At 55.4% G+C, this 44,170-nt stretch carries 43 protein-coding genes and 1 tRNA gene; 25 read left to right on the forward strand and 19 right to left on the reverse strand.

Going from position 1 to position 44,170, the window contains the following annotated elements; all coding sequences use genetic code 11:
- The first annotated feature begins 93 nt into the window (after nt 1-93).
- From ACH2ED_RS19460 to nadB, 3 genes are read left to right on the forward strand one after another with little or no spacing between them, the layout of a single operon-like run.
- Nucleotides 94-1,254, forward strand: a complete 1,161-nt coding sequence (locus tag ACH2ED_RS19460) for a hypothetical protein (protein ID WP_395094376.1) — start codon at nt 94-96, stop codon at nt 1,252-1,254.
- 12 nt (nt 1,255-1,266) lie between these two features.
- The gene (locus ACH2ED_RS19465) at nt 1,267-1,956 is read left to right on the forward strand and encodes a hypothetical protein (protein ID WP_395094377.1); all 690 of its coding nucleotides are present in this window, start codon (nt 1,267-1,269) and stop codon (nt 1,954-1,956) included.
- Nucleotides 1,957-1,960: 4 nt separating this feature from the next.
- Entirely contained in the window at nt 1,961-3,586 is a 1,626-nt protein-coding gene (gene nadB / locus ACH2ED_RS19470) for an L-aspartate oxidase (protein ID WP_395094378.1), read from the forward strand.
- 13 nt (nt 3,587-3,599) lie between these two features.
- Here nadB and ACH2ED_RS19475 read toward each other — a convergent pair.
- Nucleotides 3,600-3,671, reverse strand: a tRNA-Lys gene (locus ACH2ED_RS19475).
- An 87-nt stretch (nt 3,672-3,758) separates the two neighbouring features.
- On the opposite strand from ACH2ED_RS19475, the gene pyk reads away from it, so the two are divergent.
- The 8 genes from pyk to ACH2ED_RS19515 all read left to right on the forward strand — a co-directional run bounded on the left by pyk (nt 3,759) and on the right by ACH2ED_RS19515 (nt 13,065).
- Entirely contained in the window at nt 3,759-5,183 is a 1,425-nt protein-coding gene (pyk, locus tag ACH2ED_RS19480) for a pyruvate kinase (protein ID WP_395094379.1), read from the forward strand.
- Nucleotides 5,167-5,526, forward strand: coding sequence for a septum formation initiator family protein (locus tag ACH2ED_RS19485; protein ID WP_395094380.1), 360 nt, complete (start codon nt 5,167-5,169; stop codon nt 5,524-5,526). Before pyk ends, ACH2ED_RS19485 begins: the two co-directional genes overlap by 17 nt.
- A gap of 305 nt (nt 5,527-5,831) precedes the next feature.
- Entirely contained in the window at nt 5,832-6,479 is a 648-nt protein-coding gene (locus tag ACH2ED_RS19490; protein WP_395094381.1) for a sugar transferase, read from the forward strand.
- Nucleotides 6,480-6,858: 379 nt separating this feature from the next.
- Nucleotides 6,859-9,519 carry a TonB-dependent receptor domain-containing protein gene (locus tag ACH2ED_RS19495; RefSeq protein ID WP_395094382.1) on the forward strand — a complete coding sequence of 887 codons (2,661 nt, stop codon included), beginning with the start codon at nt 6,859-6,861 and terminating at the stop codon, nt 9,517-9,519.
- Nucleotides 9,520-9,699: 180 nt separating this feature from the next.
- Nucleotides 9,700-10,269: a MotA/TolQ/ExbB proton channel family protein gene (locus ACH2ED_RS19500; protein ID WP_395094383.1), complete on the forward strand. Its 570-nt coding sequence runs from the start codon at nt 9,700-9,702 to the stop codon at nt 10,267-10,269.
- 34 nt (nt 10,270-10,303) lie between these two features.
- Entirely contained in the window at nt 10,304-10,759 is a 456-nt protein-coding gene (locus ACH2ED_RS19505) for an ExbD/TolR family protein (RefSeq protein ID WP_395094384.1), read from the forward strand.
- A 14-nt stretch (nt 10,760-10,773) separates the two neighbouring features.
- Nucleotides 10,774-11,229 (forward strand): ExbD/TolR family protein, encoded by a 456-nt coding sequence (locus ACH2ED_RS19510; RefSeq protein ID WP_395094385.1) that lies wholly within the window; start codon nt 10,774-10,776, stop codon nt 11,227-11,229.
- 21 nt (nt 11,230-11,250) lie between these two features.
- Nucleotides 11,251-13,065, forward strand: coding sequence for an energy transducer TonB (locus ACH2ED_RS19515; protein ID WP_395094387.1), 1,815 nt, complete (start codon nt 11,251-11,253; stop codon nt 13,063-13,065).
- Nucleotides 13,066-13,110: 45 nt separating this feature from the next.
- Here the strand turns inward: ACH2ED_RS19515 and ACH2ED_RS19520 are convergent, their stop codons facing one another.
- Entirely contained in the window at nt 13,111-13,902 is a 792-nt protein-coding gene (locus ACH2ED_RS19520) for an ABC transporter ATP-binding protein (RefSeq protein WP_395094388.1), read from the reverse strand.
- Between the two features lie 56 nt (nt 13,903-13,958).
- Nucleotides 13,959-14,717 (reverse strand): phytanoyl-CoA dioxygenase family protein, encoded by a 759-nt coding sequence (locus ACH2ED_RS19525; RefSeq protein ID WP_395094390.1) that lies wholly within the window; start codon nt 14,715-14,717, stop codon nt 13,959-13,961.
- 591 nt (nt 14,718-15,308) lie between these two features.
- On the opposite strand from ACH2ED_RS19525, the gene ACH2ED_RS19530 reads away from it, so the two are divergent.
- From ACH2ED_RS19530 to ACH2ED_RS19540, 3 genes are all read left to right on the forward strand, one after another.
- The gene (locus tag ACH2ED_RS19530) at nt 15,309-16,106 is read left to right on the forward strand and encodes a hypothetical protein (protein ID WP_395094391.1); all 798 of its coding nucleotides are present in this window, start codon (nt 15,309-15,311) and stop codon (nt 16,104-16,106) included.
- A 79-nt stretch (nt 16,107-16,185) separates the two neighbouring features.
- Complete coding sequence (locus tag ACH2ED_RS19535; RefSeq protein ID WP_395094393.1) at nt 16,186-17,010, forward strand: phytanoyl-CoA dioxygenase family protein; 825 nt, start codon at nt 16,186-16,188, stop codon at nt 17,008-17,010.
- Nucleotides 17,007-17,954, forward strand: coding sequence for a phytanoyl-CoA dioxygenase family protein (locus tag ACH2ED_RS19540; RefSeq protein WP_395094394.1), 948 nt, complete (start codon nt 17,007-17,009; stop codon nt 17,952-17,954). Before ACH2ED_RS19535 ends, ACH2ED_RS19540 begins: the two co-directional genes overlap by 4 nt.
- A 7-nt stretch (nt 17,955-17,961) precedes the next feature.
- On the opposite strand, the gene ACH2ED_RS19545 is transcribed toward ACH2ED_RS19540, so the two are convergent.
- From ACH2ED_RS19545 to ACH2ED_RS19575, 7 genes are all read right to left on the reverse strand, one after another.
- Nucleotides 17,962-19,437, reverse strand: a complete 1,476-nt coding sequence (locus ACH2ED_RS19545) for a hypothetical protein (protein ID WP_395094395.1) — start codon at nt 19,435-19,437, stop codon at nt 17,962-17,964.
- 78 nt (nt 19,438-19,515) lie between these two features.
- On the reverse strand, nt 19,516-19,773 hold the full coding sequence (rpsR, locus tag ACH2ED_RS19550; RefSeq protein WP_395094397.1) for a 30S ribosomal protein S18: 258 nt from the start codon (nt 19,771-19,773) through the stop codon (nt 19,516-19,518).
- 15 nt (nt 19,774-19,788) lie between these two features.
- Entirely contained in the window at nt 19,789-20,322 is a 534-nt protein-coding gene (locus ACH2ED_RS19555) for a single-stranded DNA-binding protein (protein ID WP_395094398.1), read from the reverse strand.
- Between the two features lie 100 nt (nt 20,323-20,422).
- Nucleotides 20,423-20,884, reverse strand: coding sequence for a 30S ribosomal protein S6 (rpsF, locus tag ACH2ED_RS19560; protein WP_395094399.1), 462 nt, complete (start codon nt 20,882-20,884; stop codon nt 20,423-20,425).
- A gap of 98 nt (nt 20,885-20,982) precedes the next feature.
- Nucleotides 20,983-21,252 (reverse strand): 30S ribosomal protein S20, encoded by a 270-nt coding sequence (gene rpsT / locus ACH2ED_RS19565; RefSeq protein ID WP_309697480.1) that lies wholly within the window; start codon nt 21,250-21,252, stop codon nt 20,983-20,985.
- A 52-nt stretch (nt 21,253-21,304) separates the two neighbouring features.
- Nucleotides 21,305-21,826 carry a hypothetical protein gene (locus ACH2ED_RS19570; protein WP_395094400.1) on the reverse strand — a complete coding sequence of 174 codons (522 nt, stop codon included), beginning with the start codon at nt 21,824-21,826 and terminating at the stop codon, nt 21,305-21,307.
- Nucleotides 21,823-22,176 (reverse strand): hypothetical protein, encoded by a 354-nt coding sequence (locus ACH2ED_RS19575; protein WP_309697476.1) that lies wholly within the window; start codon nt 22,174-22,176, stop codon nt 21,823-21,825. The genes ACH2ED_RS19570 and ACH2ED_RS19575 overlap by 4 nt, the downstream gene beginning before the upstream one ends.
- A gap of 83 nt (nt 22,177-22,259) precedes the next feature.
- Here ACH2ED_RS19575 and ACH2ED_RS19580 point away from each other — a divergent pair, with 83 nt between their 5' ends.
- The 5 genes from ACH2ED_RS19580 to ACH2ED_RS19600 are packed head-to-tail and all read left to right on the forward strand — an operon-like array spanning nt 22,260 to nt 26,424.
- The gene (locus ACH2ED_RS19580) at nt 22,260-22,775 is read left to right on the forward strand and encodes a hypothetical protein (protein ID WP_395094401.1); all 516 of its coding nucleotides are present in this window, start codon (nt 22,260-22,262) and stop codon (nt 22,773-22,775) included.
- Nucleotides 22,772-23,050: a hypothetical protein gene (locus tag ACH2ED_RS19585; protein ID WP_395094402.1), complete on the forward strand. Its 279-nt coding sequence runs from the start codon at nt 22,772-22,774 to the stop codon at nt 23,048-23,050. Before ACH2ED_RS19580 ends, ACH2ED_RS19585 begins: the two co-directional genes overlap by 4 nt.
- 5 nt (nt 23,051-23,055) lie before the next feature.
- A complete protein-coding gene (locus ACH2ED_RS19590) occupies nt 23,056-23,766 on the forward strand; it encodes a phytanoyl-CoA dioxygenase family protein (protein WP_395094404.1) in 711 nt (236 codons plus the stop codon).
- Nucleotides 23,767-23,788: 22 nt separating this feature from the next.
- Complete coding sequence (locus ACH2ED_RS19595) at nt 23,789-25,033, forward strand: tetratricopeptide repeat protein (protein WP_395094405.1); 1,245 nt, start codon at nt 23,789-23,791, stop codon at nt 25,031-25,033.
- A complete protein-coding gene (locus ACH2ED_RS19600) occupies nt 25,015-26,424 on the forward strand; it encodes a hypothetical protein (protein WP_395094406.1) in 1,410 nt (469 codons plus the stop codon). Before ACH2ED_RS19595 ends, ACH2ED_RS19600 begins: the two co-directional genes overlap by 19 nt.
- On the opposite strand, the gene ACH2ED_RS19605 is transcribed toward ACH2ED_RS19600, so the two are convergent.
- On the reverse strand, nt 26,421-26,942 hold the full coding sequence (locus tag ACH2ED_RS19605; protein ID WP_395094407.1) for a hypothetical protein: 522 nt from the start codon (nt 26,940-26,942) through the stop codon (nt 26,421-26,423). The genes ACH2ED_RS19600 and ACH2ED_RS19605 overlap by 4 nt on opposite strands.
- 165 nt (nt 26,943-27,107) lie before the next feature.
- On the opposite strand from ACH2ED_RS19605, the gene ACH2ED_RS19610 reads away from it, so the two are divergent.
- Genes ACH2ED_RS19610 through ACH2ED_RS19620 form a run of 3 tightly spaced genes read left to right on the forward strand, consistent with a single transcriptional unit; the run spans nt 27,108 to nt 29,672 of the window.
- Nucleotides 27,108-27,362 carry a type B 50S ribosomal protein L31 gene (locus tag ACH2ED_RS19610; protein WP_309697463.1) on the forward strand — a complete coding sequence of 85 codons (255 nt, stop codon included), beginning with the start codon at nt 27,108-27,110 and terminating at the stop codon, nt 27,360-27,362.
- 9 nt (nt 27,363-27,371) lie between these two features.
- Nucleotides 27,372-28,352 (forward strand): DUF1385 domain-containing protein, encoded by a 981-nt coding sequence (locus ACH2ED_RS19615; protein ID WP_395094408.1) that lies wholly within the window; start codon nt 27,372-27,374, stop codon nt 28,350-28,352.
- A gap of 9 nt (nt 28,353-28,361) precedes the next feature.
- Nucleotides 28,362-29,672, forward strand: coding sequence for a DHHA2 domain-containing protein (locus tag ACH2ED_RS19620; protein WP_395094409.1), 1,311 nt, complete (start codon nt 28,362-28,364; stop codon nt 29,670-29,672).
- Nucleotides 29,673-29,798: 126 nt separating this feature from the next.
- Here the strand turns inward: ACH2ED_RS19620 and ACH2ED_RS19625 are convergent, their stop codons facing one another.
- From ACH2ED_RS19625 to ACH2ED_RS19655, 7 genes are all read right to left on the reverse strand, one after another.
- Nucleotides 29,799-29,966, reverse strand: coding sequence for a hypothetical protein (locus tag ACH2ED_RS19625; RefSeq protein ID WP_395094410.1), 168 nt, complete (start codon nt 29,964-29,966; stop codon nt 29,799-29,801).
- Between the two features lie 39 nt (nt 29,967-30,005).
- The gene (locus ACH2ED_RS19630) at nt 30,006-33,227 is read right to left on the reverse strand and encodes a UvrB domain 3-containing protein (protein WP_395094412.1); all 3,222 of its coding nucleotides are present in this window, start codon (nt 33,225-33,227) and stop codon (nt 30,006-30,008) included.
- Nucleotides 33,228-33,233: 6 nt separating this feature from the next.
- Entirely contained in the window at nt 33,234-34,502 is a 1,269-nt protein-coding gene (locus tag ACH2ED_RS19635; RefSeq protein WP_395094413.1) for a restriction endonuclease subunit S, read from the reverse strand.
- Nucleotides 34,499-36,565, reverse strand: coding sequence for a class I SAM-dependent DNA methyltransferase (locus tag ACH2ED_RS19640; protein ID WP_395094414.1), 2,067 nt, complete (start codon nt 36,563-36,565; stop codon nt 34,499-34,501). Before ACH2ED_RS19640 ends, ACH2ED_RS19635 begins: the two co-directional genes overlap by 4 nt.
- 83 nt (nt 36,566-36,648) lie before the next feature.
- Nucleotides 36,649-37,512, reverse strand: coding sequence for an Rpn family recombination-promoting nuclease/putative transposase (locus ACH2ED_RS19645; RefSeq protein WP_395094415.1), 864 nt, complete (start codon nt 37,510-37,512; stop codon nt 36,649-36,651).
- Nucleotides 37,513-37,554: 42 nt separating this feature from the next.
- Nucleotides 37,555-38,310, reverse strand: coding sequence for a hypothetical protein (locus tag ACH2ED_RS19650; protein WP_395094416.1), 756 nt, complete (start codon nt 38,308-38,310; stop codon nt 37,555-37,557).
- A gap of 185 nt (nt 38,311-38,495) precedes the next feature.
- The gene (locus ACH2ED_RS19655; RefSeq protein ID WP_395094418.1) at nt 38,496-40,841 is read right to left on the reverse strand and encodes an extracellular solute-binding protein; all 2,346 of its coding nucleotides are present in this window, start codon (nt 40,839-40,841) and stop codon (nt 38,496-38,498) included.
- Nucleotides 40,842-41,068: 227 nt separating this feature from the next.
- Between ACH2ED_RS19655 and tnpA the strand changes: the two genes are divergently transcribed.
- From tnpA to ACH2ED_RS19670, 3 genes are all read left to right on the forward strand, one after another.
- Entirely contained in the window at nt 41,069-41,485 is a 417-nt protein-coding gene (gene tnpA / locus ACH2ED_RS19660; protein WP_395094424.1) for an IS200/IS605 family transposase, read from the forward strand.
- A gap of 104 nt (nt 41,486-41,589) precedes the next feature.
- Nucleotides 41,590-42,159: a peptidylprolyl isomerase gene (locus ACH2ED_RS19665; protein ID WP_395094420.1), complete on the forward strand. Its 570-nt coding sequence runs from the start codon at nt 41,590-41,592 to the stop codon at nt 42,157-42,159.
- A complete protein-coding gene (locus ACH2ED_RS19670) occupies nt 42,160-43,707 on the forward strand; it encodes an ABC-F family ATP-binding cassette domain-containing protein (RefSeq protein ID WP_395094421.1) in 1,548 nt (515 codons plus the stop codon).
- Here the strand turns inward: ACH2ED_RS19670 and ACH2ED_RS19675 are convergent.
- Complete coding sequence (locus ACH2ED_RS19675) at nt 43,704-44,090, reverse strand: Uma2 family endonuclease (protein WP_395094422.1); 387 nt, start codon at nt 44,088-44,090, stop codon at nt 43,704-43,706. The genes ACH2ED_RS19670 and ACH2ED_RS19675 overlap by 4 nt on opposite strands.
- Nucleotides 44,091-44,170: the final 80 nt, after the last annotated feature.

Raw genomic sequence — 44,170 nt, forward strand, 5'->3', positions numbered from 1 at the left:
TTTTCTATGCGGCATGGTGCGCAGCGCACCTGTGCCGTGCGGTTGCCGATTCCCCTGTCAGCTAAAGCAGACAGTCCCCTCGGTCGTTTAATTATGGAACCTATTCGTGTGATCATGCTGGGCCCCACCCAGTCCGGTAAGACACTCTTTTTGTCCGCAATGTGGCAAAAGCTCCAGTTGCCTCTGGATCCGGGATTTCACCTGGAACCCGTGACCGCCGACAGCTACCCTGACACAGCCTCACGCAACAAGCTGGACCGGATCTACACCCATCTGGTCTCGCAGAATGACTTTCCCCCTGGCACCGCACTCGGCAGCAAAGCCAACTACCGTTTTGCCTGCCATGTTCAGATAGACCAGCAAGCCTACAAAGCCTGTAACTTCGAGTACCTAGACTACGCAGGAGGTTTGCTGAGCGGCGAGAGCTTCCACGACGAAGACTTTGAACAAGCTGTCGAGGAGGCAGATGTCCTGCTTGGCCTTCTCGACGGAGTTCGTTTACTCCTGGCGATGAGTGCCGATGAAGAGGCGCGAGAGTGGATTGGACAGGAGCTCGCTCCGATTCTGGTACGAACGGCCGCCACACTTCGCAAGTCCGCGCACCGTCCTCTCTCCATTCATTTTGTGATCAGTAAGTGGGATGCCATCAGTCAGCTCGCCCCGCACCTTACCCTAGAGCACTTCCGCAACTTCCTCAATGAAATTCCAGCAGTTCAGGCTCTTCTCTCACTTCTCTCCCCCAACGCGACCGTACGCCTGATCCCTGTGAGTGCTCTGGGCGAGGGCTTTGCGAAGATGGAATCAGAAACAGTAGACGATGGAGATGGGAACCGCCGCATCTTAATTCACACGCGCAAGCGCCACACCCCGGAGAGTTTGATCTCCCCCACTCCCTACAATGTCGAGATTCCCATCGCTTGCTGCATTCCTGATGTGCTCACCCAAAGACTCGCTCTATTAGACAAAGATAAAGAGGCGCTAACTAATAAACTAGCGCATCTTGAGACACCGCATCTCACTTTTGTACAGCGCCTGGGGGCAGTCCGCGTTCCCGTCCTCCGCGAGCTGGGCCAGTGGCTAGCCCGCACGGAGGAGCAGCGCCGCATCGATACCGCTCGCACGCTACGGGAGCGCTACCAGAATGTCACCGATACAGAGAGTGCGTTTCGGTATCTCGTGCAGTTCTGTAGTGCCCTGCGCGACTCATTTGAAAAAGAAGAGCCCCACTCTGTCCTAAAACGCGGTAAGCTCTAAGGTAGCGTGGCCGTGACCTCCAAGACACCCCTTCCTCCTCAGGCGACTATTGTCCCTGCGTGGCCCTTTCTGGTAGCAAATCATGAGCTAGGTCGGGTGGACTACCGAACACTCATCGCGCCAGATTTTCTGAGTGACCAGGGCTGTAGTCAGGTTCTGGCTTCTCTGCCACTAGACGGCGACGACGACACCGCTCACTCCTGCTATCTCACCTACCGAACTGAGTCGGGGGAAACCTGCCGCATCGCCACTCTCTACCAAACACGCACCCTCGCGACCGAGGAGTTCTTCCCAGTCAAACCACAGCGCGCTGTCCAGATTGTTGTTGGGCTGGTTGTCCTGCGAACCTTTCCGGATCAGGGGATTGGCCTCTCTCTGCTTGACGAGAGTTTTGCACTCTACGAAGATGACTACCGCGCATTTTGCAATGCCCCACAGCCACGTGGTTTTCCGGTGATTCAGTCCTGGCCACTGGCCGCCACCCTGACCACTCCCCCGATTGTCACTGCTCTGCCTGAGCTAAACGCCACCCGCCTTGTTCCTGCAAGCTACCCCAGTCGCCCCGCGCGTGTTCTCCCACAGCAACGTGCACAGAGCGCCTTCCCTATCGCCAGGCATCAGGTTTTACAACAAATCCGTCAGGACACTCTTTTAACACGATTTTTGAAACTCTTCCGCTGGCCTCAGCGGGTAAACTACTAGCACGATGACTGAAATTCAGGGACCGGAAGCCATGCTTTTCGACTTTGTGGTGATGGGCTCGGGGATTGCGGGGCTGACCTTTGCGCTCAAAGTAGCAGCAGTGGGCACTGTGGCCCTGGTTACCAAGAAAGACCGCTCAGACTCCAACACCAACTGGGCTCAGGGAGGGATCGCAGGAGTGATGGCACCCGATGATTCTTTCGATCTGCACATCCAGGACACACTTATCGCGGGCGCGGGCCTGTGCCACGAGGACGCGGTCCAGGCGCTGGTAACCGAGGGACCTGAGCGTATTCGGGAGCTGATCGCGCTCGGGACAAACTTCAATAAGGAAAAAGACGGCGACTTAGCACTCACACAGGAAGGCGGCCACTCCCGGCGGCGGATTCTGTTTAACAACGATCTAACGGGCCGAGAGATCGAGCGGGCGCTGGTGGAGAGTATTCACTCCCACCCCTCCATTGTAGTCTACGAGCACCATCTTGCCATTGATCTAGCAAAATCCAAGGACGACGACGAGCGGATCTGCGGGGTCTATGTTCTAGACACGCTCGATGGTGAGATCGCAACATTTCTGGCGAGGCGCGCGGTGTTTCTGGCGACAGGCGGCTGCGGTGCTGTCTATACGCACACCACCAACCCAGCAATTGCCACCGGCGATGGGGTTGCTATGGCATTTCGTGCGGGCGCGAAAGTGGCCAATATGGAGTTTATCCAGTTTCACCCTACAACACTCTTTCACCCGGCGGCGCGTAGTTTTTTGATCTCTGAGGCCGTCCGTGGCGAGGGCGGAATCCTGCGCGATAAGTCCGGACGCGCGTTTATGCTAGACTACGACGAGCGAAGTAACCTGGCACCACGGGATATTGTCGCACGGGCCATTGATGCCGAGTGCAAGAAGCAAAACGAGCCGTGTATGTTTTTGGACATCACACACATAGACTCTCAAGAGATTCAGCACAGATTTCCTAATATCTATGCGCGATGCCTGAGCTACGGAATTGACATGGCCCACGAGCCGATTCCCGTCGTGCCCGCTGCTCACTACATGTGCGGCGGCGTGATTACGGATCTCCACGGGCGCACCAGCCTACCGCGCCTCTTTGCCAGCGGGGAAGTCACCTGCACGGGCGTCCACGGCGCAAATCGCCTTGCCTCCAACTCGCTTTTAGAGGGGCTTGTTTTCTCTCACCGAGCCGCCCATCTCTTCCTGACAAACATAGATGAGACTCCGCCGCTGCTGGAGCATGTCCCCCCGTTTCGCCCCTACCGAGGCCGGGTCCGTGTCGCCGACACAGAGGCCCTCAAGCAGCGCATCCAGACCGCCATGACCAAGTTCGTCGGGATTGTCCGTAGCGATGAGCGCCTGAAGCAAGCGGAGACGGCTCTGATGGTGATCATGGACGAAGTGGAGCGGCTCTACGCCACTTGCCGACCCACGGAAGATCTGCTGGAGCTTCGCAATCTGGCGCTCACCGCACAGCTAATCATTCGATCCGCCCAGCACCGCAAAGAGTCACGCGGCCTGCACGCGACAACAAACTACCCTGAGACAAACGAAGGGGAAAAAGTAGATACCGTACTTATCAAGCGCAAACGCACGGATTTCACCGTGCTTGAGGAAAACTGAGACGAAGAAATTATGGGTCGGGTGGGATTCGAACCCACGACCAATGCCTTAAAAGGGCACTGCTCTACCACTGAGCTACCGACCCGGAAGCACGGGAATTCTATCACGCGAAAGTAAACCCGTCCACCCCTTAAACTAATTTTGTTTTTCAAGGTGTATAATGCCTGCTTAGATGCCACGCACCAAGATCATTTGTACTCTCGGCCCTGCGGTCGATGCTCCCGAGACGTTGGAGAAACTCATCCGCGCCGGAATGGATGTCGCCCGCTTTAATTTTTCGCATGGAACCCATACTCAGCACGCGGAGCGTTTTGCCCGCCTCCGGTCGGCGGCGGCGAAAGTGGGCAAGAGTGTGGCAGCACTTCAGGACCTCTGTGGCCCCAAACTACGGGTCGGCACCATGACGGAGGGCGTCGTCTTAGATGAAGGCGCACGGGTAGTTCTGACTCTGGCAAGCATTCTGGGCACAGCGGAGCGCATTCCTTTGCCTCTCCCTGAATTTTTTGCGGTTGCAGCCCCAGGGATGCGGCTACTGCTCGATGATGGGCTACTGGAGCTCCAGGTGGAACAAGTCAAGCCTGAAGAAGTGGAGTGCGTCATCATTACGGGCGGCGTCCTAACCTCAGGCAAGGGCGTCAATTTGCCAGGAGTGGCTCTCCCGATTGAGGCAGTCACCGACAAAGATGAAGCGGACCTGCGCTTCGGACTTGCGCTGGGGGTGGACTATGTGGCGCTCTCCTTCGTGCGCCATGCCGATGATGTGCACCGCCTTCGCTCGTTAATGGAGCGAGAGGGCCGCGTGGTACCGATCCTGGTCAAGATCGAAAAGGCGGAGGCGGTCGAGAATCTGGATTCCATTCTCGCCGTGGCCGATGGTGCAATGGTGGCGCGGGGTGATCTGGGGATCGAGATGCCAGTGGAGGAGATGGCAATGATTCAAAAGCGCCTGATCCGAGCCTGCAATGTGCTGGGCAAGCCCGTGATCACCGCCACCCAGATGCTGGATTCCATGATCCGCAACCCACGCCCGACCCGCGCCGAAGTAACGGACATTGCGAACGCGATCCTCGATGGTACGGATGCTCTGATGCTCTCCGGGGAGACAGCCGTGGGTGCCTACCCCCTCCAGGCTGTCGAGACCATGAGCCGGATTGCACGTCGTACGGAGGAACAGCTCGACTACGACCAGCTTCTTCGAGAAAAAACAGCCCTCTTTGGGCGTGACAGCCTGACCGATGCAGTCGCCGAAGCCGCAGTCACGATTGCGCATGACCAGCAAGCCAAGGCCATTCTCTGTGCCACGGAGACAGGGGGAACGGCTCGTGCCGTGGCAAAGTTCCGTCCGCGCTCTCAGATACTAGCCGTCACACCCTCGGAGGAGACCTGCCGTCGCCTTGCTCTTTGCTGGGGTATCCAGTCTTTACTGATGCCTGCCCCCACCAGCGTGGACTCTCTTCTGAGTGAGAGTACCGCGGTCGCGGCTCAGAGCGGCTATCTCCAACCAGGCGACTTGTTCGTCCTTACCTCCGGAACGCCTCTGGGCAAGCCGGGCAGCACGAATCTCATAAAGGTACACTACCTTGGCGAACCACTCTAAACCTCCCCACAAGACAGTCTCCCCCCCCCGGACACGAACACAGCGCCGCCGTTGGGATGCGATCTGGCGTCTTCTGGGAATCAGTCTGGGTGTTAGTCTCGGGCTTTTCCTCTATGTACGCTGGCTTTCGCTTCCCTGGTCCCTAGGTGTACAAACCAATCATGAAGTACGGATCCTAGAGGCACGCCTCCAAGGTCTTCATGCAGAAAACGTTAGCCTGTCAAAGCGCCGATCCTATTTGAAGTCGCCAGAAGGAATCGAAGCTCTTGCCCGCTCCCGTGGTTACCACCATCCCGGCGAGCAAGTTTACCTGGAACCAACCCCTAGCACGCAAAATAAATAGTCGCGACGCTGAGGAAGACTTCACAGACAACCAAAATGAAGTTTGAATAATTTTAAAAATTGGGGATAATAGTAAGGAAGCTAGGACTGTACTTTTCTAGCACCAGATTTTCTGAGCGCCTATGCCATCTCAAATAACCATCCGACCGGAGCAAGCTCCGGGGTATTTGCCCGAAGGCTTCGGCCTGAGAGCCGAAGCCACAGAAGAAGTGGGCATCCTGAGAGATGCCCACCTATTCCAAGCGGTCACGGAGCAAGCTCCGGGGAATGTACCCGTATGCGATTCACCAGAAAGGAAGTTAATCTGTGTCTGTAGAGCTGATCTCCTCGCCTGCAAACGCGACACCCTCCAGTAGCTACGTCGTGATTAAGCGGAGCATGGACATCGTTTTTTCTTTTATTGCTCTCTTAGTTCTCGCACCTATCTTCTTGGTTATTGTTCTATCCATCTGGTTAACCGACCGTGGGCCGATTATCTACCGCCAAAAACGAGTAGGAATGAATGGGCGGCTCTTCACATTCTACAAGTTCCGTAGCATGGTGACTAACGCCGATGCGCTCAAGACCCAGCTCTCGATCCAGAATGAAGCCTCGGGGCCGATCTTCAAAATGAAGAACGACCCCCGTATCACCTCCGTTGGCCGTGTGCTTCGCAAGTCATCGCTAGATGAGCTCCCACAAATATGGAGCGTATTGAAAGGCGATATGACCCTGGTAGGGCCGCGTCCTCACCTGCAAAGTGAGATTGATGCTTATCCCAACTATCCCAAAGAGCGCTTGAGTGTCACACCTGGCTTGCTTTGTTTTCGCGAAGTGACCGGGCGATCTGGCCTAAGCTTTGAGCGTTGGTTGGAGCTAGACATGAAGTATATTCAAATGCGCTCTCTTCGCACGGATCTCTCGATTCTCCTACGTGCGATTCCTGCGGTTCTCTTTGCCAAGGGTGCTTATTAGACTCTCTCCTCGCACTTTCCATGATTGGTGAAACAAGCTGGGCGCTGACGCCTAGCTTGTTTGGTTTGAGCGCCAGCAGATCGCGACACATCCCCCAACACTGTCCGGTTTACTCCCGGCTCCGAGAGCATCAGCCTTCCTGAGTAGCAAAAAAGTGACACTATGGTAGGAAGGGTAAGTCAAGAATATTAAGCACTTAGGGATGTACTATCTGCCCTGATCTCTAAAATTTTCCGTGTAAAAGCAGGAAGATGAGCCGTTTTGGGGAACTATGTAATTGGCTCGCTTGACAGCCACTAGGTCCGCACGTACAATTACCGGGATGTTTTTTGTGCTAAGGGAGTTTTTGATGTCAAGAATAAAAAGGAAGAATAACAACATGTTGCACCGCCTGCAAACACGCAGCGGAGTTCTCGCTACCGCTACTGTGCTCAGCCTACTCTTGCCCACCGCCGTCGCCTGGGCAGATGGTCAAGTCAAGTTCAAAGTGGTGGACTCGAAGACCGGCGTCGTACTCCCTGGAGCCATTATTGTTATCAAAGCTGGCCCCACAGATCTTGAGGACATGCAGTTTAATACGGCCTCGAGCGGTCTGGTTTCCACCGGTGATCTGACTGCTGGTACCCGTGAGTACACAGCACGCGCCCTTGTCAATGGAATAGCCTATAAACTGATTGCAGGTAAAGTTGTCGTCATAGATGACCAGACCATCGAGGTTGAGATCAAGCTGGAGTCACAGGGTGAAACCATCATAGATATCTTCCGTAAACAGATCCGACTCGATATAGACGATCCTGGTTTGTATACCTTCCGCGACCGAGAGCACCTGCAATTTTTCCCGAACGCGGTCGGTAATCGGCAGAGCCTGAACAAGGCGCTTCGCTCCATCCCAGGCATGGTTCCCAACAGCCTTAATCGCTTGCATTCACGCGGTGAGGCGGACACGGGCACCTATTATATTGATGGGTTCCAGCTCCCCTCTCTACTTGCTGGGCGTGCCTCCCAGCTCCTGACCCCGGAGATGATCGAGTCGCTTAAGATGCGTACGGGTAACTTAGGAGCGAACCTGGGTGGCGGCAGCACGGTTCTTGAGACCTCTCTGCGCCCTGCGATTAGTCGGGGAGGGAGTCCCTTGATGCCTGCGTTTGAGTATGCATTTAATACCGAAGACTACGGTGGGAACTCTCAGGCCTTTACGATCAGTCGGCAGCTCGGGGCCATGCGCCAAGATAAAGAGGGCAAGCTTGTCCCTAACCCAAACTCACATGCGGGCTTCGTTCTCAGTTACTCCCGCCGAGAGAGTGACAACTTCCTCGAATCTCCCCAACCGCAGCGTCAGCTCTCCAACAACACGGGAAAGTCAGATTCCCTCCTGGGTAAGTTTAGCTACCGACTAAGCCGACAGATGGAGGCCTCGGCGTTCCTGGGCATCAGTGGCTCACGAAACGGAGTTGCCAACCGGCAGGGACTGAGCACGCAGTTTGGCCGCCTGGGATTCGGGTTCGGGGGTAACCGACCTGCGACAGCATTCCCTCAGGTAAATTTCTTGGACGGCACAAATTTCAACGCCAGCCAGGAGATTCTCGGTAACAGTGTCTCTCAATCAGATGATAATCGCTTTTATGCAGTTCAACTCACGCGAGTTTTCTCGCCTCTGCTACGGGGAAATTTCTCAATCGGAGGGGCGGAGACACGTCAGGACACAACGAATAAAAACGTCCTGGGTTTTCCCTTCACCACAGGGGCGGCGTTCAATCCCGCAACTCTGCCCGCCGACTACTCCATTGAGTATAACCCAACAACAGGACTGAACTTCACTCAGTCGCAAGTGCAGGCAGACTTCAGCTACGGCAATGAGAGGAGCAAACATAACTATAAGTTTGGACTGCTCTCCCAGGCGCTTCGTGGTAATGAAGTCTACCAGTTTGTCCCCATGAGTAATGCAGCGCTCAACGCGGCGCTCAATATCAATTCCTACCTGGCCAATAGCCTCCGGTTCAATAGCGACAATACCTCCCCTTCGACATTTATTCGTCGTACAGGAGGATCCAGTGCGTTCTATGTGCAGGACACCTACGTACCTATTGAGCGGGTTCGCTTGAGTGTGGGAGCTCGTGTGGAGAACTTTGAGCAAAACCAAAGAATCCGGGTGGTAGGCACGGGAACTCGCCCTGATATCAGTAGTAAGCGCTCAGAGAGCGCTGTCTCGCCCCGTATTAATCTTCTCTATCAGTTTCCCAATGGTATTCTTAAGAGCCTGACAAAGGGACAGTTGACAGTGTTGCGTGCGGGTTATAACCAAATATTCACAGCACCAGGTATTGGTCAAGGTGCCATTGGTACCAATCAAACGGGTGCAGCTCCACTACCCGTTGCCGCCCAAACAAATAACCAGCTTGATTTGAGCATTGAACAGCAGCTCAGGGCCCAGAGCATGCGCCTCTCGTTCTACAACAAAGATATCAAGAATACCCACCAGTGGCAGCAGATGATCCAAGGACCGCAGGCGGGGGCGTACATGATGGTCAATGCGGGCAACGCAAAGATAAGCGGTATCGAGGCCCTCTATGAGTTCAAACCCCGCTCGCTTGATCCTCGTCCTGGTAGCCTGGAACCGGTTACTCTTGGCCTAAGCGGATATCTCGCCTATGCAAGTAGCAATGCCAAGCGCTCCGCGACTGCCGCCACAGGTGCCGTTCCTCTGGACTGGGATCAGCAGCAGACCATGAACCTTGGAGTGGGCTACCAGCTGATGAACGGGTCGCTCTTCTCCCTAGCCTACTACCAAGGAAGTGGCTTGGCATCGTCGGTATCAACCGTAGGCGGAAGCCGGAGCCCGATCAGCCAGTTGGATCTGCGTCTCCGAACGAAGTCCAAGCTTATTGCGAATCTTCACGCTTTGGAGATTGGTGTTGAGAATCTGACAAACTCACGCAACCCACTTAACTTCCAGCAGGGAGCTCTCGCGGGCAACAGCCTGGGTGGCACGCGTTTCCAACAAGGCCGTCGCTTCGTGGTTGGCCTGTCAGGAAAGTTCTAATCCCGCAGTTTCTTGGGCCATACCTGAGCTTTGGCCCAAGAATTGCCAACCTAATTACAAGTACTATTTGTATGTCACCCTTTTTGGGGAGGCGACGAGGAGAGAGTTTTTACTATGGGGCAGAATCCACTGTTCGAGTTTTTCAGACGTGAACCAAGTATTGCTATCGTTCTGGTAGTGATGTCCGTTATTGGTCTGATGGTGATCATTGAGCGAATCATCGCCTTCGGAAAGTTTGGCTCCACAAGTTCTAGTTTAATGACGGAGACTCTTGATCTAGTCAAGGCGGGTCGTGATAACGAGGCCCTGCGCGCAGTCAATGACCAACCAGGCCCTGTTGCAGCCATTGCCAGAGTTATCCTCTCGAATGCCAAGCGACCGGTTCATGAAGTAGAGCGTCTGGTTCAGGAGGCGGCGGAGGAGTATTTCCTTGCCCTGGAAAAATATCTTCCTGTGCTGGATACAATCACAACGCTTTCCCCGCTCTGGGGGCTATTTGGGACAATTATCGGTATGATCCAGGTCTTTGTCCAGTATGCTTCCGCAAGCGACGACAAGACAAAACAGGCAATTCTACCGAGTGTAGGAACGGCACTTTACGCAACAGCGGGTGGAATTCTCATTGCGATTGTCTCGTTTATCGCCTACAATTACTTTGCCTCGCGGCGCCTCCGGATTATCGCGGAATCTGAGCAGGCGGCGACGAAGCTGATCAATGCCCTGGAGGCACGCGGCACCTTCGCACGCTAAGTGAGGAGCTTTGTGCTTTCCTCAGGAGATCGTCATGCGTTTCGGTAGTCAGCGGAAAACCAAGGCAACCAAGATTGAGATCATTCCCATGATCGACACGATGTTTTTTCTACTCGTGTTCTTTGTCCTGGCTTCTCTCAATATCATAGACCTCCGCGGCCTCAATCTGGATCTACCTCCAGCACTTCCTGGTGCGCCACCTAAAAAGCAAGCCGAGGACGTAAAGCTAGAGGTGGAGATTGACAAGGATGGCAACAAGACTCTCAATGGAGACAAGGGCCAGCAACCCATCAAAGTTCCCCTTGGGTCAAGTGCCAGCTCGGATATGATCAAGCTTGTGGATGCACAGCTTGGCAAAAAAGCAAGTATTCAGGATCTGGAGAAGGTTGTCATTGTGATTTCCCCGAACCCGGATACTGCCCACGAGAATGTCATCCATGCCGTCGACGATGCGCGAGGAGCACGAATTGAGAAGTTCTCAATTCGTTAAAGGGGTCAAAATGTATGCCGTATATCAAGCGACGTGAAATCAAGAAAACCAAGATTGAGATCATTCCCATGATTGACACGATGTTCTTCTTGCTGGTTTTCTTTATCCTAGCATCCCTTAATGTCATTGACATGAAGGGTGCCCAAGTAAGGCTACCGACGTCAACAAACCAGGACATCCAAGCACAGGCAACGGTCACACTTACCCTACGAGAAAGCGGTGAGATGCTCATCAATAAGACGGAAAAAGTCCCTAATCTGACTGCCCTTCCTGATTTTTTGATGCAGCAGCTCCAGGGGCGGCTTGACTCTAACAACCAGCCTCTCAAGCCGGAGAATGCGATTGTCGTTATCAACGCAGATCGCAAGACTCACTATTCGGTGGTTCGAAACTGCATTGACGCAGCACGCCGCGTCAAGTTCCGCAAGTTCTCCATCGCCACGGACCCGAAGTTCGGGGACAAGAGCTAAACAGTAACGGAGTACTTTAAAATGGCAAATCTTGACCATGGCGTAATCGCCCAACTTATCAACATACCGGAGGATGACTCTGGTCGACGGTTTCTAGCCTCACTTCTAGCCTCACTGGGAATCAATGTCGCCGCAATGATTGGCATCAATATCACCAGCCAGCTACGCCCGGACAACGATCACCCCTCAGGCCCTGTCGTAGCCAATGCGCTCCGTCTTGATTTTGACAAACCGGAGCTTATCCAGCCTGAGGCCAAGCCCACCCCCGCCCCGACCCCACGACCGGAGCGCCGGGAAAGGCCGAAATCTCAGATCAAGCGCTCAAAACCACTACGGGAGAAAAAGCCACAAAAACCTGAGGTAGATCAGAAAAAGCCCGAGCCAGACCCTGAGAAGCCTCAGCCAACTCCTGCTCCTGAGCCAGATACCGCTGTGAAGCCGGAGCCGACGCGTGAACCGGAGCCGATCCGCAAGCCAACGGTAAAGACAACGGCAACGGAGCGACGTCCCTCGGAGCTTAAGAATACCCCCACAACGGCAACAAATAATCTGACCACGTCACAGGCGAATCTCAGTACCAGTGCCACTGCGCAGAACAATACGACCGCACGAAGCGTGGGAGCGACCAGTGAAGCGGCACGCACCAGCGAGGTCAGTGCATCCGTTAGTGATGGTATTGCGACAAATCGAGCGCAGCCAACACGGGCGGCGGGTTCTCTGGCAGGCAGTACCACGCGCAGCGTCGCGGCAAATAACGAGCGCGCGGAATCAGGTGCGATTCTCGTGGGTGGAAATAACAACGCGTCGTCGGCATCGGCCTACCGCCCTTCCGATATTTCCCGAAGCTCAGGCGTTTCGGGAGCCAGCGGTGGTGCGGTTCGCGGAGGCAGCAGTGGCTTCTCCACGAGTGCTTCGGGCGCTGCATCGGTAGCAAATATCTCAGCTCCTTCCTATGTGGGCCGACGGGGCCCGGCAATCGGCAATACCTCACTGGTCTCCGACTCTAAAGCTGTGATGACATCGGCAATGTCAGACGAGGGCCGTGCAAACGCGGGGCTCGCAACAATTCAAGGCACAAAGGGAACCGTGGCGACTTCGGTGGCGGTCAGTGGTCGAGCAGGTGTCAGCGGTGAGTCCGCGGGGCGAGCGGGTGTCGGCGGTGGAGGCAAGATAGGCTCCGCGTCGGTAGGTGGCGCTTCGGTATCGGGGGTTGGCGCAGGCACAAGCCGAGGCCCTGCGACCGGACAGGGTCGCCTGACTGACAGTACCAGTCGGGGCAGTGTCGGTGGTGCCAGTGAAGGTGAGCGCGGTTCAGGCATCTCCGCGGGCAACGGCAATGCCGCAGGAGCAGCGGGTGGAACCGCTACCAAGACCGGTGGTGGCGGCGGCCCACAAGGTCAGGCAGGCCGCGCAGGCGGTGGCGGCGGCGGCGGTGCATCTGCTCGGGCTTCCGGCGGAGGTGATGCCGGAGTCGAGGCAAAGAACGAAAACAAAGAAGAGAAGAAGCCAATCATCAAGAGAGATGGTGATGTGGTTGATAAAAAACCCTCTGGTGCGGACACCAATCGCAACGAGGATGCGGAACGTACGTCGGATCCCGACCCTGAGCTGACCTCGGACATGAAGAAGCGGCAGTTCAACGCCAATCTACGGGTGCGGGTGACGGTGAATGTGGATGGCAGTCATAAAGAGGAGCTCATCCAGGGAAGCGGCGACAGTGAGATTGATCAGCTTATCCTCAGCACGATGCGGCGCTGGAAGTGGCGTCCCGCTTACAAAGATGGGGTGAAGTCTAACCAGACACTCACTTTCCGATATAAGATCAATATCAACTAAAAAAAACTCCCCCCAGCACTCGCCGGGGGGAGTTCTTTTTGGTGGCTACGCGGCTTTTTGCGCAGCTTGCTCCATTGTCGCTACAAAATAGGTTTCCAATGGTGAGCCGATCCCAGAGCGAAGCTGAGTGTCCATGACGCGCTCATCCACCACCTTGCCCTCGTAGATTAAGATCACGCGGTCACACAACTGGGCGACTTCATCTAGCTCGTGAGAAGAAAAAAAGATAGTCGTGCCCTGTTGCCTTACTTCGCCCAGCAGTGCGCGCAGGTGCCGTCGCCCAATGGGATCCACGCCACTGGAAACCTCATCGAGCACCAGAAGCGCAGGTTTCCCCAGAAGTGCCTGGGCAATCCCGAGGCGCTGCTGCATCCCCTTGGAGAACGTCCGCAACTGTTGCTTCTCCCGTCCTTCAAGCCCGACACGGCTCAGTAGCTCATAGGATTCCTGCTCTAGCGCTTTGCCCCCAAGCCCCTGGAGCTTTCCGTAGAGGCGCAACGTCTCTAGTGGCGTCAGAAAGGGATAGTAGAGCGCCACTTCAGGTAAGTATCCAATGTGCGCCTTGGCTTCGGAAGACCCCGCGGGCAGACCAAAGATCTTGATACTTCCCGCTTCGGGGAGAACAAAGCCCATGATTGCCTTAATTGTCGTTGATTTGCCCGCCCCATTGGGCCCCAGAAATCCCACGACCTCGCCCGACTGAAGTGATAACGAGAGGTCATGGACAACCCGTCGCTCTGGCTTAAAGATCCCCCTTTTGTAGCCCACGGAGAGTCCGCTCACTTCAAGTGCAGCCGCAGGCCGCACTCCCCCTTTTTCTATACGCAGTACCGTCATTTTCGAGTTGCTCCACCTCTGTTTTCGGCGAAGTTGCCCCGTATCTTTACGGTAGCCTAAATATCCAGAATTACCCGGGCCGCTTCGGAGAGTCCGGCGATTGTTTCTGGGCTAAGTGAGGTACGCTGGTTGGTCTGTTGCGGCTGGTCACGGCGAGTGAAGTAGGAGTGCAGGGCCCGACGGGGTTTGTCCGTATAATTTAAAGTTCCCCCATGCCAAGTGTGACTATTGAAGATCACGACAGTTCCGGCGGGCGCAATAAGAATGGTCTCACGCGGGTGGGGTAGGATCGTGTTTTCCATCTCATCATGCGGGGTTTTACCACTGTTATGAGAGCCGGGCACAACCCGGGTAGAGCCGTTCTCAGTTGTGAAATCGTCCAGAAGCCAGATTGAATTACAGACAAAAAACGCCCCAGGAGTGGTTGAGCCGCTCCAGTCGGCATGGAGCGACTGAAGCCCCTGCCCAGGAAGCGCTGCACGGTGGTTGAGCGACGAGAGCCGTAGGTCTCCCTGGAGCACATGAGCAATACCCGCAAGAACCCGAGGGTGGGTGAAGCAGGGAAGGAACAGCGGGCTTTTATCCACCAGATTCGAGAGACGATTTGTGCCCGCCTCTTGGTGCACCTCTTTGCCCGCATTCTCCCCCTCGGCAACAAGTAGCTCTGCCAGACGGCCATTGATCGCTGCAAGTTGCTCCAAGGAAAGAACTCCCTCCAAAGGTAAATAACCATCACGATCCAACTGATTTTTCTCTTCGATACTCAGGATATTTTCAGTGATGCCCAGTGCTGTCAGTGCTTCGGAAATTGTCATAATTAAACCTCCAAGGAGACCCCCTGCTTCAGCAGGGGGAGGAATTGGGAACCGCACGGAAAGTTTTGCGATTGGATCTGAAATATTGTTTGCATTTTGTTTTCTTTTATGGTATTCTTTCTGTCAGTAGAGTTTTCGCTTTGTGGTTCGTCCCCACAACACGGCACAGGTGCGCCGCGCACCATGCCGCAGTCAGGAACTTACCTTTAGATGAGACAGCAACCCGCAGCAGTCGGGTAAGGCAATCGCGGGGAACTGCATCCTATACGCGGGCTTCGGTTTATACAAAAATCTCTCCAAAGATACGACGATATGGCTCTGCCCTGCCTTCTGCTTGTGCGAAGCTTGGTAGCTTCGCACAGAAGAGTCGGGGTGGAACACGGGGCAATGTAACTTGCCCTATGGACGGGATACTAGGCAAGCCTGGTGTTACTGTCAAAGCCTTCGGCTTTAGCCGAGGGATCAGTTACAGGAAGTAGTTCACTATGGCTTACCGGGCTTCCTCTCAGCTATGCGAGAAAAATTCCAGGAAGAAGGAGGGATTAGCCTCTGATGCGTGGTATATTATGGCGAATCTTGAGGAGGCATAGTTTGGCACATTCCATAAGAGTTCGTATTGGCTGGAGCATATTAGGTCTTGTTTCCGTCGCTACGGCAGGATGCAGTGGAGGCAGTATAGACTCCAAAGTCCCGCCCCCCTCACTGGCACGAAATGTCAGTGGGATCTGGCGTCGGCAACAGATCGGCATTGAAGGCACCCGTGTTAGCTGCCCCGACGCCAAAGAGCTTCTAGCACCTAGCACCCGAGAGCTAGTCGTCAACAGTATTGTAGTGGACACTTGCAGCAGCAGTGAGACACTGATCTTCGGTACCCAAGTCTCTCTAGGCAAGGGCCGTTATCGCCTTGTCACCCTTCGGGGCACAGAAGACGGTAGCTACACCCTTACAGAAGATATGCTGGTTCTGGTTCGCGATGCGATTAATGGCACCTATCTGAAGAATCTCGTCCCTACGCAGGCTCCCCAACGTACGGTCTATAGTGTGACCCTACTGGACGGGGCAATACGTATCGTTCCGATTCCTCAGCCTGTGGGCTTGGCAAAGAAAGATTCCAGTAAGCCTGCATTCCGTGAAGATGGAACCATCATCGCAAGTAATATCACTCCCATCGCCAATGCGGATGGCACCGTCAATACGGTCATACTTCCTGGCATTAACGATGTTGCGACCGTCAATTCCGATCTGTCCATCACCATTGGCTCAGTTGCTAATGGGGCTACAGCAGATGACACCCCGGGTCTGGTTCGCGTACGTGGCGTGGAAAACACTTTCCAGTTCGTCCCTTCAGATCCCGCAGTAATCGTTCCCACTCCCCTTCCTGCTCCGTAGGCCGTGGCTGGGTTTCTTCATCAGCGGCTCCTGTACCCACAGGAGCCGCTGTTTATTTTTTGACGTAAAGAAAAGAATCATGTTACCAGAGCTATCGTCGGACTATCTGCTTCCCGCTGAGCAGATCATACACTACCGCGCTCAGGGCTGGGCACTTCTTCGGCAAGTTGCCACCCCAGATGAAATGATGCCCTACCGTGAGGTTATTACCGCCATGACCAATGCGTTCGCCAAGCGCTACGCTCCCATTGAGCAGCGTGATACCTACGGCAAGGCGTTTATCCAGTACTCCAATATCTGGGAGATCTCTGAGGACGTGAAGACGTTTGTGACAGCGCGGCGCTTTGCGAAGATCGCGGCGGAGCTGATGGGGGTCGCAGGTGTGCGTCTCTACCACGATCAGGCGCTCTACAAAGAGCCCCACGGCGGGCCGACGCCCTGGCACCAGGACCAGCAGTACTGGCCCCTTGATGGGGTCAAGTGTATCACGCTCTGGATGCCCCTGGTGGATGCATCGGCGGCGATGGGAACGATGCGCTTTGCCTCGGGTTCACAGGCACTGGGCTACTTAGGCCACGAGAACATCTCCGACGACTCCGAGGCACGATTCGACGCGCTGGTGGCAGAGAAAGGCTACCCGCTTGAGTACGCCGGTGATATGGCCGCAGGCGATGCCACGTTCCACAACGGATGGACTCTCCACGGTGCGCCTGGCAACGCCGATTCAGAACGTACCCGTGAGGTGATGACCATAATCTATCTTGAGGACGACGTGGTCATTACCAAACCAGATCATGCCAACCGCGAAAACGACCTGAGCCGCTGGTTCCCCGGCTGCCAGCCCGGTGACAAGGCCGCCAGCCCGCTAAATCCCCTGCTCTACCACAAAGACCTGTTGCCATGAAACTGACTTCGCGCCAGAAAGAGCTGGAGATAACCGACGATGCCTTCGGAGAGCTTCGCGATTCCACGGCAGTTATTGGCGATGGGCTCGCCCTACGCCAGCGCATGACCGACGATGGTTATCTTTTTTTTCGGGGCGTTCTGAACCGTGCGGAGGTTACCCAGGCACGTCAGGAGTGCGTCCAGCGGCTGCAGGCGGCGGGCTTGCTGGAGCCTGGCTCCGACCCAATGGAGGCCATTCCCAGACGGAATCCTGACGGTAACCTAAACCTCTACTTTCGGGCGGAGCTGGCTGAGGACAATCTCCCTCTGCTCAAAGTGCTCTACGACGGCCCAATGATGGAGATTTTTGCACGCCTCCTCGGCGGCCCCGTGCTCCACTACGACTTCACCTGGATGCGTGCCGTGAGCCCGGGCGGTGGCACCGCACCGCACTGTGACAAAGTCTATATGGGCCGAGGAACGCCGAAGCTCTTCACCGCTTGGACACCCCTTGGAGACATTCCGATCTCGGTCGGTGGGCTCATTATCCTCGAAGGCTCGCACAAGCGGCAGGATATCACGGGTAGCTATCTTGCCCAGGACGTGGACTCGTACTGTGAAAATGGCCCCGCCGCAGAAGCTGTGCAGACCGGAAAGATCCACTGGGAGCACCCCGAGACCCACGAAGCCTGGGATGGAGCCTTCTCACACGACCCACCAGTACTACGCCAACAGCTCGGCGGACGCTGGCTCACCACGAACTACCAAATGGGCGATCTACTCATCTTCTCCATGGCAACCCTGCACGCAAGCCTCGACAATCAGGGCAACACCATCCGCCTCAGCTCCGACACGCGCTACCAGCGCACCGACGAGCCCGTTGATGAGCGCTGGATGAACGGAGCAGACGGCAGCAAGCCCATTACGCATGGCCTCGCCGCGAAGCGTGGGAGAATCTGCTAGGCGCAGCTCACAGACAGTAGAGCTGAGAAAACCAGGGCTGCTCAACCACACTCCGGAAGGCAGGATTCCCCTCGACAAGCCCCAGCGCGGGAAGTGTCCCCGCGGTCTTACTTCGCGTTAACCAGTGCTGAATCCCCTCCGCATCCCCCCGGGAGCCGCAGAGACAGGCCAGGAAGTAGGAGGCAGTTCCCGGCTGAGCCTCCTCGGCATGAACAAGGTGCTCGCAGCTTTCTTCCAGAAGTTTTACGGAGGCCTCACCGCGTGTCAGTTGCACTCTCCGCGAGAGTGCCATGCCCCAGAGGAACTCGATCTGAGGAGCCTCGGGCTGGAGCTCCGCCGCTAGGCAGTATTTCGCACAGGCCAGACTCAGAAGATGTTCGGCATCCGCTCCGGTCTTAAGCCTTGCTTGTTCCGAGAGAGCCATTGCCCAGTGGAGATAAGCATCGCTCTGCTGTGGCTGAAGCTCCACGACACCTGCATAGCGTGCGTAGGCACTCTCAAAGAGAGCATCTGCCTCACAGCTCGCCTTGTAGTGAGCGCGTTCGACAAGCTGATCGCCCTCACGAAGCTGCGCGGCAACAAAACTCGGGTGAATGTCTTTGGGAGTCGGGTAGCCGATGCGTGGGAGGCGATCCAGAAGCTGATCCGGCTGTATCGCGGGAGAGAGGGTATCAAGAATTGCCTGCGGGTGCTCCAAAAGACGGTCCGCAAAGTCAGTCGAGAAACCTCCCAGATGGCGTACAAGCTGAACAAAAAACGAGTCCGCGGTGAAGCCAGGAACCCAGTAGGCCTCTTTTCCCGGGCGAAGGAGCTTGCGCGTGACGATTCCAGCAGGAGACTCTTGCTCGTTGCCAATCCAGTAGAGTCGGCTTTCGTAGGTTCTTTGTGTGGCCAGGCGGGGAAACAGGGTGGAGTCGGTGCCACTGTAGCCCACGACGAGCCAGGGACGCTCTTTACTGGTTTCCTCAAGGACGGCTCTTAGGACACGTGGAACAGGACGGCTCTGGGAGACTCCCTGGCCCTGTAGGTAGAAAATAGCTTTTTCAGGGAGCTCCTTGAGCTCAGAAATCGCCATGTGAGGAACACTGTACACTGTCGGGAACTCTCCGGCCAGAGCACAGGCACGGGACAAAAGAGGATCGAAGTTGGTTGTCAGAATACGGTCAACAAAACCAATTTTCATTAAGTGGGCAATGGCCAGGTGCGCTGAGTTGACGCGTGCTTCTCTGACAAAGCGACCAAGCAGCTCACGACGCTCGCCAGGTGAGAGCTCTTCCAGATAGGCCTCGTAGGTTCGAGCGGAGGCACGCTGAGCGGCGCGGGGGTACTCCTGCTCGATTTGCACCACTAGCTCATGAGCTTGAGGAATACCCGACGAGACGGAACAGCCTGCCCCGATAAGCAGTGTCGTTTTCTCGCCCCGAGCATGGGCACGTTGGAGTGTCTCTAGTACATCCTCAAAGCAACGCACGATCTCCCTCATAAAGCAAACAACCTCCACCCAGATGGTTGGAGGCTGTCCGATGCGGCTTTACCGTATCGTCACGGGTTTATGAAAAAATCACATCCCATCGGCAACAAACGGGAGCAGGGCGATCTCACGCGCCCGCTTGATCGCCTGTGCCAGTGGTCGCTGGTACTTGGCGCAGGTGCCCGTCGTGCGGCGGGGAAGAATCTTCCCACGCTCACTGATGAATCGCCGCAGAAGTGGAACATTCTTGTAGTCAATGAAATCCACTTTTTGCACGGTAAAGTAGCAGACTTTACGCTTAACTTTCTTAAACTTACGGGGCTTAACCGTCTTAGAGATAGTTGCCATCTTTCTTTCCTTTAGCTACTCGGCGAAGGGATCGCTCAGGTCGCTGTCATCGTAATCATTTGCGGGCATCTGCCGTCCGCGTCCTGGCGCGCCACCTGCGGGCCGTGCTGCGGGTGCAGCGCTACGCTCGTAGCCGCCCCCCCGTGCTACGGGAGCCGCCGGAGCGGCAGCGGGCTGCTCGTAGCCACCGCCGTAGTTCTCCCCGCCTTCTCCCTCACGGGGACGATCAAGTCCCTTTAGGTTATCGGCGACAATCTCTGCGGCTTTGCGACGCTGGCCGTCCTGTGTCACGTACTCACGAATCTGTAGGCGGCCCTCAACGGCAACCAACCTACCTTTGGTGAGGTACTGCGACGCGAACTCGGCACTCTGGCGCCAGGCGACAATATCAATGAAGTCGGCTTGCTTCTCCTGGCCTTGCTGTTTAGCTTCCTGGGAGAGGGGCCGATCCACGGCGATTCGGAACTGCGCAACGGCAATGCCCGAGGGGGTGTACTTCAGCTCGGGATCCGCCACGAGGCGTCCGATCAAAATAACGCGGTTTAACATCTCTTTTATCCTTCATCCACACGAGCTTCGTGCGGTTTCACCTAGTCATTACTCACTTCACCTTGCCTTAAGAGCGTCTCTTATCGCATCGGTGATCGAACTACTCCTCAGTAGCCTCGTCCTCGGTGCCTGCCTCTTTCTCATCGTTGGAGGGGGTTCCGAGATCCGTGACCGGCTGAGGAGCAAGGGAGACGGCGGCGGCGCGGGCTGCTGCGTCACGCTCTCGGCGCTCCTGCTCTGCGGCGCGGGTCTTCGAGGGGAAACGATCCGCCTTAGGATCCTGCTTGACGATCAAGTGTCGAATGACATCGTCGCTAATCCGGAAGATACGATCCAGCTCGTTCTTACACGCTCCATCACCCAGGAAGTTCACTATAATATAGCGTCCTTCGCGGTACCCTTTGATCTCATAAGCCAGCTTGCGCGGGTCCCAGATATCTGTGTCTTCTACTGAGCCGTTGGTTTTGGCGATGACTGCCGCATACTTATCTACGGTTGTCTTTACCTGATCTTCGGCTAGAGTGGCATCTACAATATAGATGGCCTCGTAGGCTGTTGCCATTTACTTCTCCCTATGGTCGTGAAATTCGGCCCCTGTGTTCTACAGAGGCAGGGATCTCAGTACGGGGGATTTTACCCCACACTGAAAACTCAGAGTGCCTACGCCTTTGTGGCGAGGGCAGCGCGCTTCATGAGGCGCGACTTGCGGCGCGCAGCGGCATTCTTGTGAATGATACCGCGCTTGGCTGTCTTGTCAATGACAGAGATTGTCTCCGAGAGAGCCTTGGTAATCTCCTCGGTATCCCCGCCACGAATGGCCAGAGTGGCCTTCTTGACGTAGGTTTTCATACGACTTTTGGCCGCATTATTACGATCGCGGCGCTGACGCGAGCGGATGACATCTTTGATAACGGATTTGATATTGGGCATTTAGCTTCTATTCCTTGTTCTTTAGTTAGGCTAACGGGGTTGGTTGAGAGGGCTAGTTCAGCTCCCTCATGAGATTTTGGGCCAAGTGACTGGCCCCCAACTTAAGTGTGGAGAGATCGAGGTCACCAATAAGACGACCATCAAGCCAGACTCCAGGTTGTTGTGTACGGATGACATCGGTATTTACCAAGCGAAAGTGGGCACTTCCATTTAGCTTCGTACTCATCTTCTCCAGCATTCCCTGGAATGCATGGAGTCCGTCGTTTGCGTTTTTTGGATCCGACTGTACTTCCGGTGTCCAAGAGTACCCGACGATCACTTTGCGTTTGGCCTTGAGGTTACCAAATTCCTGAACTGCGGGAACCGAGACCAGCTCCTGTTGGAGCGGTATTTCTCTCTCGGGGTCACTCGGGGGCGTGGTGGACGAGTCCTTTGTTTTTTGCGCCTGCTCTTCCGTAATCTCCGCTTCGGTGCGCGGGCGATTCTCATACTGGGCACGGTTCATGACTGCCATTGCGCCAAGAGAAAGCGCAACAACAGCAATCAAAACGGGAGTGTTGCTTCGTTGTTTCATGCCGTTGTTGCCTCAGGCAGACCCAAAGCCTTGAGATGCTCGCCATCAATGGCTCCTGCAGCGGAGACAATTCGATCCCGAATCACTTCAACCGGCAGAGCGGCGCAAGCCACGGCTTCGCGCAAAAATGCCTCACGGTCTTTTGAGAGAAGTAGGTCTAAAACTGAAATCCCAAGAGTCTCCGAAATAGCGGCCAGAGCGGGCGAGAGGGCGTGGATTTCGTCTTCCGCACGCGCTCGTAGCATGCCCCGATTCAGCTGGAGCTCGCGGATGGCGTTCTCAACCGGAGCAACCAGTACACTGTACTCATTGACCTTTTCCTGTATTGAACTAGCCACTTCTGAAGACATGAAAAAACCTCACCTTATTTTGGCGCAATGACCAGTATAACATAGGGAGGAACCAGAGTCAAGCACGACGAATCTTTCGGTTAATGTTGCAAAAGATTCTCGAACGCGAGCTCGCTACCGGGTTCGCCTCCCTACCTGGCACCCAGATTCGGGGGAAGCTCCCCGTGCCCGGCGCACTGATCAACCAGGCGTTGAAAGAGGCTCTCAGTAAAAAAAGTGGGCCTGTTAAGGGTGTCATGGTGGCGCTACTGGAAGACAATAAGGCGATCGCGGTGGTTGCCCTTGACCAGTTTCTGCTCCCCAAGACCCTGGAGCTGCCGTTTACCATTGAGCAAACAGTCGCCCGAAACGGCAAGCTGATCGCCACTATTCAGCTTGAGCCGCCCGGTGGCCTGGTCGGCATTTTGATCCCTCTGCTCGCAGGACTCATGCCTGGAGTCACGGCAAATGGAACCATCTTGAGCATTGACCTTGGCGCACAGCTCAAAGAGAAAAGTGGCCACAACTTTGCGCACTTAATTGATAAACTAGAGCTCAGTACGCGCCGGGGCTTTCTGGATATCGTCTTCTCGCTACGCGTTCCCGAGGAAACACTATGAAAGAGCTGCTAGAGAAAATCTTCGCGGGCGGTGCAAAAGAGCTGGCGGGCCTGGAAATCGAGGGAGTGATCCCGATCCGCCAGGCGCTGATCAACGAGACCTTGCGCGAGGGCCTGAAGCAGGGGGTCACCAAAGAGATCGAGCTGCCCGCCGATGCCAAAGCGCCCGAGGCGGCGCAGATCAACGCACTACTTGCCCATGTCAAGCGTGCCGAGGTGACAGCGGAAAACGGCAAGCTGACTCTTTCCTTCCACGTGAAAGTGGAGCAGAGCTAGAATCAATGCGCTTTGTTCACGATGGCTTTATCGCTGCCCTGCCCGTTCTCAGCCCCACGGAAGCGGCAGATGTCCGGGCTCAGTTCGATGCACTCGAAGCGCGTGTGGGGCAGACGACAGCGCGGATCGGGCTGCTAGATCGTCACACAACGGAGCCGTTTATCGCAACGCTCGCGACTCATCCCACCATTTTGGATGCGGTGGAGAGCATTCTTGGCCCCGATTTTTTTCTTCTTGCCACCCACTTCTTCTGCAAGTACGGTGAGGGAGAGACAGCCGCGACATTTGTGGCCTGGCATCAGGATGTCACCTACTGGGGCCTGGAGCCGCCCGTGGCCGTGACGGTGTGGCTTGCCATTGATGATGCGGATACCAAAAACGGCTGTATGAGAGTCATTCCAGGCTCGCACGCGGCGGGGATTCGCGGACACACCACGGCAGTGCAGCCCGGGAACCTGCTGAGCATCAACCAGGAAGTCATGATCAGCGCCGACGAAGAGGCCAGCGCCATTGATCTGCCGCTTCCTGCGGGCTTCGCATCGCTCCACGACGGCTGTTTGATTCACGGGAGCCTTCCCAATACCTCGACCCGCCGCCGCTGTGGCCTGACTCTGCGCTATATCCCCACCCATGTAGCGCAGAGTGCCACGAACTCACACGGCAAGCGGTGGAGTCCGACCCTAGTGCGGGGCGTGGATCGTTTTCAGAATTTTTGATGTCGGGAGGTATACTAGCGCTGTGTTTGAGCTATTGCTCCCGGTTGCTCTGGGAATGTTGGGCGGCGGGATTGGGCTAGCACTCGCTGGCCGGATGCGTCGCAATCGGCAGGTGGTGCTCGAGGAAGCTGATGCGCTCCAGGCGCAAGGAAAGCTTCGTGCCGCCGCTAGCTCTCTGGAACAGGCGCTGAAAAGTGCCACCGTCGCGGAGGTCGCCTTTATTGCTGAGGCACGCTACCGGCTCTGCGGACTCTATGTGGCGCTCGGACAGTGGCAGCTCGCGGAGCAGGTCTGTCAGGAGCTGCTGGAGTCTGGCTCTGAGCTGGGGCTTTCGGGGAAACATGACGTTCTCCGGCATCTGGCACGTAGCCTTGATGCGCAAGGTCAGAGTGTGGCAGCGACTGCCGCCCGTGCGCAGGCCGATACCCTCGTCGAGCAGATTCCCGACACCGCCTACCGCCTCTTTGCACGCCAGGAGCGCCTGGTTCGTCACGGCCAGTACCGCGAAGCGCTCGCCCTTCAAGAGGAGCTTCTCACGAGCTACCCGGAGCGTGTCTCCGTCGAGACACTGCTCTGCTATACGGCGTTTACCGCACAGCACGCGGGCTACTCTCAGGACGCCCTGCGCTATGTTGGCAAGGCGCTGGCTCGCCCCCAGCTTCCCGCCACGCTGCAATGGGAGGCGCACCGTGTGGGCTACCATGCCGCCGAGACCCAGCACGACTGGCTCCAGATGCTTGAGCGTGCGCGTGCTCTGAAAAATCTCGCGGACGAGCCACGCTCACGCCGCTACCTGGCCAATGCCCTTCTGCTCAATAACCATTTTGAGGAGTCGGCGACGCTCCTTACGGAAGAGGATATCGGGCTAAAAATCACCCTAGCTCGTCTAAAGCATGACTTTGTCTCGGCGCGGCGCGATATCGAGCGCGCTCCTCAGGGCACACAGACCACGCTGCTGCGGGCGGCAATTGAGCTGGAAGCGGGTGAGGGTGCCCGTGCACTCGCGGCACTGGAGACAGTTCAGGAGCCCTCTACGCTTTGCCAGGCGCGCCGGGCCTGGGCTCTCTCTCTGCTGGGAATCTCCGAAATGCCACCTGATCCGAGTGACGATACTCAGCAGCTCGAAGCGTGTGCTCAGGCCCACTGGCACCAGGGCGCACAAGAGAGCGCCCTCGCCGTCCAGGAGCGTCTGCTCCAGCAGCCACTCGCCCCCGCATTCCGCACCTACCACGAAGCGGTTCTTAAGCAATGGAAAATCACACTCTAACAGCCGCCTACGCCGCTGCAGCACGTCTCAGTCATGCAGGAAAGCTAGAGGAAGCGCTCGTGCTTCTAGAGCCGCACTTTTCTGCTCTCGATGCCAATGCCAATTTCAATGTCAAGCCCAGCGAGGAATCCCATAGTGCGCTCCTGCTCCTCGCCTCCCTCTACCTGGATCTGGAGAGGCTCAGTGCATCTGAGAAGCTACTTAGTGCCGCCCTGAGCACGGCAACTCCGGCGCAGGCAGTGGATCTCCATCTGCTTCGTGGCAACCTCTACGACGCGCGTGGCCATGTGCGCAAAGCTGCCACGGAGCGCGTCGCGGCACTTCAGGCAGCACAGTCACTAGATGAGCCGACTCGACTTCTGGTTCAGGTTCTGTGCAGTCAGGCCAACAACGACTTTGATGCTGCCTACAAGCTCGCCCTGGAAGGAATCGCGGTAGGAAGCACGACCCACCCGCACCAGGTCGTGCGCTTTCAATACCTGGCCGCCTTTGCCGCGTACAACATTGGCCGCTACGAAGACGCTCTGCTCTGGGTGACGAAGACCATCGTCCATCCGCAGGCAACCCGAAGCCAACAGACGGACTGCTTACGGCTGAAGTCGCTCTGTGTCTCGCTTGAGGGCAGGCACGACGAGGGCTTGGAGCACCTCAAAGCAGCGACCTATATCGCCCGTACAGGAGTAAGCTGGGAATACGCCACCCACCTCGCACTCGACACAGCCCGCCGACTTCTCTTGCTGGGACGCCTTACGGATGCCGACGAGCTGGCGGCAGAGGTGCTTGCGCGCTTCCCCGCCACCACCCGCGAGGTGAGCTTGCTCAGAGCCAATATCGCTCTAACACGAGGTGAGCTAAGAAAAGCCCACACGGCACTCGACACGGCAACCCGTCCCTCAAAGCGCCCAGGAAGTCGTGAGCTCCTCATCGTTGCTTTGGCACGGGAGGAAGGCCGCTACCCCGAGGCTCTCAGTGAGCTGGAGAACCTGATTCAACACGCAACTTGCGCCCCCCTGCTCTACCAGCTCCGCCTTCAGCGCAGTCCGGTTTTGTGGCAGTGTGGCCAGACTTCCGAGGCCGAGCAAGAGCAGGCGGAGCTGACGAGCCAGTTCACCGAGAGCCTTCCCCGAGAGATACAGGCGGCGTTCTATCGGATGGAAGCAAAACTTGCCTACCTACGTGAGGACTGGGCGGCGGGAATTGTGAAGTGGAAACAAGTGCTCCGCCTGGAACCCCATCCCATAAACCAGCCCGACAACTGGACTCTGCTCGGGGACGGCTACGCGCAGCTAGGGGAAAGTGCAGCGGCGCACTTCGCCTGGGATAGGGCGGCGGCGCAGCCCGTCGAATCCATCTGGGTGCGCCGCGCCAAAGAGCGTCTGGAAGCGAGCTAGAACTTGCGCCCCACTCCGAGCTGGAAATCGTTGCGTCCACTGAGATAGGTGAGCTGCGCCTGAACAAAGAACTGGCCATCAATGCTAGTCCCAGCCAACAGCTTCATCCCCAGAGTGTTATTGGTCGTTTTTGGTGTCTGTGGAAAGCTATCGGTGCGTTGATCACGGTAGAGTCCCAGACCAAAACCGTAGAAAGATCCCACACCGGCCTTATCTGTCAGGTGAAAAACCCGTGCCAGCCCGAGACCGACAACATCCTCATTAATCACACGCGGCAGCACTTCCACAGGACGCTCGACGATATGGAAAGCATCAAGGTAAACCTGAACTGCCCCATCGCGTTTGATATCTTTTGCCACTCCTAGTGCTGAAAACGCCTGCTTCCCTAGCTCATAGTCGCGGTTGCCCAAGCTTGGCCCAACCCAGACACGAAAACCCTGTGGCTGATTTCCTTGCGCCGCTGCTCCGCTCATGAGAGCCCCCAGCAAAAGTGCCAACATAACTAGTCGTTTTTCCATACAATTACTTCCTTAATAAAGTGCTCTGGAGTTGAGCCTTCCGTCTCTGATTATACATCGGTAGTCGGCCCTCGAATTTGCAGACCCCTGGAAATGCCGATATAATGCCCCCTGCACCCGGCGGTCGGATATCGTCGGGTTTTGCCTTGAAAGGACACTACTGTCATGCGTGAAGGAATCCACCCGGACTACCGACTCGTCGTTTTTAAAGATGCTTCCAGCGAATTTTCTTTCCTCGCGGGCTCGACCCTCAAGACCGAGCGAACCACTACCTGGACCGATGGAAAAGATTATCCTCTGTATGTCGCCGAAATTACCTCGGACACTCACCCCTTCTTTACCGGAAAACAGAAGATTCTGGACAGCGAAGGCCGCGTTGAGAAGTTCCAGTCTAAGTTCGCCAAGTTCCTGAAGAAGTAACGACGAACTATGGCAAATTTGTATGGGGGTCAGGCAGTCATCGAGGGCGTGATGATGCGCGGCCCCCATCACTTTGCCGTCGCCGCTCGCCGCGCAAGTGGCGAGATCGCGCTCACGTGCGAGCCCGTTCCGAAGATTTTGCGCCCCGCGTGGCAAAAGCTCCCGTTTCTTCGCGGCGGCTTCTCTCTTGTGGATGCGATGACGCTGGGCACGAAGTCCCTCTTCTGGGCCGCCAAGATCGCCGAAGAAGACACCCGTCTCCCCACTTCATCCATGGACGAAGTCGTTCCCGATAGCGAAATTGCCCCCGCCGAGGGTGTCGTTGCGATCAAGCAATCGGGTGGAGTCAGCGATACACTGATTGGCGGCGCGATGGTCACCGGGCTCGTCTTCGCTGTCTTTCTCTTTAAGATTCTCCCACAGTTCGGGATAGAAGCACTCAAAAAAACCACGTCTCTGCATGGCTATCAGCTCGGGATGGTGGACTTCGTGGTACGATTTTCGATCTTCACTATCTATATCCTGCTGATCGCGCGGATGAACCATGTCTATCGAGTGTTTCAGTACCACGGTGCCGAGCATAAAGCCATCAATGCGCTGGAGGCGGAAAAAGAGCTGACGGTCGCCAATGTGCGTGAAGCAAGCCGCCTACACCCACGCTGTGGAACCTCGTTTCTGGTTATCGTGATCTTTCTCTCGGTGCTCGCTGTCGCGTTTTTCTACGACCGTCCACTCTGGCAACGCATTCTCATCCAGCTTTTAATGGTCTTTCCCGTCGCCGGTGTCGCGTTTGAGCTACTGCGCATCGCAGGAAAATTTCGCGGCAACCCGATCATGGCCGCTTTCTCTCGCCCGGGGATGTGGACACAGCTTCTCACCACGCGCGAGCCCGATGACAGTCAGATAGAAGTCTCGATTGCCTCACTCAAAGCCGCAATGGCCGCAGAGTCTGCCGTCAGTGGAAACGCTTCGGAAACGCAGATCGGGTAGCATAGGGCCATGTCTGCCCTCTCTGAACGTATGGACTGGTCTCCGGAGATTACCTACGTAATCGGTCACCAGCGCCCCGATACCGATGCCATTGCGTCTGCACTAGGCTACGCGTGGCTTCTCTCACAAGACACAACGGAGAAGTTCCAGGCGGCCCGCGCGGGTCAACCCTCCGAGCAGGCACGCTACGCGCTACGCCGCTATGAGCAAGACGTGCCCGTCCTGCTCTCGGAAGCCTCCCCCACTTTTGGACATATTTTAGAGCGCACTCCCACGGTCGCCGCCGACGCGCCCCTCACGGAAGCGCTCGCCCAGCTTGCGGCGGGCCAGAGTGCAGTTCCGATCACCCTCCCTAATGGGCGCCCCTGCGGACTGGTCTCGCCTCTCGCGCTCGCGCGGGCACTTGCCGTGGGTAATCTAGAGTCGCGCACCTGCGGGACACTTGCCGAAGTGGTTCCAGTCGTGCGCCAACGAGATCGCCTCTCGGATCACAAGGGAACCCTCCTGCGCGCGGAGGCGAGCCGTTTTATTGTCCAGGACGATCAGGGACGCTATGTCGGGCTGGCTGCACAAAAGGCGCTCCTGCATCCGCCGCGCGCTCGGCTGATCTTAGTGGATCACAACGAGCTGGGCCAGGCCGTGCCTGGTGCCGATGAAGCGGAGATTGTCGGGGTTTTGGACCACCACAGGCTCGGGAACCCTCCCACACCAGCCCCGATCCCCTTTATGGTTGATCCCGTGGGCAGCACGTCCACTCTGGTCGCGGAGCAGTGCCGCGCCCGCCGGATCACCCCCCCGCGCGCCCTCGCCGGAATGCTGCTCTCCGGGATTCTCTCCGACACCCTGGTCTTTCGCTCCCCCACCAGCACCCCACGCGATGAGGCCATGGCAAGCTGGTTGGGTGGCGTCGCCCGCGTGGATGTGGCGCTCTACGGTGAGGAGCTGCTCAGCGCCGCGCCCGGGCTCTCGTCGCGCACCGCGGAAGACATCGTGGACTCGGACCGTAAGACCTACGTGATGGCCCAGCAGCTTGTCAGTATCGGTCAGGTCGAGGTGAGTAGTCTGCGCGAGCTCCCTGAGCGACAAGAGGAGCTACTGGATGCCATGACCATCCGCCGCGTCCGTGAGGGCCATGCGCTTGTCTGCCTGATGGTGACCGATGTGATTGATGGTGTGAGCCGCCTGCTGGTTGTCGGCGAGCGCACGATGGTGGATGTGCTCCCCTTCTCCCGCGTCAACGCCACCGAGTTCGATCTAGGCCACGTCGTCTCGCGCAAGAAACAGCTCGTCCCGACTCTCCAAGCTAGTATCGAACAGTAATTCGCCGTCGAATGAATTCGCGGCTAGGAAAGAGAAGTCCGCCTGCGCGGACGGGGCACCCCCGCGTCGTGGAGGACTTTCAGGATGTCTCAAGGTCGGTGGGTAATGGGCACCTCGTGGAATGGTCTAGAGAATGTGCTGGAGCTTCGCCAGCCGCTCACGAGGCGTGAGCTTCAGGTTCTCACGGAGCAGGGAAAAGTCCACCCCGTTTTCGTCCTGATCGCCATACGGGTGCGCCGCAAGCCACGCCAGTACCTGCTCCTGTGGGTCGGTCTCGGGTGCGTTGGTTTCCATATTTTGATTACCTCCCAGTATTATGATAACGAACAAAGACTATACTTCGGATTCCTGGATCATTGCCTCAAAATCATCGCAGAGCTTATTGATTAAATCTTTCGTTTCTTCAAAAAAGAAAGTTCCTACGCTTTGTCGGTGCAAGGCGCGGTATTGTCGGTATATTTTAGCAAAGTCTCTGTAGATTTCATCTTCAGGAGAATGGGATTTAATTTTAGCCACTAAACGTTCGCCTTCTTTTGATTTATTGACGTATTCGAAGAAATCAGTAATTTTGTCTTCAAAGTCCTGGATGAGTGTTCCAACTTTGGCTTCTTGTTCGTTTCTGGCAATAATTACGGATAAGACATCAAATTTACCACTATGGGTTGGGACTTTCCCTTCCGCAATAACCGTCTGTTTCTTTGTTTTCTTTATCGGCTCTTCGGCTACCACTTCAACAATTCCGATTTGATTGTCGAAATAGACTTCAATGGGGTCTTTAGTATCCTCACTTCGGTGCATCTGGTTGTAGAGCATGTTGAATTTCTGCCAGAAGAAAAGAAAACTTGACTCGCTGTACTTGGTATCTAGCTCGATGACATACTCAATACAGTTGAGGATGGTGAAATACTGAGCGGCTTTTGCTTTCGCATCGGCGGTGCGCTGGGGGTTTGTCTCGATGTATTTCTTGAGGCTGCTCTCAAAGTCAAGGTAGCTCTCAGGGTTGTCTTTCTTTGTGGGGTCTTTGTAGATTCCGGTAAAGACGCAGAAGAACTTGTCGTAGATATCGGATTTTTTGAGATCGCTGAAGAGTATGTCGAGGACTTTCTTATCTCCGAAGGGATCAAAGTCGCTGACGACGACATCGGAGAAGTGCTCGAAGGCGTCTTTGATGTTCTGGACATTGACGTTGTTGTAGGAAAAGTCTACGATCTTGCAGTCGTTTTTGTGTTTGGTGGTGCGGTTGACCCGAGAGATGGTTTGGATAGCGTTGATGCCGCGAATCTCTTTGTCCAGAAAGAGAGTGTGAAGCTTTTTCTCATCGAAGCCGGTTTGGAGCTTGGCGACGACAATCATCAGGCCATTCTTACTCAACGCGAAGCTTTCGAGGACTTTTTCTTCCGTGAGACCGCCGTTCAGGCTCGCGGCGCTTTGCTCGTCCTGGTTGCTGGAGTAGACGATATGAATTGGCGCTTCGGCGTATTTGGCGTACTTGGGGTCTTTGACGAGAGCATTGAAATGGGTTTCGACGGCGGATTTGTACGCGATGGCGGACTTGATGGAGTAGACCGCCAGCATGGCTTTCCCCGTGCCTCGGATTTGGCGGTAGACATCTTTGACCAAGAGATCGGCGACGTACTCGGCGATGGCGTTTATCCGGTCGCGGTTTTCGTAGATTTGTGTCTTGTCTGCGTCTTTGTACTCTTTGGTGGTAAAGCCGGTCAGGTCGTTTTCGGGGAGGTCGAAGAGCATTTTGGAGGCGACGGGGACGATGTTTTTGAGGGGGTTGAGAATGAAACCATCTTCGATGGCTTCTTTCATGGTGTAGCTGTCGAACGGTCGCCAGAGCTTCTCGCTCTCCGCGTAGCCGCTGAACTCGCCGAAGCGGGCGAGCGCGTTGTCGTCGGGGGTGGCGGTGAAGCCGATGATGAGGTTCTTTTTCCGGGGGCCAGCGACGTAGGTAATCGCGGTGTCGAAGGGGGTTTGTAGCTCGTCGAAGATGCTAACCATCTCCTCGTGCTGCTCGCCGCTGTTGGAGCGGTGGATTTCGTCAATCAGGAACGCGATTCGCATCCTAGCGAGTTTTTGTAATACTTCGTCGTCGAGCAGCTCGCGCACGGCCCCGAACTTCTGGAGGTTGACGATGACGAGGCGCGTGTCGGAGGCGAGGGCTTCGAGGAAGGTTTTCTTGTTGGTGGCCTCTTTGACCAGGCTCCGGTCTATGTTCATGTTGAGCAAGAGCGAGTCTATCTGGCTGCGAAGCTGGAGGCGATCCACGACGATCATGATTTTGTCGTAGACGAATTCGTCGTTGCGGCGCAGGTCTTTGAGCTGCGACGCGGTCCAGCCGATGATGTTGGACTTGCCAAAGCCTGCGGCGTACTGCATTAACAGAGAGTAGACGTTTTTGTTGTTGGAGTAGGCGCGGCGCTTGTCGAGTAGCTCTTTCTTCTTGGTGTCGCTGACTCCGATGAGCTGTGTTTCGAGGAGCTTTTCAAAGTAGTCGGGCTCTTGCTCATGCACGAGAAACTCATCTATCTTAGCGAGGATCTTGTCGGTGCCGAACTTTTGCTTGGGGCGCGGGGAGATGAGCTGGCCGGGCTCTTTTTTCGTGTCCTTGACGCCGCTATTGATAAACACGTCGCGCTCGATGAAGTTGTAGTAGAGAATCTCTTTCTCCATCATGAGCTTGCCGTAGTGGGCGGCGAAGAGTTCTTTGAGCTTGTCTTTTTTCTCGGCGCTCGGGTTCAGGAGCGGGTACTGCTTGAAAACGCCGTGGGCTTTCTTCTCCAGCTCTTCGCGGTCGAACTTGCCTTCGCGGCAGGTGGCTAAAATCTCGTCGAAGAAGTCCGCGAGGGTGCGGAGGACGTAGGTTTCGCCAATGTCGGTGGTGGTGATGTGGATGGCTTTTTCAAATATCTTGAGGAAGTCTTTGCGGTAGGCGAGCTTTTCGGACTCACTGAGCATCGCGTTACTATCCATGTGCTGATGGTAGACTTTGACCGCCTCGAAGTAGTCTTTGACAACTTTCCCACGCCCGTTCTTGCTGGCGCTCTGGTTGGTGTAGTTGCTCTTGAGCTCGCTGTAGCCGAGGTAGATTCCGTTGACGAAGAAGACAATATCGGGGCGGAAGGAGTAGAGTGTCGCACCGTTGAGTTTGTATTTGTAGGGAAGTTCCTGCACGACCGAGAAGATGTTTTCGTCGAAGAGGGCGTTTCCGTGGATCACGCTGTCGCTGGGGTGGAAGAGATGGAGTTTGATTCCCTGGAGCGTGATGGACTTGTTGCCGTTGAGAAACAGCGCCATGTTCCGGCTACTGGCAATGCGCTCTTGAATCAGCTCGATAGCGTCTTTGAGCAAAGCTTTTGCGTCGCCGTTGTACTTTCGGAGGAGTGCGTCGTAGGATTTTTCGTTCAGGCTTGTCTCGGAGAAGAATTCCTGTAGGTCTTCCTCGATAATCAGCGAGGACGTAACCGTGTTGGCTTTGACTTCCTTGTACCCAAGATCATTCTGGAGATGAGGGATGAGGAATTTATCTTGCAGGTGCAACTCGTTCATTTAGGTTTAGACTTCTTCCGTAACTTTTATTTTTCCCGTGACGACATCACTAATTAGTGTTTTTCGAAACTCTTTGAGATTCTCTATTTGCTTGTTGATCGTGATAATAATATTACTGATATGAACTGTTTTAGCATCTAAGTAATTTGCAATTTCTACTTGTTCTTCAATCGGAGGTAACATAAAGGGGATTATTTTCACGTCATCAAATCGCATTGTGGAACGGAGGCCACCACCAAACCAATAAAATACTTTGCAGAGATCATAAGTATTTAAGAGGTAGTATGCAAAAATCGGATTTACCCTGCGTGAAAAACTTAATCCAAGATAAGCTGCTGTAATAATTCCACGTTCACGGGCAAGTCCAACACGTAAACTTTTTTGATCATTTTGCAAGTCCGTTAAACGTAGAATTATCGTCCCTTCTTTTACAATCTGGTATGTTTCAAATGATTCAGGCAATAGACCAAAGCTAGTATCAAAATCTTTTCTGATAATTTGCCCGTAACTTAATGATAGTAAATTCTTCTCAGTCAGTCCTGTGTTTTTCAGTTTGTTTGGAATTGCAACATCAGCAATGCGGCACGTCTCCCAATGCTCCGGCACTTCTCCAATCCACTCCACGCCGCTATCTTTCATCGGCACGGATTTATCCAAACCGCGCGTGACTGTTTCATTGATGAGGGATTGTTTGAGTTGGCTGTATTGATCGGCTTTTTGTTTTAGTAAATCAATCTGACGGTCAATCTGTGCGGTTTTTGAATCAAGATAATCAGCGATGGCTTTTTGTTCTTGGAGTGACGGGACAAGGATTAAGACACGGTTTAATTGTCCTGCGGTAAGTTTAGGTTGAGCAGAACCAGAAATCAATGTTGTGTAGTCAAGAGATTCAAGTAAATAACAAAAATAATTTATATTCCCTCGCCTAGGTTTAAGAATATGAGCATGATTATTCACCCAATATTTACCTGTTGCGATAAATGCTAAAGGCGTACTGCGATTTAGTAGATTAGCACCATCTTCACCAATAAGAATTGTAGTCTCGTCAAAAATGTAATTTTCAACTTTATCAATGATTCCTGACGCGCCATAATAATCATATATTTGGTCAGTCATTTTCTCACGAATTTCACCACTTAATGGAATCCTTTTATAATCTAAACTGAGCAATTCGTCTTTGACTCTTTTAACTATCCAATGAGATGGAATATTATCAGTGTGTTCAAATTCACTATCTCTATAACTAGAGTAGATACTCGTATTTGAAATTTTCATAAACCTAATTCCGATTCCATATTTTTAATTGCCGAATCAATTGACAATATTTCAGTTAATATCTCATCTACATTCCGAAGAGTTTCGGGTTTATAGAAAATCTTATTAAAATTCAATTCCACTCCCACCACATTCTCCAAATACTCAAACGGCTTACTGATATACCGCGCCATGAACGCCGCGATTGCCTCTTGGTTACTCCGAGGGTCTTTGTGAAACGGAATGATCTCGTAATCTTTCTGATAATCCGCCGTCAGCTCGACGCTAATCTCGATACGCTCCGCCTTCGCCTTGGTCGCTTTCTTCAGCGCACACGACACCAGAATCTTGCCACAGCCCAGCGCCTCTTTCTTCCCGCCGACTTCTTTTACCAGCATCTCCCGGTCGCTATCGAACGAGTACACCGCGCCACCGGCCACGGTCACGCGCAGCGGTTGCTCTTTGTAGTCCAGACGCGAGACCAGCGGCTTGACGTACTGCTCCAGCGACGTGTAGCCCGCCGCCAGTTTGGTGATCGAGAAATCCGTTAGTTTCACCTCGCCACTCTCCAGCGTGAGCGGCTCTAGCGCCAGCGACGTTTCCTGTTTTAGCTCGCCGGTCTTCTTGTCCTCCTTCAGCGGCAGGAGGCTCTCAAAGGTCTTCCCGTCTTCGTCCACGTTCGTCAGCAGAATAGATTGCTTGTTGAAGTAGAAATACTCCTTCTCGAATACGCGGGCGTAGTCGTTGCTCTCAAACGCCGTGAGAGTCGCGACAATCTCCAGACGGCTGGCCTCATCCACTTCCTTGCGCTTGGAACCCTTGCTCTTCTTCAGCGGCTTGAATTTTTCACTCGCATTCAGGAGCATCACCTTATCTTTGTGCTCGGGCCGCTTTCTCTTATTCAGCACCCAGAGGTAGGTATAGATGCCCGTGTTAAAAAACTCATCGGTGGGAAGCTGAATCACCGCCTCCACGATGTCCGTGTCCAGCATCCACTTGCGGATATTGCTCTCCGCCGACCCCGCATCGCCGCTGAACAGAGTGGAGCCATTGTGAACCACCACGCCCATGCCGTTGCTGTCCAGCTTGGAGATAAGGTGTTGCATAAAGAGAAGCTGGCCGTCGGAGATAGACGGCTGGAACTTAAAGCGCCCGGTTTTGTCGTGGCCAATGTCGTCTGCGTAGCCCTTCCAGCTCACGCCGTAGGGCGGATTGGCAACCACCACATCGAACTCATCGTTGTAGAACTTATCGTCCACCAGCGTATTGCCGTGCTCAATCTTGGAGTCCGGGCGAAACCGGCTCTCGATCTTCGCCAGTGCATAGAGCGCATCGTTCCAATCCTGCCCGAAGGTCTGCGTCAGGCGCTTCGACTTCGCATTGATCCGGTCTTCCACGCCAAAGAGCATGTTGCCGCCGCCGCAGGTGCAGTCGTAGATTTTCAGAAGCTTGTCATTCTCCTCGATCTTCGAGGCGATAATCTCCGAAATCAGCGCGATCACATCATCGGGCGTGTACTGCTCTCCCGCCGTCTCCGCCGAAATATCCGCCCACTTCCGTTTAATGTGCTCCTCAAGAGTCGTAATCTCAGAGTTGTTGAAGGGCTTCAGGTCAATCTCCGCCCACAGCTTCGTGTACCCTAAGAGAACCTTCTTTGCCTTGAGCTTGGCGATAACCCCTTTGATGTCTAGGAACTTTTCGCCCTCAACGGCATCCACTCCCAGCAAGTCTTTTGTCTCACCATCGAATCCCATGAGATACGCCTGGAAATCAATCTCAAAAGACTTATCATTCTTACAAATATCCGTCAGGGTCTGCTTTTTTTCAAAGATGAAAATGTTGTAGCCTTGTCCTTTATCGCGGATAAGATCATACAAATCATCTTTTTCAATGGCTGCAAAAGCCGCTTCACCGTGCTCATTTTTCAGCTCATCGAACATTCGCACCAGGCGGCTCTCGATCATTGCCAGCGCAAAAAACGGCATCATAAACGACGGCCACTCGGATTCCTTGATACCGCTCCCTCGTAGTAAGTCCGCCGTCGCCCAGATTTTCGATTCGTACTGAAGAATATTCAAACTCATTTTTACCTTGCTATCCCCTACAGAAAAAGCCGCCCGTTGGTGGCGGGCGGCCAGGTTTTTCCTCGAACTTACGAGGCGAAATCTCAGGCTTTAACGAGTTCTGCCCAGGTCTCGACTTGATCCAGCGCATCGCCCCACTGCTCGATGGTGATGGCGGACGCCTGCTCGATTTTTGCAAGGGTCGCCGCATCCGGCTCCCCTAAGCGACGAGTTGCCATCTTCAGGAAGAAGCGGCGCTCGCCCAGAGCCACGCCCTGTGCAATGCCTTCCTCGCGTCCATCGGCGAGGATTTTCTGATATGTCATAGATTCTTTCATTTCTGCCACCGCCTTCTCCAGTAGTTTACCGGCTATTTGGGGAGCGTACCGAACTCCCGCCAAAAGATACGTCGAAGCCCAGAGCTTGCGCTTACTTTCCACCCGAGCTTCTGTCTCGATTCTGGTTGCCATACTGCTGACTACATTTTCGGCGGTCGTGGCGGAAAGGTCGCAGAGCAGTGCCAGCGGCAAGGTTGCCAGGCCGCCACGTAAAATGTTGGCAACAGGGAGCTTCCAGAGCCGAATGACTCCATACTCAAAGGCAAGATAGCGCGAGCCATTAGGACGAAGGCGCTCCACGGCTCCGGTCAGCGCGGGACTGTCGGCCTCGGGACGCAATAAAATCACATAGCTGAGTACTGAGAGACTGGTCTGTGCATCCGCCAGGACGTTATAGCGCAGCATTCGCACCGGAACCGCGTGACCATCGTGGCCTGCCTGAAACTCGATATGCACGAGATAGGGCGGAGTAGAGTTCACTTGAATCAGACGATCCGCTTCCGTGGAGACGGTGGCAAGGTCCGTGTCAACAAGCTCACAGGGTTCCGGCGGAAGGCCAAGAAGCGCAAGCCAGTCCTCGGGCTGGAATCGCACTAGCTCTTTGGTAGTAGCATCGAAGGGAGTAGGCATGAGAAATTATACCTACCCCCTCCGCTCTCCCCATGCCTACGTCTATGCCGTTTTGTAGGGACTGTTTTTAGGAAGCCCGAACTCTACGCGAATCGCCCCATTGGCTTTGTCTCCATAGGGAAACGCGGCATCAGCGGTGAGCTGGAGCTGGATGCGCTCATCGGTGATCTCGCCAAAGAGCCGCTCGGTCTCGCTGTGCGCCACGGTGGCGGCGTTCTGTCCTGCCGACTGTGTGGCGTTGTGTGCCTTCCACTGCGTGATTGCCGACTCCAGCGCCGTGAGCTTTTCGGGTGTCACGCCGGGCAAGGTGTCGAGGCGTGCTTGTCGCAGGATCGCATCGGCGGCCTCGGCAAACCCGGCAAAGCCCAGGCTCTTGAGCGTCGTGCCCACGTAGTAGGCTTTCAGGTGACTGCGCTCGGTGGTGCTCCGTGCCCACTTGCGCTTGGCGGCGGTCTGCATGCCTTGCAGCAGTCCGGTCAGTGCCAGACGTGTCTCCTTCTCCCTTGCCGTAGCACTTTGTTTATCGGCGGTCGCGCTCAGGTAGCTGGCAAGCTGCCCTCGGCACGCCGTGATTTTATTTAGAAGGGCATCGGCAAATCCCGCCGGAAGCTCCTCGGTGCGCAGTGCCGCTGACACACTCTCACGCTTCGCCACCTGCACGAGCTGCTCCGCCTTATCCAATCCCGCAACCCACAGGGCATTCACCGGCCCCCGCGAGCGCCGTGCTGGCGTGGTGCTTTTCGTCGCCGCCTCGCTCACTATCGTCGCCGCCTCGCTCACTATCGTCTCCGTGTCCATGAACTTGATTCCTCTCTCTCAAAACAACCTCGCAGGGATGCCATACATCACGGCGCGGTGCTGGGAGATCAGACACGGCAACCATCACAAGGTTGCAGGAGACCAAAATAGGATCACAAGAAGGCTAAATAGGAGCGCCGGGGAGCTAAATAGCACTTCCGGGAAGCAAGAAGTCAGGGGGTAGCCTACCTTCCCGCCGTGCTGTACTTGACGTTTTGCAGCACCTTGAGCTGGTAGATGGTCAGGCTCACCAGTACCAGGCCCATCATCCAGGCCGCCGCCGTGGCGTAGCCGAACTTGAGGAACATGAAGGCGTTGTACCAAATTTCCAGCCCGATAGTGTGCGTGGCGTAGTCCGGGCCGCCTGCGGTTTGAACGAGCACGGGCTCCATGATCTTGAAGGCTCCAATGGTCGCGCCCACGAGATTGATGATAATCAGCGGCGAGAGCGTGGGCAGCGTGATGCGCCAAATTTTCGTGAGGACGCCCGCGCCGTCGAGGTCCGCCGCCTCGTACATCTCATCGGGGATGCCTTGCAGTGCCGCCAGATAGATAATGCTCCCCGGGCCGGCTCCCGCCCAGATCAGCGGCAAGACAACCGCGAACTTGGCCTGCGCCGGGTCTTGCAGCCACTTCTGCGGCTCGATATGAAATACAGAGAGCAGGGCGTTGGCGAAACCCTGCGGACTGGCATCAAAGAACTGCTTCCAGAGCATCGCGACAATCACGCTGGTGGTGACGGCAGGCAGGTAGTAGAGCACCCGGTAGATAACTTTCCCCTTGGGAATCTCATTGAGCATCAGCGCCAGAATAATCGGGAGCATGAACCCCAAACCCAGCAGCCAGCCGGTGAAGGCGAAGGCGTTATAAAACCCCTTCCAGAACGTTTCTTGGGTCGCGGCCTCGATAAAGTTATCCAGCCCGATCCACTTCGAGTCCCCCAGAATGCGGTAGTCTTGAAAAGCCATGACCATGCCCTTGAGCAAGGGGAAGTAGGCCCAGAGCGCCACGGAGAAGACGGCGGGAAGCATAAACGCCCAGGCTGCCAGGTGCGTACGTAGCGGCAGCCTGCTCCCCGCCATGCTCGTTGTGGCGAGCTTTCGGCCACGCCACGCCTGCGTAAACACTCGCCCCAGCAGCACCGTGAGGAGCGCCAGAATCACGCCCGCGATCCCATTCGCAACCGTCCGGCGCTGCGCCACCGTGGCAGGGTCGGCGTAGTTCAGGAGCTTCGAGTTGACTTTTTGCTCCGCCGCACTCAGAATCTGCTTGATCGAGCGATCCGGGTAGAGCGTCGCCTGATCCAGCGGCTCGTCTAAAAGCTTGTAGATAAAGGCCATGTTCGGCCCGGCAGGTTCTGGCTTGCCCGAGGCAAAGAGCGCCTCCTGCGACTCCAGCCACGGACGCGCAGACACTGTGATGAACTCCTCGTAGCCCCATTTTTTCAGTTCTTTGGGGTTGACTAACTGACCAAGTCCGTTCTCCACATAGGCCTGCACGCGAATCCGGCTGGCCGCTTCGCTGGCCATAAAGTTCACAAAATCATAGCACGCTTGAAGCTTCTTCCCCTCTTTGACGGAAGCGTTTACCCCCCACATCGAGGCATTAAGCTCGTTGCCACGCAGCCCCGTCGGGCCTTTGGGCAGCGGTGCGATCCCGATCAACGAGGGGTTCAGGTCAAACGAGTTCATGTTGGTCAGGTCATCGCTCTGGTAGCTAAACCACATGGCAAGCTTCCCCGTCGAGATGTCCTGAGCGCGCGTTGTGGACTTTGTGGAGATCCCCTTGGTAGTCATCAGCTTCCGATAGAACGCCAGCGCTTTCTCGCCCGCGTCTGAGTTAAAGGCGGCCACGTACTGCCCCTTCTCGTTTTGCCGCGTGACATCGCCGCCCGCCGCGTAGAGAAAGTTAATCCAGTACCAGCTCCCGTCCGAGGGAGGAAACGTAAAGCCCCACTGCCCTTTTTTCTCATCGTAGAGCTTCTGGCAGTAGGTGTAGAACTCGTCCCAGGTCTGCGGCGCGCGGTTCGGATCGAGCCCAACCTCACGGAAGAGATCTTTTCGGTAGTAGAGCGCCTGCACAAACTGGGCATACGGCACGGAGTACACGTGCCCGTCAACGCTCAGCTCTTTCTTCAGATTCGGATGCACACGCGTCAGCGTGTCAGGATATTTTTCTAATAAGCCATCCAGCGGCTGCAAAAAACCCTGCCCCACGTACTGACGCATCAGCCGCATGTTCACGTAGACAATATCGGGCGCAGTTCCCCCCGCATACGCCATTAAGATCCCCGACTCGGCGGCGGGCCCCTGGATACTCAGCGATGTAAACCGCTCTAGTTTAATCTCCGGGTGTTTTTTGGTAAATGCCTCAAAAACCGTACGGCGTGCGCGGTCAAAGGGAGCTGTGGAGTTGGGATCGGGAATGCCCCAGGTGGAGTACGCACCGCCGACCTTGAGCACAATCAGCTCCGTCTGTGCCCGAGCCATCGTGGCCCAGAGTACCAAAAGCAAACACCAGAGAATGCGCATGTGCTATTGTACCTGCCTGCTCCTGCCCCCTGCTCTCCCTCATGAACGAGGGGGACCCCGCTTCGCTGCTGGCGTGCCGCCACAAAGTCGCTCCGCGACATGGGGATAAATAAAATTTCATTCTTTTGTAAGATTGGGCTGTTCTCAACCGTTATGAAGGTGTGAAGAGTAACAGAATCATTGTCAAAAAATTCGAAAAATCTCGTCGGGGGCGCAATCGGGTTTCGGTGGGGCTTCATGTGATCTGGACCACGGAACAGCGTTGGGCACTTGTGACACCTGAGCTTGAGCGAGATGTCTACCGTTGTATCAGTGCGGAGGCGGAGAAATTAGGTTGCCGGGTGCTGGCAATAAATGGCATGCCGGATCATGTTCATGTGGTTGTCTATCTCTCCGTTACCACCAGTATTTCAAATCTATTGAAGCAGATGAAGGGCGCATCTTCCTCACTTGCACGAAATATTGTTGGTACGGAACCGTTCTTTCAGTGGGCGGATGGCTACGCTGTGTTCTCCCTCAGCCGTGTGCACCGTAAAAATGCCATTGCCTACGTCGAGCGCCAGAAAGAGCACCATGCAAACCAAACGCTTCGCAAGGCTTGGGAAGAAGCTAGCGAAGGAGATATTCCAAATGGATCACATTGATTGGTTCCCATGATTGGTTCCCATGTCGCGGAGCGACTTTGTGGCGGCACGCGCCAGAAGCGAAGCGGGGCTGCCTCGTTCATGAGGCAGGGTACAATGCTTGCATGCAAAAGGCTAAACTTAAAAATCCGGCGGTGCTCAAAGAGAAAGCCCCGGCCAAGTTCAAGGTACAGTTCGAGACGACCAAGGGTGTTTTTATCATGGAGGCCACTCGTGAGCTCTCTCCCAATGGTGCGGATCGTTTTTACAATCTGGTGAAGAACGGCTTCTTCGACGGGATCAAGTTCTTTCGTGTGGTTCCGGGCTTCGTGGTGCAGTTCGGCATTCACGGCGACCCGAGCCTCGCGGGCAAGTGGCTAGAGAGCAATATCCAGGATGATCTGGTTAAGGGTAGCAACAAGCGTGGGACGCTGACGTTCGCCAAGTCTGGTGCGCCCAACTCGCGCTCGACCCAGCTCTTTATCAACCTCGCAGACAATAGTCGGCTCGACCAGATGGGCTTCTCGCCATTTGCCACCGTAGTGAAGGGTATGGAAGTCGTGGATAAGCTCTACGGCGAGTACGGCGAGCAAATTACTCAGCTCCAGGGCCAGATCGCGGCGGAGGGCAATAAGTTTTTAGAGAAGAACTTCCCGAAGCTCGATGCTATTAAGACGGCAAAGCTGATCAAGTAGTTGAGTCTCCTGCGCCTGCACGGTGTCACGGTGCGTTTCGATGACCGGCAGGTGCTGCGGGAGGTTTTCTTCAAGCTTGCCAAGGGGGAGCGAGTTGGGCTGATTGGGCAGAATGGGACGGGTAAGACCACACTCATTCGGCTCTTTCTGAACGAGCTCGCTCCCACCGAGGGTCGGGTTGAACAAGAAGCGGGACTCAAAGTCGGGTACTTTTCGCAGTTCTCCCAGCTCGATAGCACGCTGAGTGTTGAAGAGGTGCTGGGCGACGTGCTTGCTGAGCCGCGTGCAATTGAAGCGGAGCTGGAGGCGATTGGCACTCAGTTTGCCGATGAAGGCGTGGACTTAGAGGTTTTACTAGAGCGCCAGGCGGAGCTGCTGGGGCGCATGGAAGTGCTCGATGGCTGGAACTGGCAGGTTGCAGTGGAGACCGTGTTAGGTAAGCTCGGATTTAACGCCGAGCACCGGACGCGGCCTATTTCCCAGCTCTCGGGTGGCTGGCGGAATCGTGCGGCACTGGCGAAGATCTTGCTAGAAGCGCCTGAAGTACTATTACTGGATGAGCCCACGAACTACCTGGATGTTGAGGGCGTGGCGTGGCTCGAAGAGTGGCTCCGTGGCTTTCCGGGTGCTGTCTTATTAGTTTCTCATGACCGGCAGTTTTTAGACCGCGTCGTCACGCGTATTGTGGAGCTGGAGAACTATCGGCTCAGTGAGTATGCCGGCGGCTACTCGGACTATATCCGCGAGAAACCCTTTCGGCTGAAGACCAGCGAGCGGCAGTTTCTGCACGAGGAAGAGCTGCTGCTTCTCGAAGCTGAGGCGCTTAAAGAGCACAAAGAGCGGCGGGAGCGCAAGGTGGCGGATCTAAAGAAGCGTGTCACACCGCGCCCCGCACAGATCTTAATCACCGAGATTTATGAAGGCCTCCATGTCAGAGACAATCTCATGCGTGCGGAAGATATTTGCAAGGCCTACGGCGAGCAGACACTCTTCACGAATCTTACCCTAGAGCTACATGGCGGCGAACGTCTGGCGATTGTCGGGCGCAACGGCAGCGGCAAGTCCACGCTCTTGCGGGTGCTCACCGGGGAGGAAGCGCCGGACTCGGGGATGGTGCGCTGGGAGGGCGGCGTGAAAGCGGTGCACTTTAACCAGCTCCTAGAGAACCTTGATCCTAAGGACACGCTCTCGCACGCCATCAATACGTTTGGGCTGGCGTTTCATGCGCCGCGTAAGCATGTCCACAAGTTCCTAGAGATGCTGAGATTCTCGGAGATGGACAGGATGCAGCGGCTCGGAACGCTCTCCGGTGGACAGAAGTCTCGGGTTGCGCTGGCCCAGTGTCTGCTCTCCGGCTCACCCGTCATTATTTTAGATGAGCCCACAAATCATTTAGACATGCCCAGTATTCAAGTGATGGAGCAGGCGCTTGTGCATTTCCCCGGCGCAGTCATCGTGGTGAGCCACGACCGATTTTTCTTAGACAAAGTCGCCACCCGAAAATTAATTTTTGTGGGCGACGGTAAAATCCGCGAAGAGAGCGCTTAGAGCGTCTCGTCCATGATGGGTGGGAGAATCTCGGCGAGGGCGATGGTATGCTCCGGGGCGCCTTCGGGGGAGATGGTCTCGTTTTCGTTGTAGGTGACAATGCTCTGGTAGTCGTCGCCGACAGGCCGACGGTGGACGATCACGGTGCGTCCGGTGAGGTTGACGACCCAGTACTCAGGAACGCCAGCAGCAGCGTAGAGTTTTGCCTTCTGCCCTTTATCCCGCCAGAGCGTGCTATCGGAGACCTCCACTACCAGCCGGAACTCACTGCCCGGAGGAATGCCCGCTCTAAGATAGACTTCGGCAGGCTGGAGCGTGACAGCGGCATCGGGTTCCGGCTCGCTACTCGTACCCGCACTCAGAGAGCTAGTACAGCTCGGCACAAATTTTGATAATATTAGGTAGTCAAAACCTTCCCGGTATAAGTCCAACGAAATGGCTTAGCCATCGTCGCGTTAAAGTA

Source organism: Armatimonas sp., from assembly GCF_043757465.1.
Classification (GTDB): Bacteria; Armatimonadota; Armatimonadia; order Armatimonadales; family Armatimonadaceae; genus Armatimonas.

What these genes read in the sequence shown, in the direction of transcription:
- rpsF (WP_395094399.1), bottom strand. Translation starts at nt 20,884, where the DNA reads ATGGCAACAGCCTACGAGGCCATCTATATTGTAGATGCCACTCTAGCC.
- ACH2ED_RS19655 (WP_395094418.1), bottom strand. Translation starts at nt 40,841, where the DNA reads ATGCGCATTCTCTGGTGTTTGCTTTTGGTACTCTGGGCCACGATGGCT.
- ACH2ED_RS19620 (WP_395094409.1), top strand. Translation starts at nt 28,362, where the DNA reads ATGTCTGCCCTCTCTGAACGTATGGACTGGTCTCCGGAGATTACCTAC.
- ACH2ED_RS19575 (WP_309697476.1), bottom strand. Translation starts at nt 22,176, where the DNA reads ATGTCTTCAGAAGTGGCTAGTTCAATACAGGAAAAGGTCAATGAGTAC.
- ACH2ED_RS19495 (WP_395094382.1), top strand. Translation starts at nt 6,859, where the DNA reads ATGTTGCACCGCCTGCAAACACGCAGCGGAGTTCTCGCTACCGCTACT.
- ACH2ED_RS19605 (WP_395094407.1), bottom strand. Translation starts at nt 26,942, where the DNA reads ATGGAAAAACGACTAGTTATGTTGGCACTTTTGCTGGGGGCTCTCATG.
- ACH2ED_RS19535 (WP_395094393.1), top strand. Translation starts at nt 16,186, where the DNA reads ATGTTACCAGAGCTATCGTCGGACTATCTGCTTCCCGCTGAGCAGATC.
- ACH2ED_RS19615 (WP_395094408.1), top strand. Translation starts at nt 27,372, where the DNA reads ATGGCAAATTTGTATGGGGGTCAGGCAGTCATCGAGGGCGTGATGATG.
- ACH2ED_RS19515 (WP_395094387.1), top strand. Translation starts at nt 11,251, where the DNA reads ATGGCAAATCTTGACCATGGCGTAATCGCCCAACTTATCAACATACCG.
- rpsT (WP_309697480.1), bottom strand. Translation starts at nt 21,252, where the DNA reads ATGCCCAATATCAAATCCGTTATCAAAGATGTCATCCGCTCGCGTCAG.
- pyk (WP_395094379.1), top strand. Translation starts at nt 3,759, where the DNA reads ATGCCACGCACCAAGATCATTTGTACTCTCGGCCCTGCGGTCGATGCT.
- ACH2ED_RS19500 (WP_395094383.1), top strand. Translation starts at nt 9,700, where the DNA reads ATGTCCGTTATTGGTCTGATGGTGATCATTGAGCGAATCATCGCCTTC.
- ACH2ED_RS19545 (WP_395094395.1), bottom strand. Translation starts at nt 19,437, where the DNA reads ATGAGGGAGATCGTGCGTTGCTTTGAGGATGTACTAGAGACACTCCAA.
- ACH2ED_RS19665 (WP_395094420.1), top strand. Translation starts at nt 41,590, where the DNA reads ATGCAAAAGGCTAAACTTAAAAATCCGGCGGTGCTCAAAGAGAAAGCC.
- ACH2ED_RS19510 (WP_395094385.1), top strand. Translation starts at nt 10,774, where the DNA reads ATGCCGTATATCAAGCGACGTGAAATCAAGAAAACCAAGATTGAGATC.
- ACH2ED_RS19630 (WP_395094412.1), bottom strand. Translation starts at nt 33,227, where the DNA reads ATGAACGAGTTGCACCTGCAAGATAAATTCCTCATCCCTCATCTCCAG.
- ACH2ED_RS19555 (WP_395094398.1), bottom strand. Translation starts at nt 20,322, where the DNA reads ATGTTAAACCGCGTTATTTTGATCGGACGCCTCGTGGCGGATCCCGAG.
- ACH2ED_RS19585 (WP_395094402.1), top strand. Translation starts at nt 22,772, where the DNA reads ATGAAAGAGCTGCTAGAGAAAATCTTCGCGGGCGGTGCAAAAGAGCTG.
- ACH2ED_RS19600 (WP_395094406.1), top strand. Translation starts at nt 25,015, where the DNA reads ATGGAAAATCACACTCTAACAGCCGCCTACGCCGCTGCAGCACGTCTC.
- ACH2ED_RS19590 (WP_395094404.1), top strand. Translation starts at nt 23,056, where the DNA reads ATGCGCTTTGTTCACGATGGCTTTATCGCTGCCCTGCCCGTTCTCAGC.
- ACH2ED_RS19635 (WP_395094413.1), bottom strand. Translation starts at nt 34,502, where the DNA reads ATGAAAATTTCAAATACGAGTATCTACTCTAGTTATAGAGATAGTGAA.
- nadB (WP_395094378.1), top strand. Translation starts at nt 1,961, where the DNA reads ATGACTGAAATTCAGGGACCGGAAGCCATGCTTTTCGACTTTGTGGTG.
- ACH2ED_RS19540 (WP_395094394.1), top strand. Translation starts at nt 17,007, where the DNA reads ATGAAACTGACTTCGCGCCAGAAAGAGCTGGAGATAACCGACGATGCC.
- ACH2ED_RS19520 (WP_395094388.1), bottom strand. Translation starts at nt 13,902, where the DNA reads ATGACGGTACTGCGTATAGAAAAAGGGGGAGTGCGGCCTGCGGCTGCA.
- ACH2ED_RS19570 (WP_395094400.1), bottom strand. Translation starts at nt 21,826, where the DNA reads ATGAAACAACGAAGCAACACTCCCGTTTTGATTGCTGTTGTTGCGCTT.
- ACH2ED_RS19625 (WP_395094410.1), bottom strand. Translation starts at nt 29,966, where the DNA reads ATGGAAACCAACGCACCCGAGACCGACCCACAGGAGCAGGTACTGGCG.
- ACH2ED_RS19650 (WP_395094416.1), bottom strand. Translation starts at nt 38,310, where the DNA reads ATGGACACGGAGACGATAGTGAGCGAGGCGGCGACGATAGTGAGCGAG.
- ACH2ED_RS19525 (WP_395094390.1), bottom strand. Translation starts at nt 14,717, where the DNA reads ATGACAATTTCCGAAGCACTGACAGCACTGGGCATCACTGAAAATATC.
- ACH2ED_RS19610 (WP_309697463.1), top strand. Translation starts at nt 27,108, where the DNA reads ATGCGTGAAGGAATCCACCCGGACTACCGACTCGTCGTTTTTAAAGAT.
- ACH2ED_RS19460 (WP_395094376.1), top strand. Translation starts at nt 94, where the DNA reads ATGGAACCTATTCGTGTGATCATGCTGGGCCCCACCCAGTCCGGTAAG.
- ACH2ED_RS19640 (WP_395094414.1), bottom strand. Translation starts at nt 36,565, where the DNA reads ATGAGTTTGAATATTCTTCAGTACGAATCGAAAATCTGGGCGACGGCG.
- ACH2ED_RS19580 (WP_395094401.1), top strand. Translation starts at nt 22,260, where the DNA reads ATGTTGCAAAAGATTCTCGAACGCGAGCTCGCTACCGGGTTCGCCTCC.
- rpsR (WP_395094397.1), bottom strand. Translation starts at nt 19,773, where the DNA reads ATGGCAACTATCTCTAAGACGGTTAAGCCCCGTAAGTTTAAGAAAGTT.
- ACH2ED_RS19505 (WP_395094384.1), top strand. Translation starts at nt 10,304, where the DNA reads ATGCGTTTCGGTAGTCAGCGGAAAACCAAGGCAACCAAGATTGAGATC.
- ACH2ED_RS19645 (WP_395094415.1), bottom strand. Translation starts at nt 37,512, where the DNA reads ATGCCTACTCCCTTCGATGCTACTACCAAAGAGCTAGTGCGATTCCAG.